This is a genomic window from Gordonia sp. C13 (genome assembly GCF_023218005.1).
Classification (GTDB): Bacteria; Actinomycetota; Actinomycetes; order Mycobacteriales; family Mycobacteriaceae; genus Gordonia; species Gordonia namibiensis.
On record NZ_JALPSY010000001.1, the window covers coordinates 173,014 to 230,684 of the forward strand.

Here is a 57,671-nt window from a genome sequence, read left to right on the forward strand (position 1 = left end):
GCGTTGGACCGTGCGACCCGCGAGTGCACCACGTCGCCGACGATCGCGATGCGACGCCCGTCCAGCGAACCGAGCCGCTGGCGCAGGGTGAGCGCGTCGAGCAGTGCCTGCGTCGGGTGCTCGTGTGTGCCGTCGCCGGCGTTGATGATCGCCGGGCCCTCACCGTCGGAATCGGTGGTCCAGTCGGCGATCTGGGCGGGTGCGCCCGATGCGGGGTGCCGGACGATCAGTGCGTCGGCACCTGCGGCGTGCAGGGTCTTGACCGTGTCGCGCAGCGATTCGCCTTTGCCCACAGAGGAACTCGAGGCGCTGACGTTGATGACGTCGGCGCTCATCCACTTTCCGGCGACCTCGAAGGAGACGCGGGTGCGGGTCGAGTTCTCGTAGAACACCGTCATGACGGTGCGGCCGCGCAGCGTCGGCAGCTTGCGGACCTCGCGACCGGTCAGCGCCTGCTCGAAACGCTCGGCGTCGTCGAGCAGCGCGGTGGCCTCCTCGCGGGTGAGATCCTGCGTGGAAAGCAAATGCCGCATCAGGAATCACCCTCGGCGGCAACGGTGTTCGCGGCCGAACTCAAGACGACCTGGTCGATCCCGTCGTGTTCGGTGAGGTGTACCGACACCTGCTCGTCGCGAGCGGTGGGAATGTTCTTGCCGACATAGTCTGCGCGCAACGGCAATTCGCGGTGACCGCGATCCACCAGCACCGCGAGCTGGACCGCGGCGGGGCGGCCGAGGTCACGCAGAGCGTCGAGTGCGGCGCGGACGGTGCGTCCGGAGTAGAGCACGTCGTCGACGAGGATCACGATCGCGCCGTCGACGCCTCCGGCCGGGACCATGGTCCGTTCGAGCGGGCGATGGGGCTTGCCGCGCAGATCGTCGCGGTAGAGAGTGATGTCGAGGTAGCCGACCGGCACCTCGACGTTGGCGAACTCGCCGATCTTGGAACCCAATCGGGTCGCGAGAGATGTTCCGCGAGTGGGGATTCCGATGAGAACGACGCGCGGGGCGTCAGGCGAGTCCAGAGCTGTCTTCTCGATCACCTGGTGTGCGACACGGGCAATCGTGCGCGACACGTCAGCGGCATCGAGCAGCACCCTGGGGGCGGGGCTGGCCAAAGCCGACCTCCTTCTCCGCCTCGCAGGACGGATCGTTAAAGGATGTCTGTCTTGCGACACTTTACACCGCGTCGCGAGACAGACGAATTCCAGCGACCTGCGCCACAGCAATCGGTCCCGGTCGCGAACACGACCGGGACCGATGGCATGAGATCTTCCGTACTACTCGGCGTCACCCGACGGCCGCGGCTCGGCGGACGCGGCGGCTCGGACCTGCGGCGCGAGCTCGGCGATCTTGGCGAGCACTCCGTTGACGAAGGCCGGCGAGTCGTCGGTGGACAGCTCCTTGGCGAGCTCCACCGCCTCGTCGACCACCACGATGGTGTCGACGTCGAGCGAGTTGAACAGCTCCCAGGTCGCCAGGCGCATGATGGCGCGGTCGACGGCGGGCAGACGCTCCAGCGTCCACTCCCGCAGATGGGAGGAGATGACCGCGTCGATCTGGTCCTGATCGTCGGCGAGACCGTTGATCACCGTGGCGGTGTAGTCGTGGATCGAGCCGACGCTCTCGTCACTGCGGACGTACTCACGGCGTTCGGCGACGAGCTGCGCGGGGCTGACCTTCTTGGCCTCGGCCTCGAAGAGAAGGTCGACCGCGCGCCGCCGCGCCTTGTGTCGGGTTCCGGGTTGTTTCACAGGTCAGGAGTTGACGCGGCCGAGGTAGCTGCCGTCACGCGAGTCGACCTTGAGCTTGTCACCGGTGTTGATGAACAGGGGCACCTGGATCTCGGCACCGGTCTCCAGCGTGGCGGGCTTGGTGCCGCCGGTGGAGCGGTCACCCTGCAGACCCGGGTCGGTCTGGGCGACGACGAGCTCGACGGTGACCGGGAGTTCGACGAACAGCGGGTTGCCCTCGTTGAGCGAGACCTGGACGGTCATGTTCTCGAGCAGGAAGCGTGCGCCGTCGCCGACGACGGCCGGCGGCAGCGAGAACTGCTCGTAGTCCTGTGCGTCCATGAAGACGTAGTCGGTGCCGTCGTTGTACAGGAAGGTCATGTCCCGACGGTCGACGGTGGCGGTCTCGACCTTGACGCCGGCGTTGAAGGTCTTGTCGACGGTCTTGCCGCTCAGCACGTTCTTGATCTTGGTGCGCACGAACGCGGGGCCCTTGCCCGGCTTGACGTGCTGGAACTCCTGGATCTGCCAGAGCTGGTCGTCCATGCGCAGCACGAGGCCGTTCTTGAAATCGGCGGTGGTCGCCATGTGGTGTTTCTTCCCTTGCAGTCAGATGACGGTGAATGTCTTGTCGGTGGTGGTCAACAGTTCCGGGTCGCCTTGTGTGACGACCAGGGTGTCCTCGATCCTGACCCCACCCCATCCGGGTAGGTACACACCGGGCTCCACGGTGACCGCAGCACCGCATGGCAGTGTACCCGCCGCGAGTTTGCCGATTCCCGGCGCTTCGTGGATCTCGAGGCCTACGCCGTGGCCGAGGCCGTGCACGTAGTGGTCGCCGTGCCCCGCCTCGTCGATGACGTCGCGCGCGGCGGCGTCCACCTGCCGTAGATCCGCACCCGGGCGCAGAGCCGCCCGTCCGGCGGCCTGCGCGGCGGCGACGAGGTCGTAGATGTCGCGTTGCCAGTCCGCAGCGCGACGCAACACGAAGGTGCGGGTCATGTCGGAGTGGTACCCGCCGACGACTGCACCGAAGTCGATCTTCACGAGATCGCCGTCGGCCAGTGCGGTGTGCGTGGGCCGGTGATGCGGGATCGCCGAGTGCGCACCGGCGGCCACGATGGTCTCGAAGGCGATGCCATCGGCGCCGAGGCGGTACATCTCGAACTCCAGCGCACGGGCGGCCTGGCGTTCGGTGGTGCCGGCACGCAGGACGCCGTCGGCGATGATCTGGGCGAGTGCGGCGTCTCCGATCGCGCAGGCGGCACGCAGCAGCGCGATCTCCCCCGCGTCCTTGACCGAACGCAGCGCCTGCACGACGCCGGTGAGGCCGACCAGTTCGACACCGGAGTCCTCGATCGATGCGGTCAGGGCACGGTGGCCTGCGACGGTCTCGGCGTCGGCCTCGAAGCCGATCCGCGACGCACCCGCGGTTCGCGCGTGGACGACCAGCGCCGGGACGCAGGCCCGTTCGATGACGGACTCGACGTCCGGCACCTGGGCGGCGACCTGGGTGAGGTAGCGGCCATCGGTGGCGATCCGGTCCCCCGCGGGATCGGACACGTCGATGAGAACCGCCGCGTTGGACCCCGTGAAGCCGGTCAGATAGCGGACGTTGACGAGGTCGGAGACCACGAACGCCGACACCTGCTCGGCGTCGGGACGCTCACGTAACTGGCTCCGCAGCCGGTCTCGCCGGGCTGCTGTGTCGTGGATGATCGGCACCCGGGCAACGCTACGGCGGGACGACGCACAGTGCGAACCCGGCACGCTGGACCGGCCGGATCGACCGGGTGTGTCGGCGATCACGGCACAGATGCGTAGTATGACGCGCATGTCTTCGTGGTTGGTACGCGGTCTGACGATGACCGCCGTTCACGTCCTCGCCCGAATCCTGCTCGGTGTCGCGGTGGTCGAGGCCCCGCTGAACTCCACCGTGTGGCGCACCGTCACCATCGCGGCGGTCGTCCTCATCGCCTTGGTCTGGGGCGGTTTCGACGGCATCCGCGATGCCCGCGCCAACCCTGATCCGGACGACTACGAGGACCTCACCGTCCGCTGGCTGAAGGCGGGTGTCATGGCCGGTGTGATCGCGGGACTGATCTCCTGGATCCTCGGCAACACGGTCCTCGCCGGCATCGGCCAGGCCGGCCTGTTCGTCGAGTTGATCGCCGGCGCCTCGTTCACCGCGCTGCTGGTGTTCGTCCCGGCGTTCGTCGGCGCGGCCATCGGCCGCTGGCTGATCCGCCGCGACCAGAACAAGGGCGCCCCCGAGGACGACTGGTCGGTCCACGAGGACCGTCACGCCGACGCGACCGCCCAGTAGCCACTCCGACAAACAACGAACCCCACGGCCTCGAGGTCGTGGGGTTCGTTCGTTTCTGGGCGCGTGCGCCTAGAGCAGGACCGACGTGCTCTTGCCCGCCCCGCCCGCGACGGCCGAGTAGGCGGCGGCGAGGAGTCCCGGATCGGGTCCCTCGAGACGGCCCGGCTTGGCCAGCCCGTCGAGCACGACGAACCGCAGCACACCGGAGCGGTTCTTCTTGTCCCCCGCCATCCCCTCGAGCAGGTCGGGGAAGGCGTCGGGATCGTAGGTCGTCGGCAGGCCGACGAGCTCCAGCACCGACTTGTGGCGGTCGGCGGTCGCGTCGTCGAGACGTCCGGCCAGGCGGGCCAGCTCGGCGGCGAACACCAGGCCCACCGACACCGCGGCGCCGTGACGCCAGCGGTACCGCTCGCGGCGCTCGATCGCGTGGCCCAGGGTGTGGCCGTAGTTGAGGATCTCGCGCAGCGAGGACTCCTTGAGATCGGCCGAGACGACGTCGGCCTTCACCTGCACCGAGCGGCGGATCAGATCCGGGAGGACCGGGCTGGTGGGGTCGAGCGCGGCCTCCGGGTCGGCCTCGATGATGTCGAGGATCGTCGGATCGGCGATGAAACCGGTCTTGATGACCTCGGCGAGCCCGGCGACGATCTCGTTGCGGGGCACGGTCTCCAGGGTGCCGATGTCGATCAGGACCGCGTCGGGTTCGTGGAACGAGCCGACGAGGTTCTTGCCCGCCTCGGTGTTGATGCCGGTCTTGCCGCCGACCGCGGCGTCGACCATCGCGAGCAGCGTGGTCGGGACGTGGATGACGCCGATGCCGCGCATCCAGGTGGCGGCGACGAATCCGGAGACGTCGGTCGCGGCACCGCCGCCGAGGCTGATGACCTTGTCGTTGCGCTTGAGACCGATCCGGCCGAAGACCTCCCAGCAGAAGGCGGCGACCGAGAGGTCCTTACCCGCCTCGGCGTCCGGGATCTCGATGCGGTGGGCGTCGAAACCCTTGTCGGCCAAGAATTCCCGAATCTGCTCGGCGGTCTTGTTCAGCGGCGGCTGGTACAGGATCGCGATGCGGTCGGCGCCGGCGGCGGCCTCGGCGACCTCGCCGAGCAGCCCGCGGCCGATCGTCACGTCGTAGGGCGCACCCGCGTTGACGCGGATCGCAACGGGTTCGGTGTCGGTCATTCTGGTGTCCTCACGTCGAGTTCGCGGGCGAGTTCGGAGACGATGGCGTCGGCGACGGCGTCCGGGGCGGCGTCGGCGTCGACCTCGAAGGTGCACACCGACGAGTAGATGTCGGTTCGCTCGGCGAGCAGTTCCGCGTAGCGGGCGGCCGGGTCCTCGGTGGCGAGCAGCGGGCGGTCGGTGCCGGACACCCGCTCATAGCCGCGTTCGGGGCTGACGCGCAGGTAGACCACCCGCTGGTCGGCCAATGCGTCGCGGACACCCGCCGTGGTGACCGCGCCCCCGCCGAGCGAGACCACCCCGCCGTGATTGTCGAGGACGTCGCAGACGACGTTCTCCTCGATCGTGCGGAAGCCGTCGACCCCGTCGGATTCGAAGATCTCCGGGATGGAGCGCCCCGTACGCCGGACCAGTTCGATGTCGGTGTCGACGAAGTCGACCCCGAGCCGGTCGGCGAGCAGTCGCCCGACGGTCGACTTGCCGGCGCCCATGAAGCCGATCAGCACGGCGCTGGGTCGGCGCCCTGTGGTCGCCCGTGTGGGGGTCGGCACCTGGGTCATGGGCGCGGCGGGCGCGCGTGGACGGCAGTCAGGTAGGCGCCGAGGTTGCTGGCGGTCTCGGCGACCGAATCGCCGCCGAACTTGTCCAGTGCCGCCTGGGCGACGACGAGCGCCACCATGGCCTCGGCGACCACGCCGGCCGCGGGCACGGCGCACACGTCGGAGCGCTGGTGGATCGCGCTGGCGGTCTCCCCCGTCTCCATGTCGACCGTCGACAGGGCGCGCGGCACCGTCGAGATCGGCTTCATCGCGATGCGGACGCGCAGATCCTCGCCGTTGGTCATGCCGCCTTCGAGGCCGCCTGCACGGTTGGTGGAGCGCAGCACGCCGTCGGGTCCGGGGACCATCTCGTCGTGGGCCTCGCTGCCGCGGCGGCGGGCGGTGGTGAAGCCGTCGCCGACCTCGACGCCCTTGATTGCCTGGATGCCCATGAGTGCGGCAGCCAGACGTGCGTCGAGGCGGGTCTCACCGCTGACATGCGAGCCGAGGCCGACGGGCACACCGGTGGCGACGATCTCCACGACGCCGCCGAGGGTGTCGCCGTCCTTCTTGGCGGCTTCGATCTCGTCGATCATCGACTTCTCGGCGGCGGCGTCGAAAGCGCGGACCGGGCTGGCGTCGATGGCCTCGAGGTCGCTGTAGCGGGGCGGCGGGCCGACGTAGGGATCACTGGCGCCGATCGAGATGACGTGCGAGACGACCTCGATGCCGAAGACCTGACGCAGGAAGTTGCGGGCGACGGTGCCGGCGGCGACGCGTGCGGCGGTCTCGCGGGCGCTGGCGCGTTCGAGGACCGGACGGGCGTCGTCGAAGCCGTACTTGAGCATGCCCGAGTAGTCGGCGTGGCCGGGACGCGGACGGGTCAGCGGCGCGTTGCGGGCGCTGCCCTCGAGTTCGGCGGGATCGACCGGGTCGGCAGCCATGACGGTCTCCCATTTGGGCCATTCGGTGTTGCCGATCTCGATGGCGACCGGGCCGCCCATCGTGCGTCCGTGGCGCACGCCACCGATCACGGTGACCTTGTCGGCCTCGAACTTCATCCGCGCGCCGCGACCGTAGCCGAGGCGACGGCGGGCGAGCTGTTCGGCGATGTCCGACGAGGTGACCTCGACCCCGGCGACCATGCCCTCGACGAGGGCGACCAAGGCGGGTCCGTGGGATTCTCCGGCAGTTATCCAGCGCAGCACAGTGATCAATTGTTCCATGTGCCCCACAACTCCCCGACAGCGGTCGTGGGGCGGGCGTCGTCAGGCCAGATCGGACACGGCGATCAGCGCACCGACGAGCGCCGGGGCGTGCGCATGTCCCCGTCGCGGTGCCCGTCGCCCGACGTCCATCAGGGCGATCACCAGCGACACGAGCGACGCACACGCCACCATCGCCACCGCGGTGTCCCAGCGCAGCGCGAGACCGCCGCAGACGAAGGCGAGCTTCACGTCACCGCCGCCGCACCATCCGACCGTGAACGTCAGGAGGTACGGCGCCGCGGCCACCGCAGCAGCGAGCCCCACGGCGGGTTGGGCGATCGCGACGGCGGCCACCGCACCGAGTCCGGGCCACACCATCGCATTGGGGATGCGCCGGGTGCGTGCGTCGGTGACCGCGATCGCGAGCAACCAGAACAGGATCGCGGGTTCGACCATGTGCCGAGCCTCGCGCGTATCGCCGACAGCGTCGTCGACGGTCTCCACAGCCTCAGGCGTTGGGGATGAGCACCTTCGTCATCGCCTCGCGGGGTGCCGGCAGTCCGGTGAACAGCTCGACCTGACGGAAGGCCTGGTTCAGCAACATGACCAGTCCCCCGACGACCACGCCACCGGCCGCCTCGACGGTGGCGGCGAGCGGCGTCGGCCAGGGGTCGTAGATCACGTCGACGACCTTGCGTGCGTGGGCGATTGCGGGCGCAAGCGTCTCGGCCGCCGGTGCGGGCACCGTCGACACCACGACAGACGCTGCCCGGCAACGATTTTCGAGCGATGTCCCGGCGTCGAAGGGGACGACCTCACCGGCGATGCCGAGGCGCTCGCACAGCTCCAGGACCGACGCGGCCCGGCCGGCGTCGCGCGCGACAACCGAGATCGTCGAGACGCCCACCTCGGCGAGCGCCATGACGGTCGGCAGCGCCGTGCCGCCGGCACCGGCCACGACCGCGTCGGGCGCGGCCCCCGCGGCGAGGTCGGCGTCGACGCCCAGTTCGGCCAGCGCGCCGGTCATGCCGTCGATGTCGGTGCAGTCGGCCCGCCACCCGCCGTCGATGCGGACGAGGGTGTTCGCCGATCCGACCAGTTCCGCCCGTTCGGTCCGCTCGGTCGCGAAGTCCAGGGCGGCCAGCTTGTTCGGCATGGTCACCGAGAACCCGACGAACTCCGGTGCCGCGCCGGAGACGATCTCGGGCAACCGGTCGGCCGTGCACTCGATCCGGTCGTAGGTCCAGTCGTCGAGACCCAGCGCCCGGTAGGCGGCCAGGTGGACGGCGGGCGACTTGGAGTGTGCGATCGGCGAACCGAGCACCGCCGCCCGGCGACGGTCACCGTAGGGCGAACGGGTCACTGGCATCCCGTCGACACGAGCTTGTTCTTGCAGGCGACGTTGCGGTTGCGCTTGTGCTCCTCGAAGGTGTCGGCGAACAGCGTGGTACCCGCGGTGTCGACGGTGACGAAGTACAGCCACGAACCCGGTGCCGGGTCGAGCATCGCCTCGAGTGCGGGGACACCCACGGCCGCGATCGGGGTCGGCGGAAGACCCTTGTAGCGGTACGTGTTCCACTCGTTGTCGGCCTTGTAGGCCTCACCGTGCACGTCGATGTTGGTGACGGCGGCGGTGTAGTTCTGCGTCGAGTCCATCTCGAGCCGCTGATCCTCGTCGAGCCGGTTGCGGATGACGCGGGCGACCTTCGGGGCATCCTCGACGTGGCGCACCTCGCGTTCGACGATCGACGCGGCGATCAGCGTCTCGTAGGGCGAGAGGCCGGATTTGTTGTCGTCCACCAGACCCCACTGGTCGAACATCGCCGCGCTCTTGGTGATCATCTCGTTGAGAATCTGCACCGCACTGTGATCGGGTTCGACGCGTTCCCAGGTGGTGGGCGCGATCAGGCCCTCGATGCGGCGATGGTCGCCGGTCATCGACGCGACGTTCTCCTTCGCCCAATCCGGCACCCCGAGCGCCTCGGGGGTCGAGGTGGCGGCCGCCTCTTCGAGCTGCGCCACCGTGACACCCTCGGGCTGACCGTTGATCTCGGTCGTCGTGGCGTCCTCGATCAACTGGAAGATGCCCGGCGTGACCTTGTCGTCGATACCGGTCTTGGAATCGAGTTGCAGACCCGGCGGGATCACCACGCGTCCGACGCGGTGCTGGGCACTGTCGTCGGTGAGCATCTCCACGGCGGTCGACGCCGGGATCTGGGTCCGCATCTTGTAGAGGCCGCCGGACATGGGCTGGCCGTCCGCGGCGTCGAGGAAAGCACGCATGCTGCCGACGACATCGGCGTCGAGAAGGATCTGGCCGAAGTCGGACAGGGTCGAGTTCTCCGGGATGTCGACGATCACGTCGCTGGCGCCTGCGGTGTTGGTGTAGTCCTTGCGCGACTCCAGGACTCCCATGGAGCGCAGACCGTAGTAGCCGACGCCGCCGACGAGCGCGAGCATGAACACGATCGCCAGCGCCAGCACCGCGCGGCGCTTCTTCTGGTTCTCCCGGCTGCGCCGGCGCGGACGTCGCGGAGCCGCCGTCGGTTCGGCCTCGTCGGCGCCCGGCCACCAGTCGTCCTCGTCGCGACCACGCACGCCGCGCGGCGTCGTCGTCACGGGCTCGGTGTGTGCGGGCTCGGCATATGCAGCCTCGTCGAAGGCCGGTTCGTCGTAGGTCTGTTCGTCGTAGACGGGTTGGGCGTCGACGTCGGTGAACTCCGCGTCCTCATACCGGTCGGCGGCTTCCTGAGGCGGGGCCGCCGGCGGTGGCGGCGGCGCGGGGCGACGCGGGGCGGCCGGCGGCGGAGGCGCCTGCTGGACGCGCGGCGGTTGCGGGGGCTGACCGCCTGGCGGGATACGGACGGGCTGCGCACGACCCGGAATCCCACCCGGCCGACCACCCTGGGCCGGGGGTGTGGGCTCTCCGGGTGGCGCGGGCTGGGCCGCACGCCGACGACGGTGCCGGGTGTGCGGCGCTCCCTCGCCGGGTTGCGTGAAGTACCGCAGACGCTCCGGATCCATGCCCTCGGCACCGCTCTGGTGCGCGTCGGCACGGCGTCCCTGGCTGTCCCGGTGTCGCGTGCGACGCCGTTCTTCGGTCACCGCCGGCTCCCCTCCCGACTCTGTCGAGGGACCATCGGACTCACCGTCGCGCATCCAGCCATCCCTGAAGGATAGCTACCGCGGCCGCTTGGTCGATGACTCCTCGAGATGACTTCACCGTCCGGCCGCTCGCGTGCAGGGCTTGCTGCGCGGTCACGGTGGTGAATCGTTCGTCCTGCCAATGCACCTCGGCCGGCGCGATGCGCTCGGCGAGTCGATCACCGAAGGCACGCGCGGTCTCCGCCGCGACCCCGGTGGTGTTCTTCAGCGTCTTCGGTAGCCCGATGACGACCCCGATCGCCTCGTATTCGGCGACGAGTTCCACGATCCGATCGAGATCGGTTGTGGCGGAAGGTGTTCGACGTACGGTCTCCACCGGGGTGGCGAGTATCCCGTCGGGGTCGCAGACCGCGACGCCGATCCGGACGCTCCCGACGTCGATGCCGAGGCGGCGGCCTCGTTGCAGCGGCATCAGCCGACGAACTCGCGGATACGCGACAGGGCGGCGTCGATCCCGCCGGGTTCGGTTCCCGATCCCTGGGCGAGATCGGGCTTGCCACCACCGCGTCCGCCGACGAGCGGTGCCACCTCCTTGACGAGGTCACCGGCCTTGATGCCGGCGTCGCGGGCGGCGGGGGTCGTGGCGATCACGAAGGGCACCTTGGCATCCGGTCCGTCGCCGCTCGGCGAGAACAGAGCGATCACGGCCTGGCGATCGGCCACCCGGCCGCGCAGATCGGTGACGACCGAACGCAATCCGTTGGCGTCGAGTCCGGGGACACGCCCCTCGACCACGAGCGTGGAACCCACGGTGGTCGCGGTGTCGAGGAGACCGGACACGGCCGCCTGCGCCTGCTCGGCGCGCACCCGCGCGAGTTCCTTCTCGGCATCGCGCAGCTTGGTGACGAGTTGCTCGACGCGTCCGGGCACCTCCTCCGAGGGCACCTTCAGCGAGGACGCCAGACCGGCGAGCAGCGCACGCTCCTTGGACAGGAAGCGGAACGAGTCCATGCCGACGTAGGCCTCGACGCGGCGCACACCGGAACCGACGGAGGACTCGCCGATCAGGGTGATCGGGCCGATCTGCGACGACGACACGACATGCGTGCCGCCGCACAGCTCCATCGAGAACGGGCCGCCGATCTCGACGACGCGCACGACGTCGCCGTAGTTCTCGCCGAAGAGCGCCATCGCGCCCATCGCCTTCGCCTCGTTCAGTCCGGTCTCGAAGGTGTTGACCTGGTAGTTGGCCTCGACCGCGGCGTTGGCGATCTCCTCGATCTCCCGACGCTGCGACTCCGTGACCGGGCCGCTGGCGTTGAAGTCGAAACGCAGGTAGCCGGGACGGTTGAGCGAACCCGCCTGTGTCGCACCGGGTCCGAGCACCTCGCGCAGGGCGGCGTGCACCATGTGGGTGCCCGAGTGACCCTGGGTCGCGCCGTGACGCCATGCGGTGTCGACGGCGGCGAGAACCTCGTCGCCCTCCTCGATCTCGCCCTCGTCCACGCGGACCTTGTGCAGCCACACCGACTTCCCGAGTTTCTGTACGTCGGTGACGGACAGGCGCACACCGGAACCGGTGGTGATGGTGCCGACGTCGGCCATCTGCCCGCCCGACTCGGCGTAGAGCGGGGTCCGGTTGAGCACCACGGTGAGTTCCTGCCCGGCCGTCGCCACGGGTACCCGGGCGCCGTCGGCGACGAGTCCGAGAACGCGTGCCTCGGAGACGAGTTCGTCGAAGCCGGTGAACTCGGTGGGTCCGCGGTCGAGGAAGTCGCGGTACACGCTCAGGTCGGCGTGCCCGGTCTTGCGGGCGGTCGCGTCGGCCTTGGCGCGTTGCTTCTGCTCGGCCATCAGGGCGGTGAAGCCCTCCTGGTCGACCTCCAGCCCGGCCTCGGCCGCCATCTCGAGCGTGAGGTCGATCGGGAAGCCGTAGGTGTCGTGCAGGGTGAACGCGTCGGCACCGGTGATGGTGGTGCTCGCCGACTTCCTGGTGGCGGTCGCCGCGTCGGCGAACAGCTTGGAGCCGGCGGCGAGGGTCTTGGCGAAGGAGGTCTCCTCGCCCACCGCGACCTTCACGATGTCGGCGCGCTTGGTCTCGAGCTCGGGGTACGACGGGGCCATCAGGTCGATGACCTTGCCGATGATCGTGCCCATGGTGGCCTGGTTGTCGCCGGCGCCCAGCAAGCGCATCGAGCGGACGACGCGGCGCAGGAGGCGACGCAGCACGTAGCCGCGCCCGTCGTTGCCGGGCAGCACGCCGTCGCCGATCAGCATCGCCGAGGTGCGGGCGTGGTCGGCGATCACACGGAAGCGCACGTCGTCGGCATGCGAGCCGGCGCCGTAGGAGCTGCCGGTGAGTTCGGCGGCCAGGTCGATGATCGGCTTGAGCAGGTCGGTCTCGTAGACGTTGTCGACCCCCTGCAGGATGCAGGCGACGCGCTCGACACCCATGCCGGTGTCGATGTTCTTCTTCGGCAGGGGCCCGAGGATCTCGTAGTTGTCCTTGCCGCCGCCCGGGCCGCGGACGTTCTGCATGAACACGAGATTCCAGATCTCGATGTAGCGGTCCTCGTCGGCCTCCGGGCCGCCCTCGATGCCGTACTCGGGGCCCCGGTCGTAGAAGATCTCCGAACACGGACCACAGGGGCCGGGGACGCCCATGGACCAGTAGTTGTCCTTCAGGCCGCGACGCTGGATGCGCTCGGCGGGCACGCCGATCTCGTCCCGCCAGATGGCCTCGGCCTCGTCGTCGTCGAGATAGACGGTGGGCCACAGCTTCTGCGGGTCGATGCCGTAGCCGCCGTCTTCGACGCTGTTGGTCAGCAGGGTCCAGGCGAAGTTGATGGCCTCGCGCTTGAAGTAGTCGCCGAAGGAGAAGTTGCCCGCCATCTGGAAGAAGGTGTTGTGGCGGGTCGTGATGCCGACCTCGTCGATGTCGAGGGTGCGCACACACTTCTGGACGCTCGTCGCGCGTGCGTACGGCGGGGTCTGCTCGCCCAGGAAGTAGGGCTTGAACGGGACCATCCCGGCGTTGACGAACAGCAGGTTGGGGTCGTCGAGCAGCAGCGAGGCGCTGGGCACCTCGGTGTGGCCGGCCTTGATGAAGTGGTCCAGAAAACGCTTCCGGATGTCATGCGTCTGCACTGTTGGTTTCGTCCTCGCCGTTGGTTGTCGCGACATCCCAGAGTACCGTCGGCGCGTCGCGGAACCGGTCCCGGGCGTCATCCCCGGCACATCCGGCGTGATCAGCGGGATCGGCGGCGGGTGACGGCACCCCGGACGATGGATCTCAGGCGTGCCACGCGCGGCCCGATCTCGCGTTCGAGCCCGTGATCGGTGGGCTCGTAGTAGTCGACGCCGACGAGCTCGTCGGGCGGGTACTGCTGCGGCACCACGCCGTCGGGATGGTCGTGCGGGTAGCGGTAGGCGACGCCGTTCCCGAGCTTCTTGGCGCCCGCGTAGTGGCTGTCGCGCAGGTGGGCGGGCACCGCCCGGGCCTTGCCCGCCTCGACGTCGGCGAGCGCCGCGCCGATCGCCGACACCACACCGGCCGACTTCGGTGCGGTCGCCAGGTGGATCGTCGCCTGCGTCAGGGCCAGCTTGGCCTCCGGCATGCCCACGAGATTGACCACCTGTGCGGCGGCCACCGCGGTCTGCAGCGCGGTGGGATCGGCCATCCCGATGTCCTCGCTGGCATGGATCATCAGGCGCCGGGCGATGAAGCGCGGGTCCTCCCCCGCCGCGATCATCCGCGCCAGGTAGTGCACCGCGGCGTCGACGTCGGAGCCGCGGATCGACTTGATGAACGCGCTGGTCACGTCGTAGTGCTGGTCGCCGTCGCGGTCGTAGCGCACCGCCGCCCGGTCGATCGCCGTCTCGACGTCGGCGAGGTCGACGTGGGTGGTCGAGTCGGCGCTGGCCTCGAGTGCGGTCAGCGCGCGCCGGGCGTCGCCGCCGGCGACCGCCACCAGGTGGTCATAGGCGGCCTCGGTCACCTCGACCTGCCCGTCGAGGCCCCGCGGGTCGGCGACGGCCCGGGTCAGGACCTCACGGATGTCGTCGTCGGTGAGGGAACGCAACTGCAGCACGAGAGACCGCGACAGCAGTGGCGCCACGACGGAGAACGACGGGTTCTCGGTGGTCGCCGCCACCAGCAGCACGATCCGGTTCTCGACCGCGTCGAGCAGCGCATCCTGCTGGGTCTTGGAGAAGCGGTGGACCTCGTCGATGAACAGGACGGTCTGCTGACCGTCGATGAGTCGGCGACGGGCGATGTCGATGACGGCGCGTACCTCTTTGACGCCCGCCGACAGCGCGGACAGCGCCTCGAACCGGCCCCCGGTCGCACGCGCGATCAGCGACGCCATCGTCGTCTTGCCGGTGCCGGGCGGGCCGTAGAGCAGCACCGAGGCCGCACCCACACCGCTGATCAGGCGGCGCAGCGGCGAGCCGTCGCCGAGCAGGTGCTGCTGGCCGACGATCTCGTCGAGGGTCTGAGGGCGCATCCGGACCGCCAGCGGTGCCGTCGGTTTCGGTGCCGCGGCCAGGCCGTCGGCGCCGGGCGTCAACCCACCGGCTCCGGCCCCGGGATCCACGGGCGGGTCGAACAATCCGTCCACGAGCCGATCAGGCCATCCAGATGCGCTGCAACGCCAGACCCGTTGCAGTCGCGAAGTCGGCGATCTCGTCCTCGCCGGCCCGACCGGCGGCGGCCGCGAGGTCGGTCCAGCGGGACACGAGCACACGCGGGTCGTTGGTGTGCAGTGCCCAGTCGTGGGTGAAGCCGCCGGTGCTCTCGGTCGGGGTGCCCGCGGCGGAGTTCTGCAGGTCGGGATCGAACGGGGTGATCTCCAGGCTCGCCTCGGCGTCGGTGCCGGCATTCTCCGGGTCGACGAGGTCGGGATCGGCGGGCAGCATCCACGCGGTGGACAGCCACACCCACAACAACCGCGCGACGAGCACCTTGCGCTGCATCTCGCGCTCGTGCGCGAGGGTCGGCCAGATCGGGTTCACCTCCGACCGCCAGGCGTCGACCATCGACACCTCGAGGTCGGTGGCGCGGGCCGCCGCGCGCGCCGGCAGCTGCGCGGTCATGGTGACCACGGCGTAGGCGATGTCGAGGGTGGCGTCGCGGAAACCGCCCCACTCGTAATCCATGAACTGCACGCCGTCGTCGTTGAGCATGATGTTCTCGGGGCCGACGTCCGACGGGCTGAACGCCCGGTGCTCACCGTCGTCGAACAGGGCGGCGGCGGTCTCGAGGGCCTCGATCACGCGGGCCGGCACCTGCACGCCGAGCGCGGCGGCGTGTCCGCTGAGCGCCTCGACTGAGCGTCGGGCCTCGTCCCGGAGGATGTCGCGTCCCTCGGTGCCCGACGGGCCGCGACGGACCAGGGCGTGGAAGTCGATCTCGCCGCCGACGGTCGCCGCGTGCATGCGGCCCAGGGCCTGACCCCAGGCGCTCACCGCGCGGGAGGTCTCCACCGGGTCGACACCGTCGAGGAACTCCAGCATCGACCGGCCGTGGCCGAGGTCGGAGAGCACCATGAGGCGCTGGTCCGGGTCGGAGGCGATGAGCTGCGGGCCCGGCCGCGACTCGTTCGGGAGCGCGGTGGCGTACTTGTACGAGGCGATCTCGCGGTGGAACGCCTGTGGGTCCTCGTGCTCGGGCAACGCCTTGATCACCAGCGACCGGTCCAGGCTGAGTGGATTCTGCGCCACCCTCACCCGGACCACCGTCGTACGGCCGCTACCCCCGAGGTCCTCCGGGTCGTCGAGGACAACGGAGGAACCGGCGCGGTGTGACAGCAGCGCCTCTGCCGCCCGCACCACGCTGGTGATGCGGCTTTCAGTAATGACCGTCATGTCGTGTCCCAAGGTACCCGTTGCAACTCCGTCGCAACACCGTTGTTCATCCTTCTGTACGACCTCGTGACCGGTGAATCACGATTCAGTCACACCGATTCCGCTGCCTCCCAGGCGTTTAGCGGACCGGCTCACAAATCGTGCCGGGTTGCGCCCTCGGTGGACGCAACCGCGGGCGTCGTACCGGCCTCCGCCGGTTCGTCCTCGACCGGACTGACGTCGACCGAGACGTCGATGTGGCTCTTGGTGGAGTCGGTGTAGATGACCCCGCGCAGCGGCGGGACGTCGTCGTAATCACGGCCCCAGGCCAGGGTCACGTGGCGCTCGTCAACCAGTTTGTCGTTGGTCGGGTCGAACGGCAGCCAGCGGTCGTCGGGCATCCACACCGCCGCCCACGCGTGGCTGGCGTCGGCGCCGAAGATCTTCTCCTTGCCCGGCGGCGGGTCGGTCGCCAGGTAGCCCGACTCGTAGCGGGCGGCGAGCCCGACCGAGCGCAGGCACGCGATCGCGACCCGGGCGAAGTCCTGACAGACGCCCTCGCGCCGCTGCATCACCGTGTCGACCTTCGTCGAGATCGCCGTCGACCCGGAGCGGTAGGTGAAGTCGTCGAAGATCCTCGTGGTGAGGTCGGTGACGGCCTCGATCAGCGGTCGCCCGGGGGTGAACACCTGAGCGGCGTAGTCGTGCACCGAGGCGGTGATCTCCGGCGGCTCGAGGTCGAGGACGAATTCGGCGGCGAGCGCGGCCTCGCGGCTCCCGACGACCGCCGGACGCGCGGACTCCCACGGTGCCCGCGCCGCCGGCCCGATGAGCATGCCCTGGTCGACGCCGTCCACCTCGACCACGGAGCGCGCGGTGACGGTGAGCTCGCGATGGGCGGTGCGTACATGGAAGTAGGTGTCGTTGTTGCCGTAGACATCGATGCCCGTCGACCGGTCGTCGGGCTCGGGTTCGATGTCGACGGTGGCCGAGAGCACCCGCTGCCCCGGAAGGTCGCGCGGGGTCAGGTAGCAGCGGCCGTACGACGAGGACACGTCGTCGTTGTAGGTGTACCGGGTGCGATGCATGACCCGGTAGACGCGAGTGGTCACATCTCACCCCCGCCCCAGATCGGTTGCGCCTGGCGCGGCACGGCGAAGCGGGTCCGGCTGAGCAGGTCGGACAGGTCGCGGGAACCGGTGCGCAGCGTGCTCATCAGCTCCGCGAGGTCGGTCCGGCTGCCCTGCGAGTCGACGCCGGCGAGGTCGGCGGGTCCGCTCCGGCGCAGCTCGGCGATCATGTCCTGCACTCCTCGTTCGGCCCCGGCCGAACGGAGCGGTTCGGGGACCGAGGTCAGATCGTGGTTCATCTTCTCGAGCTGGAAGATCATCGAGCGCGGGTTGGTCGGGTCGAACAGCAGCAGCTCGGCGACATTCGCGAACCGGTACAGACCGCGGTTGCGACGCCGGTAGATCACCGACGACTCGTTGGCGGCCAGGTACGACTCCAGCAACGCCTGTTCGACGTCGGTGTCGTGGCCCTCCGTGAACATCGCCCGGGTGAGGTCGGCGAGAGTGATCGCGCGCTCGATGCGTCGACCCAGGTCCATGAACATCCAACCCGGATCGTGGACCATCGACTCCTCCTGGAGTCCGGTCAGCGCGAGCACGCCGTGCAGGATCTCCTCGTGCGCCCGTCCGAGGTCGGGACCGAGGTCGAGGGCGGCGTCGCCCAGACCCTCGGTGCCCGCGTCGGAGGCATCGGCCCGCGATCGGGCGACCAGGCGTGCGGTGCTCGCGACGATGCGTTCGACGGGCGCCAGGACCATCCATGTGCTGGTCGACATCTGATCGCGGACCGCGCGGGCGGAGGCGACGAGGCGCTCGACCGAGTACGCGACCGAGCCCGGGATCGAGCGGGCGACGGTGAGGTCGGCGATCTTCTCGATGGCCTCGTTGACCTGATCCGGCGAGGGCTGGCGGTCGGTGTCCGACAGCAACAGATCCGCGGTGTCGAGGTAGCCGTCGGTGCCGGTGATCGTCGCGACCGCATGCAGCAACAGCGGCACCGCCGGGGTCCCCGACATCCACGGCCGGTACTGGAAGTCCTGGTAGCGCTGGCGGGAGACCTTCGCGAGGCGGGTGACCTGCTCGGTGCGTTCGGCGTAGCGACCGAGCCAGAACAGGTCGGCGAGCACACGCGGACTCGCGGCGGCCGCGACCTCGGAGTACTCGAGCGACACGGGACGCCCCGCCTCCGGGATGACCTCACCGGCGGGTTCGACGCGGGTCTCCGAGCGGCGCGACACGTGGCCGCCGACCTCGGTGCTGGTGACCCAGACGTCCTTGGCCGCCACGATGTGGTGGGCGGCCCCTTCGACACCGTCGGCCAGGACGGCGCCGAGACCGCCGGGCATCACGGCATAGGTGGGCCCCTGCGCGACGCTGAACGCGCGTATGGACACGGGCGCGGCGCGAAGTGCGGTGGTGTGGCGTCCGGGCCGGGAGCCCGCGGTGATGGTCGGCGCCACGGAGTAGGCGTCGAGTTCGCGTCCGACCCATTGCCAGGTCTGCGCGTCGATCCGCGCGGCGACCTCGGCGCGGGTCCGCGCGTCGAGCAGCGGGCCGATGAATTCCTCGTCGGTGCGGGTGTTGGTGAGCACCAGCGACCCGATCCGGCTCTGGATCTTGCTGCGCTGCAGGTCATCTCCGGCCCAGTACGTGGTGACCGAGCCGAGCGCGAGCTCCTCGTCGAGGAGGACGGGTGCGAGACGTTCGAGGACCGTGTGCAGGGCGGGGTTCTCGAGGACACCGGAACCGAGTGTGTTCAGCACGGTGACGTTACCGCGTGAGATCGCCTCGACGAGACCGGCGACGCCCAGCCGGGAGTCGGTCCGAAGATCGAGTGGATCGGCGTAGGCGGCGTCGACGCGTCGCAGGAGGACGTCGACGCGCTTGTACCGCCCGAGGGAACGCATGTAGACCGCGCCGTCGCGCACGGTGAGGTCCGCACCCTCCACCAGCGGATAGCCGAGAGCCGACGCAAGATAGGCCTGGTCGAACGCGGTCTCGGACATGCTGCCCGGGCTCAGCACGGCGACCGTCGGGTCGTCGACGCCGGGTGGGGCGTACTCGGCGAGCGCGAGGCGCATCGTCCCGGCGAAACCGGTCACCGGACGCGGCGCGCAGGCCTGGAAGAGCTGCGGGAGGGTCTTGGTCAGCAGGCGCCGGCCGACGATCGAGAACCCGATGCCCGACGGGGCCTGAGTGCGGTCGCGGTAGACCACGAACCGGCCGTCGGCCGCACGCGAGACGTCGACCGCGTGCTGGAACAGGGCGTGGGGTCCGGCGACCTCGAGGCGTGCCGCCTTGCGGATGTAACCGGGGTAACCGAAGACCATCTCGGGCGCCACGAGACCGGAGGTGATGGTCTTCTGGTCGCGGTAGAGATCGCGCAGCAGCAGATCGAGCAGCATCGAGCGCTGGGTGATCGCCTTCTCCAGCTCGGCCCACTCGACGCCGTCGACGATGAGCGGCACCGCGTCGATGTCCCAGTCGCGGGTGTGGGTGGTCTGGCCGTCGAACTCGTTGTAGACCACACCGTCGTCGCGGACGGCCGCGGCGACCCGGTCCGCGGAGTCGCGTAGGCGGCTGTCACCGCGCCGCTGATACAGCTGCACGAGTTCTTCCCAGGCGGGACGGACCATGCCGGCGGAGTCGAGGAGCTCGTCGTAATGGGCCCCGGAGACGAGGTCGGGAGCACCGGGCCCGGCGAGGTCGAACAGGGTGTAACCCTCGTCACGGTAACGGTCGAAAACCGGCGATGCATCGAACACCGCAGAAGCGTTGCCCGGTGTGGAGGTCACCGAAGAACTGTACGTGCCCGCCGAAAATCGAGGATCCCGGGGACCCGAAGTCGATGGCCTGCCGGGCCTGTCGTTCCCGGAGCAATCCGCCGTCGAACCCACCGAGACGACAGCGGTGGCCGAACTCACGCTCGGCCACCGCTTTTCGTTGCTCCGGGGTCTACTTGTCGGCTGCTGCCCTCTCGGCCGCACCCTCGGCCTGCTCGGCTCCGCCGCGCGGTGCCGGCTTGGCGTCGATACCCGACTCCTTGCGCTGCTGCGGGGTGATCGCCGCGGGTGCATCGGTCAGCGGGTCGACGCCGCCGCCGGACTTCGGGAAGGCGATGACCTCGCGGATGGAGGACTCACCGGCGAGCAGCGCGGTGATGCGGTCCCAGCCGAAGGCGATGCCGCCGTGCGGCGGGGCGCCGTAGGCGAAGGCGTCGAGGAGGAAGCCGAACTTCTCCTGCGCCTCGTCGTGGCCGATGCCCATGATCTCGAAGACGCGTTCCTGGACGTCGCGCTGGTGGATACGGATCGAGCCGCCGCCGATCTCGTTCCCGTTGCAGACGATGTCGTAGGCGTAGGCCAGTGCCTCGCCCGGATCGGTGTCGAGCTTCTCGATCGACTCCGGCTTGGGCGAGGTGAACGCGTGGTGCACCGCGGTCCAGGCCGAGTGGCCGAGGGCGACGTCACCGGAGGCGGTGGCGTCGGCGGTCGGCTCGAACATCGGGGCGTCGACGACCCAGGTGAATGCCCAGTCGCCTTCGGAGATCAGGCCGAGCTTCGAGGCGATCTCGCCGCGGGCCGCACCGAGCAGCGCGCGGGTCGGCTTGACCTCGCCGGCACCGAAGAAGACGCAGTCGCCGGGCTTCGCGCCGACATGGGCAGCGAGACCCGCGCGCTCCTCCTCGGACAGGTTCTTGGCGACCGGGCCAGAAAGCGTGCCGTCCTCGGCGATGAGCACGTAGGCGAGGCCGCGGGCGCCGCGCTGCTTGGCCCACTCCTGCCAGGCGTCGAGCTGACGACGCGGCTGCGAGGCACCGCCCGGCATGACGACGGCGCCGACGTACGGGGCCTGGAAGACGCGGAACGGGGTGTCCTTGAAGTACTCGGCGCACTCGACGAGTTCGATGCCGAACCGCAGATCCGGCTTGTCCGAGCCGTAGCGACGCATCGCGTCGGCGTAGGTCATGCGCGGGATCGGGGTCGAGATGTCGACGCCGATCAGCTTCCACAGCGCCACCAGGATCTCCTCGGCGACCGCGATGACGTCGTCCTGGTCGACGAAGCTCATCTCGATGTCGAGCTGGGTGAACTCGGGCTGCCGGTCGGCGCGGAAATCCTCGTCGCGGTAGCAGCGCGCGATCTGGTAGTAGCGCTCCATGCCCGCCACCATCAGCAGCTGCTTGAACAGCTGCGGGCTCTGCGGCAGGGCGTAGAAGGTGCCGGGCTGCAGACGCGCGGGCACCAGGAAGTCGCGGGCACCCTCGGGCGTCGAGCGGGTCAGCGTCGGGGTCTCGACCTCCACGAAGTCGTGGGCGGCGAGGACACCGCGGGCGGCGGCGTTGGCCTTCGAGCGCAGACGCAGCGCGGCGCTCGGGCCCTCGCGACGGAGGTCGAGGTAGCGGTGACGCAGACGCGCCTCCTCACCCGGCGACTCGTCGAGCTGGAACGGCAGCGGTGCCGACTCGTTGAGCACCTCGAGTTCGACCGCGTTGATCTCGATCTCGCCGGAACTCAGGTTCGGGTTCTCGCTGCCCTCGGGACGGACCTCGACCACGCCGGTGACGGCGACGCAGTACTCGGCGCGCAGGCGGTGGGCGGCCGCGGCGACCGACTCCTCGCGGAACACCACCTGCACCAGGCCGGTGGAGTCGCGCAGGTCGATGAACACCACACCGCCGTGGTCGCGTCGGCGCGCGACCCAACCGGCGACGGTGACGGTCTGCGACGCGTCGGCCCGGCGCAGCGAACCTGCGGAATGCGTGCGGAGCACTGAGAGTCCTTCCCAACGTCATGCGGCCGGCCCGGTCTCCCGGGCGGCGTCGGAGGCGTTGTTTGTGTCGGCTTGTTCGTGACCCGGCGGAAACGCAGGCCAGGTACCCATCGTGCCGCATCGGCGTCGGTGTCCTGAACCCGGCCACCCAGAGATGTCCGGTTCGCGCACCGCATCGTGCCAGAATGACCGCGTGACATTCCAAGGCAGCGGATCGATCGGCACCGGCAACGTCTCCGGCGGTGGCGGCGGAGGTGGCGGTGTCGGGCGGATCGCGCTCGGCGGTGGTGCGGGTCTGATCATCACGATCGTGGCCCTGCTGTTCGGCGTGAACCCCGGCGAACTCCTCGGCAGCCAGGCTCCGCAGCAGGGCACCTCGTCGGATGCGGCCGAGATCCAGCAGCAACTCGACTCCTGCACCTGGGAGATGGCCAACGAGAACACCATCTGCCGGATCAAGGCGACCACCGTCAGCCTCGACGAGGTGTGGTCGGAGCTCATGCCGGGTTATCAGCCGCCGAAGACGGTCATCTTCGCCGACTCGGTGAACACCGGGTGTGGCGCGGCGAGTGCCGCGACCGGCCCGTTCTACTGCCCCGCCGACCGGACCGCCTACTTCGATCCGTCGTTCTTCACGCAGTTGCGCCGCATGGGCGGCAGCGACGGCCCCCTCGCCCAGGAGTACGTGGTGGCCCACGAGTACGGCCACCACGTGCAGAACCTGACCGGCGCCCTGGCCAAGGGCCAGCGGATGGGCTCGCAGGGACCGCGATCGGGTTCGGTGCGCGTGGAGCTGCAGGCCGACTGCCTCGCCGGCGTCTGGGCCCAGCACGCCGACAACGGTCCCGACGCGCTGCTCGCCCCCATCTCCGAGCAGCAGATCGCGACCGTCATCCAGACCGCGAAGGCCATCGGCGACGACATCATCCAGGGTCCCGGCTCCAACCCCGAGGGCTGGACGCACGGCTCGGCCACGCAGCGCGCGAAGTGGTTCGGGATCGGCTACCAGTCCGGCGACCCCAACCGGTGCGACACCTTCGCGACCAACGATCTCTGACGCGACCGGCAGATGACCCCCACCGCCGCGACCCCCACGAGCCCCCGCGAACGCACCGAGGTCGATGCGATCGCCGAGGCGCACCTCGACCGGTTGTGTGAACTCGATCCCCTGCTCGGCACCGAGATCGGCCACGGCGAGCACGACGACGCCCTGACCGACTTCTCCGCGCAGGCCTGTGCCGAACGCGCCGCGGTCGCCGCCGACACCCTGGCGAGGCTCGGCAGGGCACCCGTCGTCGACGCGATCGACCGGGTGACGGTCGCGACGATGTCCGCGTCGCTGCGACGCGAACTCGCCCTCGCCGACGCCGGCGAGCACATCGGCGAGTGCAACGTCATCGCCTCACCGCTCCAGGCGCTGCGCGACATCTTCGACCTGATGCCCACCGACACCCGCGCCGACCGAGAGGTGTTCCTCGCCCGGCTCACCGCGATCCCGGGTGCGCTGAACCGCGCCGTCGACGGCCTGGCGCACCGCCTCCGGCACGGTCCCCCGATCGCGCGCCGACAGGTCGCGGCCGTGGTGCGACAGGCCGATTCGGCCACCGACGCCATCACCGACAACACCGCGTCGATCGCTGCCGACCCGGCGCTCGCCGGCACGCTCGGCACCGCCCTCGACGCGGCCCGCACCGCGTTCGGCACGTTCGCCAACTATCTCGAGACCGAGGTCCTACCGGCCTCCGTCGACGACGACGCGGTGGGCCGGGATCGTTATCTGCTGCACCTGCCGTCGTATCTCGGCGCCGACGCCGGTCCCGAGGACGCCTACGCCTGGGCGCTGACCCGCCTCGAGCAGATCGTCGCCGAACAGCACGAGATCGCCGAGTCTCTCCTGCCCGGACGCGGCGTCGCCGAGGCACTCGCCTGGCTGGATCGCCAGCCGCAGTACCAGATCCACGACCGTCACGAGTTCGTCGACTGGATGCAGGAGACCTCCGACGCCGCCGTCACCGGACTCGCCGGGCGGCACTTCGACATCCCCGCCCGCCTGTCCCGGCTCGAATGCCGACTCGCGCCGTCGTCGACGGGGATCATCTACTACACCCAGCCGACCGCCGATCTGTCGCGCCCGGGCCGTATGTGGTGGGCGGTTCCCGACGACCAGACCGTCTTCCACACGTGGCAGGAGAAGACGACCGTCTACCACGAGGGCGTCCCCGGCCATCACCTCCAACTCGGTTCGGCCATCGTCGATCCCGACCTGAACGCCTGGCGCAAACTGGCGTCGTTCACCTCGGGTCACGGTGAGGGCTGGGCCCTCTACGCCGAGAGGCTGATGGACGAACTCCGCTGGCTCGAGGACCCGGGCGACCGCATGGGCATGCTCGACTCGCAGCGACTGCGCGCGGCGCGGGTGGTCGTCGACATCGGTGTGCACTGCCGCCTGCCCGCGCCGGAGTCCCTGGGCGGCGGGATCTGGGACGCCGACAAGGCATGGGAATTCCTCACCGCCTCGGTGGCCATGGACCATTCCGTGCTGCGCTTCGAACTCGACCGTTACCTCGGCTGGCCGGGACAAGCACCGTCGTATGCTCTGGGACAACGGGTCTGGGAGCAGACGCGGCACGCCGCCCTCAGCGCACACCCGGAGTGGACGCTCAAGGACTTCCATTCGCGCGCACTGGCATTGGGCGGGGTGTCGCTGGATGTGCTGGCAGACGAGATGACCCGCGACGGCGACGAAATCCGCCCCTAGAAAGCGCCCTCCAGAGGACCGGCGCCGACGATATGTCGGCAGCCGACCTGTGGAGGACGGATCTCAGGGGCGCTTTTCAGCCCAGGAGGCGGGTGACCTCGGTGACGAGATCGTCGAGCGAGATCCGGTGCTGCCCACCGTTGCTCAGGTCCTTGACCTCGATACGACGCTCCGCGAGTTCGTTCTCGCCGAGGACCAGGGCCAGACGGGCGCCGGAACGGTCGGCGGCCTTCATCGCACCCTTGAGTCCGCGGTCACCGTAGGCGAGGTCGACGCTGATGCCCGCGGCCCGCAAAGCGCCTGCGACGCCGACCAGTTCGGCCTTGGCGTCCGCGCCGAGCGGGACACCGAAGACCTGGCAGCGCGCCGCCTGCGTGCCGGCGACACCCTCGGCCTCGAGGGCCAGCATCGTGCGGTCGACTCCGATGCCGAAGCCGATGCCCGAGAGGTCCTGCTTCGCTCCGAGCTGACGCATGAGGCCGTCGTAGCGACCACCGCCGCCGATCCCCGACTGCGCACCGAGGCCGTCGTGGACGAACTCGAAGGTGGTCTTGGTGTAGTAGTCGAGACCGCGTACGAGCCGCGGGTTGATCTCGTAGGCGACGCCGAGCCGGTCGAGGTTGGCGAGCACGAGATCGAAGTGAGCCTTCGCCTCGTCGGACAGATAGTCGATCAGCAGCGGCGCGTTCGCGGTCGCCTCTTTGATCTCCGGGCGCTTGTCGTCGAGTACGCGCAGCGGGTTGATCTCGGCGCGCTTGCGGGTCGCCTCGTCGAGGTCGAGTTTGAACAGGAACTCCTGCAACGCCTCCCGGTAGCGGGGACGGCTCGCATCGTCGCCGAGTGAGGTGATCTCGAGGCGGTAGCCGGAGAGTCCGAGACGCTTGTAGCCCTCGTCGGCGACGGCCACGACCTCGGCGTCGAGTGCCGGGTCGTCGACGCCGATGGCCTCGACGCCGACCTGCTGCAGCTGGCGGTAGCGACCGGTCTGCGGCTTCTCGTAGCGGAAGAACGGTCCCGCGTAGCAGACCTTGACCGGCAGCTGACCGCGGTCGAGTCCGTGCTGGATGACCGCGCGCACCACACCCGCAGTGCCCTCGGGGCGCAGCGTCACCGACCGGTCACCGCGGTCGTTGAACGTGTACATCTCCTTGCTGACGACATCGGTCGACTCGCCGACGCCGCGGGCGAACAGCGCGGTGTCCTCGAAGATCGGCAGCTCGATATGCCCGTATCCCGCACGACGCGCCGCGTCGGTGAGCGTGTCCCGCACCTTCCGGAAATCCGCCGAGTTCGGCGGGAAGTAATCCGGGATGCCCCGGGGTGCCTGAAATGCTCCGCTCACAGTCCGTGTCGTCCCTTCGGTCGATCAGTCGCGATGGTGGTGTCGGTTCCCGGAGCCCGCAGGTCGACCAGGAAGGGGTTGGTGGCGCGTTCTTGCGCGATGGTGGTCTGCGGCCCGTGGCCGGGCAGCACCAGGGTGTCGTCGGGCATCGGCAGCAGCTTCGCGGCGATGGAGTCGAGCAGCTGCTGGTGGCTGCCGCCGGGCAGGTCGGTGCGTCCGATGGAGCCGGCGAACAGCACGTCGCCGGAGAAGCAGACCGGCACGGTCGTCGGGGCGCCGGACTCCGACTCCCCCGGTACGTCCACGTCGACGGTCAGCAGGACCGAACCCTGGGTGTGGCCGGGTGCGAGGTCCACTGCGAAATGAATGCCGGCGAGCTCGACCGGTTCACCGTCGTCGAACTCGATGACCTTCTCCGGTTCGGAGAACTTCTCGTCGCCGATCATCGCGCCGAGTGCCCGCCCGATGCCCAGGCCGGGGTCGGTCAGCATCGGCCGGTCGGCGGCATGGATGTAGGCGGGGATGGAGTACTCGTCGCAGAGCTGGGTGGCGTTCCAGGTGTGGTCCAGGTGCCCGTGGGTCAGCAGGACGGCGACCGGGGTGAGGTCGTGCTCGGCGAGCAGCTCGCGCACGCGGGGTGCGGCGTCCTGACCCGGGTCGATGATCACCGCATCCGATCCGGCTTCGGCCGCGACGAGGTAGCAGTTCGTCTGAAACATGCCGGCGGGGAATCCGGTGATCAGCATGGCACTCCTCGAGGGTGTCGGCGGGTTCGCGGGTCCCTCCTATTGTGTCCTAGCTGCCCACGGCGACCGACAGCCGGTTCTCCACGCGTCGTTTCACCGACCGCGACACCCCACTCCAACACCCGCTGAGCGACGTTCTCAGGTACAACTGGCACACTTGCCTCTCGAGTAAGTGACATCCGCGCAGATTGTCGGCACGACGATGCTGTACAGCTGAGACGGCACCAGGTGCCGGGATTCAGGAGGATCCACCCGCGTGACCACCAATGAGGAGCGCCGCGAGGCAGCGAAGCGGAAACTCGAGGAACGCCTCGAAACCGAGCGCCTCGCCCGGCGCAAGCGGAAGATCGTCATCGCCTCGGTCTCGACTGCCGTCGTGGTCGCCGTCGTCGCCGGCGTGACCGCCGTCGTGGTGAAGAAGATCATGGACGACCGCGAGGCCGCCCGCTGGACGAGCTGCGCCTTCGAGGACGCACCGAGCCGCTTCGACCAGCTCCCCGACCAGGTTCCCGACAACGTGCCGGCCGACCAGCGTCCGCAGTACCAGGCCGAACTCGACGAGCTGAAGGCTGCCGCGAAGAACGAGCGCAAGTCCCCCAGGCCCGACGACAAGGTCCTGAAGTCCGGCACCGAGCAGGCCACCTTCACGACCACCCAGGGCGTCCTGCCGATCACGCTGGAGCGTGACGGCGCCCCCTGCAACGTCGCCGCGGTCACCTCGCTGATCGAGAACAAGTTCTACGACGACACCACCTGCCATCGCATGACCACCAGCGACAAGCTGAAGATCCTGCAGTGCGGCGACCCCACCGGCACCGGCATGAGCGGTCCCGGCTGGACCAGCCCCGACGAGCCGCCGACGGACCTGAAGAAGGTCGGGCAGCCCGATCCGATGAGCGGATCGCAGCCGGTCGTGTACCCGCGCGGCACCGTGGCCATCGCCAACAGCAGCCAGGGCGGCCAGAACCCGAACACCGGGTCGAGCCAGCTGTTCATCGTCATCAACGACAGTGAGCTGGGTCCCGACTACTCCATCGTGGGAAAGGTCGACGAACCCGGACTCGCCGTGCTGGACAAGATCTACGAGGGCGGGATCACCCCCGGCCCGGCCGGCAGCCAGCCCGGTGACGGCAAGCCGAAGACCCCGGTGACCGTCGAGACCGCGGTCATCGACTAGCGAAAAGCGCTGCAAGAACGAAGATCCCGTTGCGTTTTGTCCCGGTCTCCGGGACGAAACGCAACGGGATCTCTAGTTTCGATACGGCTCGTCGCAAGCTCCTCGCCTACTCAACCAACGTGGTGGATCACGCAGCCGAGGTGACGCGGTAGACGTCGTAGACGCCCTCCACGTTGCGGACCACGTTCAGCACGTGGCCGAGGTGCTTGGGGTCGCCCATCTCGAAGGTGAACTTGGAGATTGCAACTCGGTCGCGGCTGGTGGTGACCGACGCCGACAGGATGTTCACGCGTTCGTCGGCGAGAACCTTGGTGACGTCGGACAGCAGGCGGTGACGATCGAGCGCCTCGACCTGGATCGCCACCAGGAACACCGATTCCGGCGACGGCGCCCACGACACGTCGAGGATGCGTTCGGACTGCTGCTGCAGCGAGGTCGCGTTGGTGCAGTCGGTGCGGTGCACACTGATGCCGCCACCGCGCGTGACGAAGCCCATGATGTCGTCGCCCGGTACGGGCGTACAGCATTTGGCGAGTTTGATCATTACGTTGTCGACGCCGTCGACGACCACGCCGGCGTCGCCGCCCTGACGCGAACGGGTCGGCATCGTCGACGGGGTGGACCGTTCGGCGAGCGCCTCCTCCGCGTCCTCGATACCACCGAGGGATGCGACGAGGCGGTTGACGACATGCCGTGCGGAGACGTGGTTCTCGCCCACCGCAGTGTACAGCGCGGTGACGTCGTTGTATCGCAACTCCTTGGCGACCGCCGCCATCGACTCCGCGGACAGCAAGCGCTGCAACGGGAGTCCGCCGCGACGGACCTCCTTGGCGATCGCGTGCTTACCGGCCTCGAGGGCCTCCTCGCGGCGCTCCTTGGCGAACCATTGACGGATCTTGGCCTTCGCCCGCGGTGACACCACGAACGTCTGCCAGTCCTTCGACGGTCCGGCGGTCGGCGCCTTGGAGGTGAACACCTCCACCACCTCACCGTTCTCGAGCTTGCGCTCGAGCGCGACCAGTCGGCCGTTGACGCGGGCACCGATGCAACGGTGACCGACCTCGGTGTGGACGGCGTAGGCGAAGTCGACCGGCGTCGATCCGGCGGGCAGCGTGACCACGTCGCCCTTCGGAGTGAAGACGAAGATCTCGCGGACGGCGAGGTCGTAGCGCAGCGACTCCAGGAACTCGCCGGGGTCGGCGGCCTCACGCTGCCAGTCGAGCAGCTGCCGCATCCACGCCATGTCGTCGATCTCGGCGGTGTCGGACTTCTTGCCCGACTTGCGGTAGCCACTCTCCTTGTATCGCCAGTGCGCGGCGATGCCGAACTCGGCGGTGCGGTGCATCTCGTGCGTGCGGATCTGGACCTCGAGCGGCTTGCCCTCGGGCCCGATCACGGTGGTGTGCAACGACTGGTAGACACCGAACCGCGGCTGCGCGATGTAGTCCTTGAAGCGTCCGGCCATCGGCTGCCACAGCGAGTGGACGACGCCGACGGCCGCGTAGCAGTCGCGGTCCTCCTCGCAGAGGATGCGCATGCCGACGAGGTCGTGGATGTCGTCGAAGTCGCGTCCCTTGACGATCATCTTCTGATAGATCGACCAGTAGTGCTTGGGCCGCCCCTCGACGGTTGCCGAGATCCGCGCCGCGGACAGCGCGTTGTTGATGTCGGCTCGGACCCGCGCCAGGTAGGTGTCGCGCGACGGGGCGCGGTCGGCGACCAGGCGCACGATCTCCTCGTACCGCTTGGGGTGCAGGATCGCGAAGGAGAGGTCCTCGAGTTCCCACTTGACCGTCGCCATACCGAGTCGATGAGCAAGCGGCGCAATGACTTCCAGCGTCTCGCGGGCCTTGCGCGCCTGCTTCTCCGGCGGGAGGAAACGCATCGTCCGCATGTTGTGCAGCCGGTCGGCGACCTTGATCACGAGCACGCGCGGGTCGCGGGCCATCGCGATGATCATCTTGCGGATCGTCTCGGCCTCGGCGGCGCTGCCCAGCGCGACCTTGTCGAGTTTGGTGACGCCGTCGACCAGATGCGCCACCTCCTGACCGAAGTCGCGTTCAAGCGCCTGCAGTGAGTAGCCGGTGTCCTCGACCGTGTCGTGCAGCAGCGCGGCGATCAGGGTCGTGGTGTCCATGCCGAGGTCGGCGAGGATCGTCGCGACCGCCAGCGGATGGGTGATGTAGGGGTCACCGGACTTGCGCTTCTGCCCGCTGTGACGCTCCTCGGCGACGTCGTAGGCCCGCTGCAGGAGCGCGACGTCGGCCTTCGGGTAGATCTCGCGGTGCAGGGTGACCAGCGGCTCGAGGACGGGGCGGACCTGGCTGCGCGTGGCGGTCATCCGCCGGGCGAGGCGGGCGCGCACGCGCCGTGAGGCGGACGGGGACGTCGACGTCGCGGCGGGTGCACCCTGGACGACGCCGTCGCCGGATGCATCGGCAGGGGTCACGGAGTGCTGAGCCGTGCCGGATTCATCGGGCATTGCCGGTCCTCCTCCGCGTGTCGTGGTCTTTTCGAGTCTAGATCCCCGACGGTCAGTCCAGCGCCACCGAGTGGACGGGTACGTCCGGACCGAGTCCACGGGCGATCGTGTCCCGGCCGCCGAGGCCGACGAGCTCCATGATGACCGCGACCCCGGCCACGCGCGCACCGGTCCGGTTGAGCAGATCCGCCGCGGCGACCGCGGTACCACCGGTGGCCAGGACGTCGTCGACGAGCAGCACACGCTGCCCGGTCAGGTCGAGGCCGTCGGCGGGGATCTCCAGCGTCGCCGAGCCGTACTCGAGGCTGTAGGTGACCGCGTGCACCGGCGGCGGCAACTTGCCGCCCTTGCGCACCGCGAGGACCCCGACCTCGAGCTCACGGGCGACCGCACCGCCGAGGAGAAAGCCGCGGGCGTCGATGCCGGCGACGAGGTCGATCTCGGTACAGCCGTGCGTCAGCGCGGTGACGATCGCCGACAACCCCTCGGCATCGGCGAGCACCGGGGTCAGGTCCTTGAAGGCGATCCCGGGGCTCGGGAAGTCGTCGACGAGTCGGGTGTGCCGGGCGATCGCCTTCTGGGCACGTGTTACCGCCTCCGCGGTCCGTTCCGGTACCACGCCGCCCATCAGAACTCCCCTGCCACTTGTCTGCACCGTCACTTGCTGATCGTCCATCGATCCATGTTCCATCCGGTGCCTGCGCGACTGAGTCCCGCGACGACACCACCCACCTGATCCTTCCACTGCCGGATGCGCGGCGAGGCGAACAGGGGTATCGACGGCATCGACGACCAGCTCGCGTTCTCGATCGACCGGGCCAGCCGCAGCCGGTCGGATTCGGACACGGTGACCGCGAACTGGTCGATGCCGCGACTCACCTGCGGGTCCCGCGTCCCGGAGAGGTTCAGCGGGTCGCCGCCGCGCAACGAGTAGGCGTCCCGGCTCGGGTCAGCGGCGCCGGCTGCGGCGAAGGAGTCGCCGCTGGCCATGATCACCGCGTCGACGTCCTTGCCCAGCGAGCCGGGCTGGACGTCGGGTGTGGCGACATCCTCGACGACGAAGCCGGCCTCCCGGCACGACGCCGCGATCGCCGCGACCATCTGCTGCCAGCGCAGGGTCGGCGCCACGTAACCGATGCGGACGCGCCGCGGCTGCAGACCCGCGGTGGTCGTGGTCCCGTCCCCTGCACCCTGACCGGTCGCGGCGCGCAGCAGGTTCCGCGCCCGCTCGAGGTCGGGAGTCTGGTAGGCACGGCCGAACTCGGGGTTCATCGGGCCGGCGAGGTTGTCGGCGGGTGCGAGGACGCGCAGATTCCAGACGGCGGCGCCACCGGAGAAGTCGCGGGCGAGGTCGGCGCGCGGCACGCACGAGGCGAACGCCTGGCGCATCCGAACGTCCCCGAAGACGCCCTTGCCGGCGAGCACGATCTGTTCCACACCGATCGCCCGGGCGGGTGACGGCGGCCCCTCGGGTCCGGACGTCCCGGCGAGGTCGCCCTCGACGATGCCCGCGGTGACGTCGACGATGTCGAACTTGCCGTCGGGCAGGCGGCGCGTCGAATCGGTTCCCCGACCCCAGATCACGATGCGTGAGGTCTCGGGCTTGTCCCCCCACCACGATTCGTTGGCGACCAGGACCAGTCCGCCCGACCGCGAATAACGGTCGATGCGGTACGGCCCGGACGCCGGGAACCGGGCGTGATCGACCGGTCCGAACGTCAGGTCGAAGCCGGTGTTCCAGGCCGTCGCGATACGGGCAAGCGCGCCGCGGTCCTTCGCACGGATCGGGTCGACGACGTTGGCGAGCCCGGCTTCGCGGGCCACGATGTGCGCCGGGAGCAGGGTGCCCGCGCCGAACAACGACAGCCAGTTGCGGTACTCACGTCCCGGCGCGAACGTGACCGTCGCCGACTTCTCGCCGGGCGCGCACTCCACCTTCTCGATGTCGCGGTACCCGGCGGTCGTCGCCGGCGTGAACCCCGGGAAACGTCCACTCATCGCCGCCCACGCCAGCATCAGGTCGTCGCAGTCGAGCGCGACCTCGTCGGTGAAGGCCGCCTCGGGCGTGAACTCGTACCGCAACGCCGGTGCGCGTCCCGGGATCCGGGTCACGGTCCCGACGTCGCGGTCCGGGATGACCTGCCCCTGAGGTCCGAGCAGGCTGAAACCCGGCAGCAGACGGCTGGTGGCCATGAGCACGCCGTCGGCGTTCCCGTCGACGGTGTTCGCGTTGTAGCTGGTCACGTGGGCGTCGACCACGTAGTCGATGGTCGGTGGCCCGTCGTCGCCGCAGGCCGTCAGGACGCCGGCGCCCGTGACGATCCCGACGAGCAGGCTCAGGACCCTGATGAACTCCCGGTGCCTGACGATCACGTGGGTGAGACTAACGGTTGCGACGGCGTTTGCCGGTCGGTACCCGTTCGGCGTCGTCCGTGTCGGCCGTGCCACGACGGCGGCGCACCGGCCGGGCGTCGGCGCTCGGCGCCACGCCCGACTCGATCCCGGCGCGACGGTTCAGCACCTTGGTGGTGTGCCGGGCGACGTCCTCGCGGCGTTCCTTCAGCGTCACCAGCAGCGGCGCGGCCAAGAAGATGGAGGAGTACGTGCCGACCACGACGCCGACGAGCTGGATCAGACCCAGGTCCTTCAGCGTGCCGACGCCGAGCAGCCAGACGGCCACGACCATCAGCGCGATGATCGGCAGGACCGAGATGATGGTCGTGTTGATCGACCGCATCAGCGTCTGGTTGACCGCGAGGTTGGCCTGCTCGCCATAGGTCCGGCGCGAGGTCTGCAGCACCGAGCGGGTGTTCTCCTGCACCTTGTCGAACACGACGACCGTGTCGTAGAGCGAGAAGCCGAGGATGGTCAGCAGACCGATGACGGTGGCCGGGGTGACCTCCCAGCCGACCAGCGAGTAGACGCCCGCGGTGGCGACGATGTCGAAGAACAGCGACGCCATGGCCGCGATCGACATCTCCCGGTCGAACCGGACCGCGATGTAGACGAACACGATGACGAGGAACACCGCGAGCGCGATGACCATCTTCTCGGTGATCTCGCGCCCCCAGGTGGAGCTCACGTCGGAGATGCTGACCTCGGAGGCCGTCAATTCCGGACCGAATTCCTCGGTGAGCGCACGGGTCACGGCCTCGGCCTGGGCCAGGTCGAGGGTCTCGGTGCGCACCTGCACGGTGGCGCTGTTGCCGGCGCCGGCGGTCTGGACCGATTCGGGCTCCTCGCCGAGCGCCTCGGTGACGACCTTCTCGACGGAGTCGGCGGTGATCTCCGATGAGGCGACCGGCACCGACATCTGGGTGCCGCCTTCGAAGTCGATGCCGAAGGTGAAGCCCCGGATCGCGATCGACGCCAGGCAGATCAGCATGATGGCGGCGGTGACGATGTACCAGGTCTTCCGCTTGCCGACGATCTCGAAGGCACCGGTACCGGTGTAGAGACGGGCGAAGAAGCCGCGTTTGGTGTCGGAGACGAAGTCTGCGTCGGTGCCGGTCGACGGTGACGGCGGCTCGATGACCGCGGTGTCGCCGGGCTCCCGCGAGTCCTTGTTCGGGTTGTCCGGACGGGTCATCGCACAGTCCCCTTCTCGCTGGTGGACGCGTCGGCACGGGCTGCTTCGGCGGCCTCGGCCTGGCGGCGGGCCGCGACCTTGCGCTCGCGGGCCACCTCGCTGACCGCACCGAGGCCGTTGACGCTCGGCTTGGACAGGAACGACGACCGGCTCGCGTAGACCACCAGCGGGTGGGTCACCAGGAACACGACCATGACGTCGAGGATGGTGGTGAGTCCGAGGGTGAACGCGAAGCCGCGCACCTCACCGATCGCCAGGATGTAGATGACCGCGGCGGCGATGAAGCTCACCGCGTTACCCGACCAGATGGTGCGACGGGCACTCGCCCAACCGCGTGGCACGGCCGAGCGGAAGCTCCGACCCTCACGCATCTCGTCCTTGATGCGTTCGAAGTAGACGACGAACGAGTCCGCGGTCATACCGATACCGATGATCAGACCGGCGATGCCCGCGAGGTCGAGGGTGAACCCGATCCAGCGGCCGAGCAGGACGATGATGCCGTAGACCATCGCGCCGGCGAGGACCAGCGACAGCGTCGTCAGGATGCCGAGCATCCGGTAGTAGGCCAGTGCGTAGATCAGCACCGCGACGAGGCCGATCGCACCGGCGAGGAGGCCTGCCTTGAGCGACGAGAGACCCAGTGTGGCCGAGACGGTTTCGGCGTCGGAGGCGTTGAACGACAGCGGCAGCGAGCCGTACTTCAGCACGTTGGCGAGCTCGTTGGACGACTTCTCGGTGAACGGGTCGGCGCTGCTGCCGCTGATGCGGGTCTGGCCGCCCGGGATCGGCTCGTTGATGGCCGGCGCGGAGACGACGGCCGAGTCGAGGGTGAACGCGGTCTGCGTGCGGTTGGGCGCTTCCTGGGCGGTGTACTTGGGCCAGAAGTCTGCGGCCTTGCCCTTGAACTCGAGGGTGACGACCCATTCGCCGGTCTGCGGATCGGTGCCGGCCGACGCGTCCTTGATGTCGCGGCCGTCGATGATCTGCGGACCGAGGAGGTAGACCTCCTTGCCGTCGGTGGAACACGCCACCAGGTACTGATCGGGCAGATCGTTGCCGCGCAGTGGGTCGTTGGCGGTCGGCGAGCAGTCCATCTTCGCCATCTGCTCCTGCAGCGGGACCAGTTGCTCCTGTTTGGCGTCGCCCGGAGCCTGACGGATCTTGCGCTGTTCGGCGATCGCCGCCGCGGCCACCTCGGTGGGCATCCCGTCGGCCTGGTCCTCGTCCTGGTCCTCCGGCTTCGGCGGCTGCGGGGTCGCCGCCGTGGCGCCGACGACCGGCCGCACGTACAGACGCGCGGTCTGGCTCAGCGACTTGGCCTGTGCGCCGTCCTCACCGGGCACCGTGATCACGAGGTTGTTGCCGGTGACGACGACCTCGGATCCGGAGACACCGAGACCGTTCACACGCTGCTCGATGATCTGCTTGGCCTGATCGAGCTGTTGGCGGGTCGGTTCCTTGCCGTCCTCGGTGCGCGCGGTCAGCGTCACCCGGGTTCCGCCCTGCAGGTCGATGCCCAGTTTGGGTTCGAGCGTCTTGGGACCAGTGAAGTAGATCAACCCGTACACGACGGCGAGCAGAGCGAGGAAGGCCACGAGCGGACGCCACGGCGGGATCTCTCGACTCGGTCGCGACCGCTTGCCGGCGGACTTGGCCGCCTTCGCGGTCGAACGAGGACTTGTCACAGCTGTTCAGGTCTCCTTTGGGAACGTCAACCGGCCGAGGGCGCTCGGACCGCATGACCCACCGACTCCGAAAGGTCTGCGCGCACACGCTGTTCAGCACAGCGGGGGCACGCAGACCTCGGCAAGACAGGATGCGCGGGAGGTGGGCAGGAGGCGCCACGCCGGTCGACGGCGCGGCGCTGCTCCGGGATTACTTGTCGGTGTCGCGCGCGTCGTCGGACGACGGCTTGTCGAGGCTGACCGAGTCCGAGTCGTCGGCGTAGTCGGTGTAGTCGGCCTCCGGCGCGGTGTGGCCCGGGTAGGTCGCGGCGGCCTCGTCGGTGGGGATGACGCGCATGATCGCGAGACGGTTCCAGCGAGTGACCACACCGGTGGCGATCTCCACGTCGACGTAGTCGGACGACGCCGCGTCGATAACGGTGCCGAACAGGCCCGAGGTCAGCTGGATGCGGGTACCCGTCGACACCGAGGCCTGCATGTCCTGCATCTCGGCCGCGCGCTTCTTCTGCTTCCGCATCGACAAGAACATGAAGCCGGCGAGGAGAGCCAGCAAGAGGGGGAAGAGCAGAGCGTCCATGGGTGAGAGTCAGTCCTTTTGTTTCGGGTTGTACCGCGTGCACCACCACCCCGCGCCGATCGGCGAGAGGCGTCATGTGGCCACGCTGTGCTCCACACAGTGTGCCACGTCCACCTGTGTAGGCATCCCCGCAGGTGGTGCGCCGCGTCACACGGGGGTTCGCGGCACGGATCGGGTCAGAGTTCGTCGAACAGGGACTCGCCCCCGATGTCGCGGGGGCGGGCGCCGAAGGACGCGTTCATCGCGCCGGCGGGCGGTGTCAGCCCGAGGTGATGCCACGCGGCCGCGGTGGCGACGCGTCCACGTGGGGTGCGGGCGATCATCCCGGCCCGGACCAGGAACGGCTCGCAGACCTCTTCGACGGTCGCGGGCTCCTCGCCCACCGCCACCGCGAGCGTCGACACCCCGACCGGTCCCCCGCCGAACGCGCGGATCAGGGCGTCGAGGACGGCGCGGTCGAGTCGGTCGAAGCCGAGTTCGTCCACGTCGTAGACCTTGAGGGCGGCACGAGCGACGTCGACGGTGATCGAGCCGTCACCGCGGACCTCGGCGTAATCGCGGACCCGGCGGAGCAGACGGTTGGCGATTCGGGGCGTCCCACGCGACCGCCGTGCGATCTCCTCGGAGGCGTCGAGCCGCAGCTCCATGCCGAGGATGCCCGCGGAACGGTTGAGCACCCGGACGAGTTCGGCCGGATCGTAGAACTCCATGTGCGCGGTGAACCCGAAGCGGTCGCGCAGCGGGCCGGTCAGCGATCCCGAACGGGTGGTGGCACCGACCAGGGTGAACGGGGCGACGTCGAGTGGGATGGACGTGGCGCCCGGGCCTTTGCCGACCACGACATCGACACGGAAGTCCTCCATCGCGAGGTACAGCATCTCCTCGGCGGGCCGGGCGATGCGGTGGATCTCGTCGATGAACAGGACGTCGCCCTCGACGAGATTCGACAGCATGGCGGCGAGGTCCCCGGCGCGTTCGAGTGCCGGACCCGATGTCACCCGGATCGCCGCGCCCATCTCCGAGGCGATGATCATGGCCAGCGAGGTCTTGCCGAGTCCCGGCGGGCCGGACAGCAGTATGTGATCAGGGGTCCCGCCGCGGCCCTTGGCCCCGTGGAGGACGAGTTCGAGCTGTTCGCAGACCCGCGGCTGGCCGATGAAGTCGGCCAGCGAGCGCGGGCGCAGGCCGGCGTCGAGATCGCCGTCGGACCGGACCGGCGTGGCGCTGACCTCGCGATCCTCGAGGTCGTCGGGATCGCCGGTCATCACGAGGCCTTGCCCAGCATCGCCAGTGACCGGCGGAGCACGGTCGAGGCGTCGGCGTCGGGGTTCTCGGCGAGGACCGCGGTGACCGCCTTCTCGGTGGGGGCGGCGGTGAAGCCGAGTCCGACGAGTGCCTCGGCGACCTGCTCGCGGATTCCGCCGGCGGGGACGCTGCCGGTGGCCGTGTCGGCGGTAGGGCGGTCCACCTTGTCGCGGAGTTCGACGCAGAGCCGTTCGGCGACCCGTTTGCCGATGCCGGGCACCGACGTCAGCGCCTTGGTGTCGGAGTCGGCCAGTGCACGACGCAGCGCGTCGGGTTCGAGGACCGCGAGGGTCGCCATCGCCAGCCGCGGGCCGACGCCGGTGACCGTCTGCAGCAGTGCGAACAGCGCGCGGGCGTCGGGTTCGGTGAACCCGTAGAGCGTCATCGAATCCTCGCGGACGATCATCGACGTCAACAGCGTCGCCTCGTCGCCGCGACGCAGCCGGGACAGCGTGACCGGGGTCGCCAGAACCCGGTAACCGACTCCCGCACAGTCGATCACGGCGTGATCGAGGGCGATCTCGAGAACCGGACCGCGGACTGACGCGATCATGCGCGACTCCCCTCTCGTGCCTGGGCCAGCCGCTTACGATGCTTCGCGGCGGCCGCGTCGGCCTGTTTCTGCGCGGCCGTCATGCGCTCCATCATGGGCCCGCGCCAGCAGTGACAGATGGCGATCGCCAGCGCGTCGGCGGCGTCGGCGGGCTTGGGCTTGGTCTGCATGCCGAGGATGCGGGTGACCATCGCGGTGACCTGTGCCTTGTCGGCCCGGCCGCTGCCGGTGACGGCGGCTTTGACCTCCGAGGGCGTGTGAAAACGCACCGGGACGTCGCGCTGGCTGGCGGCGAGCGCGATCACGCCACCGGCCTGCGCGGTGCCCATCGCGGTCGACACCTGATTCTGCGCGAAGACCCGCTCGATCGCGACCGCATCGGGCTGGTGGACGTCGAGCCAGTGACACGCCGAGGTGTAGACGGCCAGCAGACGCTCGGCCAGGTCCATGTCGCTCGGCGTGCGCACGACGTCCACGTCGAGTGCGGTCACCGACCTGCCGCGACCCGACTCCACCAGCGCGATGCCGCACCGGGTGAGACCCGGATCGACGCCCATGACGCGCACTCGTACCCTCCCAGGCATCCGAACAATGTTACGAACAGTTGTTCGAGATCCTATCCGGGTGGGCGGACAACTCCGATGATCAACACGCCCTCGCGAGGGCGATGACGATCAGTCGTTCTCGAGCTCGGCGAGGACCTCGTCGCTGATGTCGACGTTGCTGTAGACGTTCTGCACGTCGTCGGAGTCCTCGAGTGCGTCGATCAGCTTGAACACCTTGCGCGCACCCTCGGCGTCGACGGCGACCTCCACCGATGCGCGGAAGCTGGCCTCGGCGGAGTCGTAGTCGATACCGGCCTCCTGCAGGGCGGTGCGCACCGCGACCAGGTCCGTCGGCTCGCTGATGATCTCGAAGGTGTCGCCGAGGTCGGTGACCTCTTCGGCACCGGCGTCGAGCACGGCCATCAGGATGTCGTCCTCGGACTGGCCGTTCTTCTCGAGGGTGACGACGCCCTTGCGGGTGAACAGGTACGAGACCGAGCCCGGATCGGCCATGTTGCCGCCGTTGCGCGTCATCGCGGTGCGGACCTCGCCGGCCGCACGGTTGCGGTTGTCGGTGAGGCACTCGATCAGGATCGCCACGCCGTTGGGGCCGTAGCCCTCGTACATGATGGTCTGCCAGTCGGCGCCGCCCGCCTCTTCACCACCGCCGCGCTTGCGGGCGCGTTCGATGTTGTCGTTGGGCACCGACGACTTCTTCGCCTTCTGGATGGCGTCGAAGAGGGTTGGGTTTCCGGCCGGGTCACCACCGCCGGTTCGTGCGGCCACCTCGATGTTCTTGATCAGCTTGGCGAACATCTTGCCGCGCTTGGCGTCGATGACCGCCTTCTTGTGCTTGGTGGTGGCCCATTTGGAATGGCCGCTCATGTCGTCGCATCCTTTCCCGGTGCCGGTGCGCGGCGGGTGGATGCCCGCGGCACGCATGCCGGGCCCGTGGCCCCGCATCCGGCGATCCTCAAGCCTGCCGACTGCTGCCGCAGGCGCTTGCACTGTCGCTGGTTCGGCACGATCTTACCGACGCACCATCTCCACGAAGTATTCATGTACGCGTCGGTCGCCGGTGACCTCCGGATGGAACGACGTCGCGAGCACACTTCCCTGGCGGACCGCGACGATCCGCCCCTCGGCCGGCCCCTCCGGGACCCGGGCGAGAACCTCGACATCCGGTGAGATCGATTCCACCCAGGGTGCCCGGATGAAGACCGCCCGCATCGGCTGTGAACCGGCCCGATCGGTGATGCCGGCGAAGTCGAGATCGGTCTCGAAACTCTCCACCTGACGGCCGAAGGCGTTGCGCCGCACCGTGATGTCGAGTGCGTCGAGGTGGCGGGCGTCGGGGCGGGTGTCGAGGATCGTGGAGGCGAGCATGATCATGCCCGCGCAGGACCCGTAGGCGGGCAGCCCGTCGGAGAGCCGCTCGACGAGCGGGTCGAACAGGTCGAAGATGCCGAGCAGCTTGCTCATCGTCGTCGACTCCCCGCCGGGGATGACGATGCCGTCGATCTCGTCGAGCTCGGACTGCCTGCGGATGGGCAGCGCGTCGGCACCACTGGCCTCGAGGGCGTGGATGTGTTCGCGCACGTCACCCTGAAGTGCGAGAACCCCGATCCGCGGTCGCGATCCGGCGCTCACCGATCGGTCCGGGCGTGCTGGTCCTCGGGCATCTGGCGTCCGGTGCGGGCGAGTCCCTCCTGCGTGACCGCCGCGACCATGCGTCCCTGCCGGTCGAAGATGCGACCTTGGGTCAGGGCACGACCCCCGTCCGCGGACGGCGACGTCTGGTCGTAGAGCAGCCAGTCGTCGGCGCGGAACGGGCGCATGAACCACATCGCATGGTCGAGGGAGGCGACCTGGGGATTGGACTCGGGGTGCGGCACGCGCGACGACCCGAGCAGCGTCATGTCGCTCATGTAGGCGAGTGTCCCCACGTGGAACACCGTGTCGTCGGGCAACGGGTGTCGGTACCGGAACCAGACCCGTTGCTGCGCAGCGAGATACGGGGAGGTGACCATCTTCTCCGGCGGCACGATGCGGAGGTCGAAGTTACGCCATTCCTTGAACACCGCGCGCTCTTCCTCGCCGAGCTCATCGAGGCGGTCGGTGAGTTCCTCGGGTTCGGGCACCGGCGGCATGCGGTCCTGGTGCTCATAGCCCTGGTCGGTCCGGACGTGGAACGACGCCGACATCGTGAAGATCGCCTCGCCGTGCTGGATGCCGGTGACCCGCCGGGTGACGAACGACCGCCCGTCGCGGATCCGGTCGACGAGGAACACCGCCGGGATGTCGGGATCGCCGGGTCGCAGGAAGTATCCGTGCAGCGAGTGGACGTAATGGTCCGCGTCGACCGTCCGCGTCGCCGACATCAGCGCCTGGCCGGCGACCTGTCCCCCGAAGGTGCGCTGGAGGTGGCTGGGGAAAGCACCACCCCGGTAGATGTCGGTCTCGATCTGCTCGACCTGGAGTATGTCCTCGATGGCTGCCACGCGGTCCAGTATCCCGCACGTGGCAACCGTTCCGGACGTCAGCCTCTACAGCTCGTCGAGCGTCATGATCCCGTCCTGGATGGCGCGGGCCACCAGCGAGGCCTTGGTGGGAGCCGGGCGACCGATCTCGGCGTACTTGGCGCGGATGCGGGTCAGGTGCGTGTTGACCGTACCGAGGGAGATGTAGAGCTCCTGGGCGACGGCGGGCTTGGAGTCGACGAGCATCCAGGTACGCAGCACCTCGACCTCGCGGGAGGTGAGATTCGGCTTCGCGCGACCCGTGGACACCTCGGCGGTCACCGCGGTCTCGGGCGCCGGCATGGGCGAATTGGCGCGGTGCAGGTGCGGGTGCCCGGCGCGGTGGCCGAGGCCGGGCTGGTTCTGGCGGGAGACCTGTCCGGGGAGCGGCATCCGGCGGGCCGCGAGACGGGCCAGTGCCTCCTGGCGGCGGGCCTGCGCCTCGGCATCGCGTCGAGCGTTGATCTGGCGCAGGTGCTGGGGGGCCTGGTGGGCGATCGCAGTCATGTGTGCTTCCTCTTCACTCATCGAACCGGGTGGTCGGTGCCGGGTCTCTCCGGCGATGAGATGAAGATTATGGGCGTTCCCCGCCCCTGTCGATGGGGAGAACTCCCCACCGTATGGGGAGAACTACCCATGCCGTAACCGCAGGTCAGAGGATCGGTCAGCTCGCCGCGTTCCGCGCGGCCTCCGCGTCGATCAGCGGCAGGTCCTCGCGGGTCACGATGCGTGAGGACACCGCGTACTCGACGAGCTTGGTCCGGCGGTTGCTGGCGAGTTTGCCGCCACCGCCGCGCATCCCGCTGACGCCGAGCTGATCGAGCTTGTCGCAGACGTTGTCGAGCTTGCGATTGAACTTGGTCAGCGGCCAGCCGAGGCGTCGAGCGGCCTGGGCCGACGACGGGATCGACGAGGCGCCGGTCCCCTCACGGCGCAGGATCTCCTCCGCCAGTACGACGATCAGCAGCTTCTGACTCTCGGTCAGGGTCGGCACGCCCTGGGTCGTGTGGCCGCCGCTGAACTCGGGGCGGGTCACCGACTTCACCTGCGGCGCACGGGCGAACACACTGAGCTCGTAGGTGGTGGGACCGGCGGTGAACACGATGGTGGTCTCACCGAACACCAGCGGCATGCGTGCGCCCGGGCCGAGGGTGGCCGAGAAGCCGACGTCGCCGGCCGACACGCTCGCGGACAGGTGGGTGCCGAGGTTGGTCAGCCACCACAGGCCGTTCTCGTTGTGCACCACCAGGAATCGGCGGTGGAGATAAGGGTTGTCGTCGATCGACAGATCGGCCTCGCGACCGATGAAGAAGCGCCGGCCGGCGTCGAGAGCGGTGCGTTCGCCGCAGTATTCGACATACGTTGCTGCGTCGTCGAGTCCGGTGTCGGCGGCGCCGGCGGGGTCGTGGACCGAGGGATCGTGACCTGTGTTCATCAGATCACCTCGATCAGTTGGGGTCGGAGACCGTCGCCTCGTCGGTGGACTCCCCCTCGGCGGCGCCGTCGAGAGCAGGCATCGTCAGGGTCGGAACCGACTCGTGCACGGTCACCACGATGACGGTGACGTTGTCGTGGGCGCCGAGTGCGAGCGCCGCGTCGACGAGACGTTCGGCCGCCTCTTCGGAGCTCGACGCGTTGGCGAGGATGTCGCCGATCTCCTCGTCGGGCAGCTCACCGGTGAGCCCGTCGGTACAGAGGAGCAGGACATCGCCCGGGAAGGCCGGGGTGTTGAAGAAGTCCGGGACGGGATCGACCATGCCGGCACCGAGGGCACGGGTGATGACGTTGCGCCGTGGGTCGGTTCGCGCCTGTTCGGGCGTCAGGAAGCCCGCGTCGATGAACTCCTGGACCTGCGAGTGATCGGTGGTCAGCTGCTGCAGCGAACCGTTCTGGTATCGGTAGGTGCGCGAGTCGCCGATGTTGAGGACCAGCCAGTGCGGGCTCTGCTCGTGGGTGACCAGCACGGCGCCGGTGGCGGTGGTTCCCGCCCGACGGTCGGTCTCGGTATCGATCTGGCCGATGCGGCGCTGCGCCGCGACCAGCAGGTCGTCGAGCTGCACCTTGGTGGCGTTCAGTTCGCCGGCGCTCGTCGCCTCGGAGAGGGTGAGCAGTGCGGCCTCGCTGGCGAGTTCGCCGCTGTCGTGCCCGCCCATGCCGTCGGCGATGAGGTACATGCCGGGCAGTGCAAGTGCGGCATCCTCGTTGGTCTCGCGGACCCGGCCGACGTTGCACGCCGCCGACCACTCGAGCCGCAATTCACCCACGATGTGTGTGCCCGAGACCGAGGCATCCCGAACGATGGTCGCCGCATCCATGATCAGCAGATCCTACCGCCGGAACACCCCCGGCTCGCTACGCATGTCGACTGTTCGGTCTCGGCGTGTTGAACGGAGGGCGTTCCGGCGGTCGGGGTCACCAGCCGCGCTCGGCCAGGCGGTGCGGCTGCGGGATGTCGTCGACGTTGATGCCGACCATCGCCTCGCCCAGTCCGCGCGAGACCTTGGCCAGCACGTCGGGGTCGTCGTGGAAGGTGGTGGCCTGCACGATGGCGGCCGCACGCTGAGCCGGGTTGCCGGACTTGAAGATCCCCGAACCCACGAACACACCCTCGGCGCCGAGCTGCATCATCATCGCGGCGTCGGCCGGGGTGGCGATGCCGCCGGCGGTGAACAGGGTCACCGGCAGCTTGCCGGCCTCGGCGACCTCGACCACCAGATCGTAGGGAGCCTGCAGTTCCTTTGCCGCCACGTACAACTCGTCCTTGGGCAGCGAGGTGAGGCGACGGATCTCATCGCGGATCTTGCGCATGTGGGTGGTGGCGTTGGACACGTCACCGGTGCCGGCCTCGCCCTTGGAGCGGATCATCGCCGCACCCTCGGTGATCCGGCGCAGCGCCTCACCCAGGTTGGTCGCACCGCACACGAACGGCACGGTGAACGCCCACTTGTCGATGTGGTTGGCGTAGTCGGCCGGGGTCAGCACCTCGGACTCGTCGACGTAGTCCACGCCCAGGCTCTGCAGGATCTGCGCCTCGACGAAGTGACCGATACGTGCCTTGGCCATGACCGGGATCGAGACGGCGGAGATGATGCCGTCGATCATGTCCGGATCGCTCATCCGCGAGACGCCGCCCTGGGCGCGGATGTCGGCGGGCACGCGCTCGAGAGCCATCACGGCCACCGCGCCGGCGTCCTCGGCGATCTTCGCCTGCTCGGGGGTGACCACATCCATGATCACGCCGCCCTTGAGCATTTCGGCCATTCCCCGCTTGACCCGGGCAGTGCCCTGTCCGACCTCGGGAACGGTCGCGCCGTTGTGACTCACTGATTTCTCCTCATGTCGCTGTCTCGGCGTGCCGCAGCCGATCCCCCTTCGGCGGACCCCGCGGCAGCGTGGGACCAGTCTAGGTCAGCCCGTGAAACGCCCTGGTACCAGGATCACTCGCCCTGGCCCGGCGTGACACGCTCGATGATCTCGAAGTACGTCGGCGGCGACGCGTGGCCGCCCAGTCGCAACCACCGGACCAGTCGCCGCTCGGCGAGGGCGCGGGTATCGCGCACCGCGTCGTTGTAGAAGCGTCGGGCCATCATCACCCGCGTCTCGGCGTCGGCGAGCTCGATGACCAGCGCCGGAGACCGGCCGGAGGCGTCGGTGCGGGCCAATGCCGACGACAGTGCGTTCTCGGCGTCCTCGCGTGCCTCGGGCGCTGCTCGTTCGGCGCGGTCGGCCAGTGCGGTCAGCTCAGAACCCGGCAGTTCCGCGGCGATCGCCCGCACGACGACGGCGCGCCGGTCGAGACCTGCGTAGAGGGACTGCCGGGCGAGGTCGACGCGCACGTTGAGGCGGTCGAGGCGATTGGCGGTGTGGTAGGCCCAGCCGACGGCCAGCAGGACCGCGACGATCCCGAGGACGATCCAGGTCGCCATCAGTCCGACACCACCACCGGGCCGGCACCGACGGTCACGGTGTCGTAGACGCGGAGGATCTGATCGGCCACGCGGGACCAGTCGTACTTGTCGGCGCGCACACGTCCCCGGGCGACGAGCTGCTCGCGCGCCGCGTCGTCGGAGAGCAGCGAGATGATGCCCGACGCGAGCTGATCCGGCGAACCGGTGTCGACGAGCTTGCCCGCCCGGCCGTCGTCGAGGACGCGCCGGAAGGCGTTCAGCGAGCTGGCGATCACCGCGGCCCCGGCGGCCATCGCCTCGACGAGGACGATGCCGAAGCTCTCGCCGCCGAGGTTGGGGGCGCAGTAGACGTCGGCGGAGGCCAGTGCGCGCGCCTTGGTGGCGTCGTCGACCTGCCCCAGGAAGACGAGGTGATCGGCGAGGGTTCCCGCGCGCCGGCGCAGGGCGGCCTGGTTGCCGCCGCCGACGACGAGGACGCGCACATCCGGGAACTTCTCCACCACGGACGGCAGCGCGCGCATCAGGATGTCGATGCCCTTGCGGGGTTCGTCGAAGCGGCCGAGGAACAGGATCGTGCCGCCAGGGTGCGGGTAGCCGTCGAGCGGCTTGGCGTTGGCGAAGCCGGCGACGTTGATGCCGTTGGGGATCTCCACGGCATCGGAGCCCAGCGACTCCATCTGCCAGCGCCGCGCGAGCTCGGAAACGGCGATCTTGCCGGCGATCCGTTCGTGGTACGGGCGCAGGATGCCTTGAAAAGCACTGAGCCACAGCGACTTCGACGTCGCGGTGTGGAAGGTCGTGACGATCGGGCCGGAGGCCACCATCAGCGAGAGCATCGAGATCGACGGCGAGTTGGGTTCGTGGACGTGCAGCACGTCGAAACCGTTCTCGGCGATCCAACGACGCAGTCGCAGATAGCCTTTCGGGCTGAAGTTCACCCGCGACACCGAACCGTTGTACGGGATGGCCAGCGAGGGCCCGGCACGCACGACGTACTCGGGCAGTTCGGTGCGGCGCGACGCCGGGGCGAGGACGCTGACCTCGTGGCCGCGGTCGATGAAGACGTGCGCGAGTTCGGTGACGTGCGCCTGCACACCGCCGGGGACGTCGAACGAATAAGGGCAGATCATCCCGATTCTCATGCAGCTCCCCCGGTCCCGTTCATCCGTGCCTTCTGCCGATCGGTCCAGTCGGCTTCCCAGAGTGGTTGCAGCATGTGCCAGTCGGCGGGATGTGCGGCGATGTTCGCGGCGAACGCGTCGGCGAGCGCCTGGGTGGCCGCCTCCACACCGCCGGACACATCGATCTCCTCGCCGACGCTCATCGACGAGTACGGCGCCTCCTCGAACCAGTGGTGGGCCGGGAACAGGGCTGCCCCGGTCTCGATCGCCAGCCGCGCCGATCCGGCCGGCATCCGGGTCCGTTCACCGAAGAAGGTGACCGGGACGCCATGGCGGGCGAGATCGCGCTCCCCCAGCAGGCAGACGATGCCGCCGGCCCGCAGACGATCGGCGAGCACTCCGAACGGCGGCTGTTCACCACCGCTGAGCGGGAAGATCTCGAAACCCAGCGACTCGCGGTACTCGACGAACCGGTTGAACAGCGACTCCGGCTTGAGCCGTTCGGCGACCGTCGCGAACTTCCCGTAGTGCTGGACCAGCCAAACGCCGGCCATGTCCCAGTTACCGGTGTGCGGCAGGGCCAGCACCACACCCTTGCCGCGCGACACCGCGGCGTCGAGTCGGGCGTGGTCGGCCTCGGGCAGGTTCCCGGTCGACGCCACCGTCGCACGGTCCTGGGCGGGCAGCCGGAAGGCCTCGCACCAGTACCGCGCATAGGAACGCACCGCATCCGCGACCAGTTCGTCGGGCACGTCGGCGGGGTCGGCGACCCCGATCACGCGGGCCAGGTTGCGGCGCAACTGTTCCGGACCGCCGTTGCGGCGTCCGGCGAGCCCCGCGGCGCGGTCGAACACGGTGCGGGCGGCACGCTCGGGCGCGTACCGCACCGCCGCCCAGCCGGCCCGGTACCCCAGGTCGGCGGCGAGTGCGGCGATGTCGGTCATCGCGACTCGGCGGGCGGTGTCGGGCCGTCGGGGTCGGCAGGGTCGGAGTCGGTGGACTCGGGTTCTGCCTTCAGCGGGATCAGGTCGCGCGCACCCGGCGAGTTCGAGATCGACCACATGCGCTGGCCGACGGTGATCACGCTGCCGACGGCGAGCAGCCACATGGCCACGTGGACCGCCCACGGCAGGCCGAGACCGGTCAGACCGGTACCGACGAGCACGATGATGAGCCGGTCGGGGCGTTCGATGAGTCCGCCGTCGCCGTAGAGGCCGCTGGCCTCGGCGCGGGCCTTCGCGTACGAGATCACCTGCGAGGTGACCAGGCAGATCAGGGTCGCGATCAGGAGCAGGCGGTGGGGTTCGGTGACGGTGCACCACCACACGAGGCCGGCGAAGATCGCGCCGTCGGCGATGCGGTCACAGGTGGCGTCGAGCACCGCACCGAAGCGGGTCCCGCCGCCCCGGGCGCGGGCCATCGCACCGTCGAGCATGTCGAACATGACGAACAGCCAGATGACCAGGGTGCCCGCGAACAGGTAGCCTATCGGGAACAAGGTGAGCGCGGCCGCCACGCTCGCCACGGTCCCGATCACGGTCATGCTGTCCGGCGTGAGGCCGGTGCGCAGCAGCGCCCGCCCCATCGGCAACGTCACCTTGGAGACCGACGCCCGACCCAGAATGCTCAGCATCCGCGAGCTCCCCCCTCAGTCATCGAGACGCTGCCACGCTTCGGCGAGCAGTCCCCGGGTGTCGCGCAGCAACTGCGGCATCACCTTGGTCTCGCCGACGATCGTGATGAAGTTCGCGTCGCCCATCCAGCGGGGCACGATGTGCTGGTGCAGGTGCTCGGACAGCGAGCCACCCGCGGCATAACCCAGGTTGAGTCCCACGTTGAAGGCGTTCGGGTTGGAGACCGCCTTGATCGTGCGGATCATCCGCTGCGTGAACGCCATCAGCTCGGACGACTCGGCAGGCGTCAGATCCTCGAGGTCGGCGACCTGGCGATACGGGACCACCATCGTGTGCCCGGGGTTGTACGGGTACAGGTTGAGCACCGCGTACACCGACTCCCCGCGCGCGACGATCAGTCCGTCCTCGTCCGACATCGTCGGGATGTCGAGGAAGGGGTGACCGGTCTTGGCCGCCGGTTGCGGGTCGGCGATGTAGGTCATCCGGTGCGGACTCCACAGCCGCTCCAGACGGTCACCGACCCCGACGCCCTCGTCGCGGATCTCGCCGTGTGTCTCAGCCATCGACGGCCCCCACGGTGCCGAGCTTCGCCTCCAGGAGTTCCTTGGTCGGCGACTCGTTGCGCCGGGCGCCCACCCAGTCGGTGATCGCCGCGATCGCGGCACCCACCGGGACACCGTTGATCTGCGACCCGTCGCGGAACCGGAAGCTCACTGCGTGCGCCTCGACGTCGCGTTCGCCGGCGAGCAGCATGAACGGCACCTTGCCGGTGGTGTGGTTGCGGATCTTCTTCTGCATGCGGTCGTCGGAATGGTCGACCTCGGCGCGGACACCGGCGGCACGCAGCGCGTCGACGACACCCTGCAGGTGATCGGCGAATGCGTCGGCGACCGGGATGCCCATCACCTGGACCGGCGACAGCCAGGCCGGGAAGGCGCCCGCATAGTGCTCGGTGAGCACGCCGAAGAACCGCTCGATGGACCCGAACAGGGCGCGGTGGATCATCACCGGACGCTGCTTGGTGCCGTCGGGGCCGGTGTACTCGAGCTCGAAGCGCTCCGGCAGGTTGAAGTCGAGCTGGATCGTCGACATCTGCCAGGTGCGGCCGAGCGCGTCCCTGGCCTGCACCGAGATCTTCGGGCCGTAGAACGCGGCGCCGCCCGGATCGGGCACGAGGTCGAGGCCCGAGGCCTCGGCGACCTCGGCGAGCGTGTTGGTCGCCTCTTCCCACACCTCGTCGGAGCCGACGAACTTCTTCGGGTCTTTGGTCGACAGTTCGAGGTAGAAGTCGTCGAGGCCGTAGTCCTTGAGCAGGCCGAGGACGAAGTTGAGGATCGACGTCAGCTCGTCGCGCATCTGCTCGCGGGTGCAGTAGATGTGCGCGTCGTCCTGTGTCATGCCGCGCACCCGGGTGAGGCCGTGGATCACGCCGGACTTCTCGTACCGGTAGACGGATCCGAACTCGAACATCCGCAGCGGCAGTTCACGATACGAACGCCCGCGGCCACGGAAGATCAGGTTGTGCATCGGGCAGTTCATCGGCTTCAGGTAGTAATCCTGGCCGGGCTTGCGCACCTCGCCGTTCTCGTCGATGTCGGCGTCGACGTGCATGGGCGGGAACATCCCGTCGCGGTACCAGTCGAGGTGACCGGAGACCTCGTAGAGGTGCCCCTTGGTGATGTGCGGCGTGTTGACGAACTCATACCCCGCGGCGACGTGGCGTGCCCGTGAGTAGTCCTCCATCTCCTTGCGGATGATGCCGCCCTTGGGATGGAAGACCGGCAGGCCCGAGCCGAGCTCGTCGGGGAAGCTGAACAGGTCGAGTTCGGCGCCGAGCTTGCGGTGGTCGCGCTTCTCCGCCTCGGCGAGCAGCTCGAGATGGGTGTCGAGCGCTTCGGCGGACTCCCACGCGGTGCCGTACACACGCTGGAGGTCGGCGTTGTCCTGGTCGCCGCGCCAGTAGGCGGCCGAAGAGCGGGTCAGCTTGAACGCGGCGATGTACTTGGTGGTCGGCACGTGCGGACCGCGGCACAGATCGCACCAGATGCGTTCGCCGGTACGCGGGTTGAGATTGTCGTAGACGGACAGCTCGCCGCCGCCGACCTCCATGACCTCGGCGTCGTCGGCGGCACCCTTGTCGTCGATCAGCTCGAGCTTGAACGGCTCGTTCGCCAGCTCGGCGCGCGCCTCGTCCTTCGACTCATAGACGCGGCGAGAAAAGCGCTGACCGGACTTGATGATCTGCTTCATCTTCTTCTCGAGGGCCTTGAGGTCCTCGGGCGTGAAGGGTTCGGCGACATCGAAGTCGTAGTAGAAGCCGTCCTTGATGGGCGGGCCGATGCCCAGCTTGGCGTCGGGGAACAGGTCCTGGACCGCCTGCGCGAGCACATGCGCGCACGAGTGCCGGATGACGCTGCGTCCGGCCTCGGTGTTGGCCGCCACGGGTTCGACCTCGGCGTCCTCGGCGGGCGCCCAGGAGAGGTCGCGCAGGTCGCCGGCGGCGTCGCGGACCACGACGATCGCCTCGGGACCCTTATTGGGCAGGTCGTGGTCACGGAGTGCGGTGCCCGCGGTAGTTCCAGCCGGCACACGGATCGTGGCTGGGCTGGTCACCTGGACGTCGTCGGGCACGGGACGCTCCTCGAATAGTTTCGGACACGCGAAGTACGCGTCCGGGCGGACGTTTGCGACTCCGATGGTATCCGCGTGTCATCCCGACCGGCCGTACCCCTCCTCTCCCGGCGCGCGGCGCGGCCCGGGAAAGACGATCAAGAGAAGATGGGGCTGGCGAGCCACTGATAGTCGAGGTTCACCCAGCCGGCCGCCGTGTGCAGTGCCCCGAGTAGCCACAGGGTTCCCACGACGATGACGAAGGTGCCGATCCAGAACACCGATTGCACCGACCAGTGCTGCCGGCCGATCCACTCCATCCAGGCGTCGTACTTCGCGCGCGCGAACTTCAGCAGTCGGTGCGCCCACTCGAATTCCGACGCCAGAATTCCCAGTCCGAGAAAGACGATGAGCCAGCCGGGGCCCGGGTACGGGATCGCGACGACGCCGCAGAGCAGCACAATCGTGCCGACGACGGCGACCCCGATGCGATAGATGCGGCGCCACCGCGGGTTGGAACGCACCACGTACCGGCGATGACGCGCTCGGATCCGCAGGCGCTTCCACCACGACTCCGCCATGTTCCCCCTACATCGGACCCGTCAATGTCAAAAGTCGGGTCCAGGCTACCGAAGTCAGGCGTGTACACCCGGGCACGCGTTCCTAGGGGCGGTACCGCAGTCCGTCGAGCAGCAGCGCGACCAGCCGGGTCGCGGTGTCGTTGTCGCTGCCGGGAAACGGGACGCAGAGGTTCGCGATCGCCCCGAGCAGGTCCAGCGGGGCGACAGCGACGTCGGCACGGATCTCACCGCTGTTCGCGGCTTTCCCCAGCAGCGCACCGAGCGCGGGCGCCGCGTGGGAATGGAAGTACTCCGGGAGGGACGAGTACGCGGGATCGCCCGAGTGCAGCGCGCTCGCGAGACCGCGTTTGGTCTGCAGGAACTCGCGGTACCTCTGCACCCACCTCTCGAGGGCCTCCCCCGGCGCGTACTGCTCCGCGAGCGGACCCGCGGCGGCCACACACTCATCCAGTTCGTGACGGAAGACAGCGGCGACGAGGTCGGAGCGCAGCGGGAAGTGCCGGTACAGCGTCGCGGTTCCGACGCCGGCGCGTGCGGCGATCGACCGCACGCTGACATCCACTCCGTGAGCGGCGAACTCCTCTTTCGCCGCAGCCAGCAGGGCATCGACGTTGCGCTGGGCATCAGCACGGGGCATGGGCCTGTTTCCTCGCTGTCAGATCTCCGGGTTGATAAGTGGGACACTGTCCCATATCGTTAATCGGGACGACGTTCCACTTCTATCGTCGCACAGCATCCCACCGGGTGCGGACAAGGAGAGCGACATGCAGCACCGCACGTTGGGTCGAACCGGAATCCAGGTCAGCCCGTATGCATTGGGCGCGATGATGTTCGGCCAGGCCGGCAACCCCGACCACGACGACTCGATCCGCATCATCCACAAGGCGCTCGACGCCGGGATCAACGTCATCGACACGGCCGACATGTATTCCGGTGGCGAGTCGGAGGAAATCGTCGGCAAGGCCATCAAGGGACGCCGCGACGACCTGGTCATCGCCACCAAGTTCGGTCTGCCGATGGGCGACGACCCGAACCGGCGAGGCGGTTCCCGTCGATGGATCACGACCGCCGTCGAGGACTCCCTACGACGCCTGGGCACCGACCACATCGACCTCTATCAGATGCACCGCCCCGATCCGTCGACCGAGATCGGTGAGACCCTCTCCGTCCTGACCGATCTCGTCCGGGCCGGCAAGATCCGGGCTTTCGGCACCTCCGCCTTCCCCGCCTCCGACATGGTCGAAGCACAGTGGCAGTCGCGCGAACGCGGCCTGGAGTCGCCTAGCACCGAGCAGCCGAACTACTCGATCCTCGACCGCGGGATCGAACGCGAGATCCTCCCCGTTGCACAACGACACGGCATGGGTGTGCTGGTGTGGAGTCCCCTCGCACAGGGATTGCTCACCGGACGCGTCCGCAAGGGGCGGCCCATCGACCTGCGACGGGCAGAGCGGTTCACCCATCTCAGCGACGAACGCCGCATCGATGTCGTCGAACCGGGCACCGATGTGGGACGACTCGACATGGCCTACGACCCGCCGGCACTCCACGATCCGGGCACTTCGCCGACGCGCCGGCGGCAATCGCGCCGCGTCCCCCGCGACGCGGCCTGACGGACCGCCGGCCTCTCAGGCGACCGCGACGACGTCCTCCGGGCCGAGCGACTCGTCAACGGGAGGTCGGCGATCCCGTGTCCGATGCCCCGCCAAGAGGGTCACCACGACGGTCACGGCGAGCAACAACGGGTAGCAGCCGGCGTAGAGAAGGACCAGTGCGTGGTCGACAGGGCCCGGGTCGACCGCTCTCGGCATCATGAACAGCCCCAGCGAGATCGCATGATCCGAGGTCAGATATGGCCCGCTGTCCCACCAGTGCCGCCACCAGGTGAAGGTCAGCGCGACGACGCCGGCAGGCGCGAGCCAGTACCACCAGGACCGCCGCGAGCCGCCATGACGCAGGGCGAGATCGAAGGTCACCAGCAGCAACGGCACACACCACACCCAGTGGTGCCCCCACGCGAACGGCGACACCGCGCACATCGTCAATCCCACGATCGTCGCGGCCAGGAGCGGTTGCGACATCCGCCGGGCGACGACCGCGGCCCACAGTCCGAGTACTGCGACCACCAGCGCCGCGGGGACCCACAGCCACGACGGCGCCTCGAAGACCGGTCCGTCCGGGCCGGGATGGGTGAACCGCCGGACATCGAGGTGCGCCAGGATTTGCGAACCGAAGCCGCGGACCGACTGGTTGGCGGGCGAATCGGCACGGCCGATGCGGTCGGAATCGAACAGGTGACCAGCCCAGTACGCCCGGGCATCCGAACCGATGACGAGAAACCCGATTGCAACCGTGCCACCGAAGGTGGCGATCGCGGTGGCCGCCGCGCGCCACTGCCGGGTGACGAGCAGGTAGATGACGGCGAACAGCGGCATCAGCTTGAGTCCGGCGGCGATCCCGATTGCGATCCCTCGCCACCGCGAGTCGGCGCGCAGGAACACCAGGTCGGTCAGGATCAGCGCCATGATCACGAGATTGACCTGACCGAGCCAGATGGTGGTCCGCACGGGCTCGAGTGCGGTCACCCCGACAGAGAAGAGGACGGCGAAGCCGACGAGGCGAGCATCTAGTCGGTAACCCAGACTGCGGGTCCCCAACGTCGCCACGGCGACGAGTGCCGCGAAACAGACTGCCCACCAGACGATATGGGCGACACCGGCACTCAGGACGGCAAGCGGGACGAAAGCGATCGCCGCGAACGGCGGGTACGTGAAATGCAGGCGCCACAACACCGGCGCCTCGTAGAGGGGACGTGAGTCGAGCACGGCATCGGCGCCCGCACGGTAGACACGGACGTCGGTCGCGTTCTCGAACAGCCCGTAGAACGGATTGGTGTACGGAAAGGCGGTGATGTGCCAGACGATCACGCCGAGCGCCGCGATCCCGGCCAGCACGATCACCCACGTCGGGATGGGACGCGAGTGGACAGTCGGTGCCGGCACGCGGGCGAGATTACGCCCGAGCTGTGATCCAGGTCACGAGAAACGCCGACAGGTCCACGAGTCGTTGCCGATTCGCGTCGAACAACCCTAGATATGCGAAAAGCCCCGCCGAAGTTCTCGGCGGGGCTCTCCTCGGTGGTCCCGGCTGGGATCGAACCAGCGACCTTCCCGGTGTGAACGGGACGCTCTTCCACTGAGCCACGGGACCGTGTCGGGCGCCTGAAGTCTGTGACAGGGGCGCCTGCGCACGAGCCAGAAGATTACACGGCTTGCGCAGAGTTCCCAAATCGCCGACGTGCCCCACGTCACAGACGTTCGATTCGGCGGCCTCCGGTAATCACACGCTGGGAATTCGTCATTCCACATGCCCCTGACCTGCCGATTTGTAAAGTTCGGAACCGATCGCGTAAGTTTCTCTTCGCACCGCGAGCAGCAAGATCCACAAGATCGCTCGTGGGCATGCGGATGTAGCGCAGCTGGTAGCGCATCACCTTGCCAAGGTGAGGGTCGCGGGTTCGAATCCCGTCATCCGCTCGGCGCGAGTCGACCTCGCATCTGGTGGTGTGGCCGAGTGGTGAGGCAACGGCCTGCAAAGCCGTGTACACGGGTTCGATTCCCGTCGCCACCTCCACGCATCACAACTCAACACAGTCCCGCGCGATTAGCTCAGTGGGAGAGCGCTTCCCTGACACGGAAGAGGTCACAAGTTCAATCCTTGTATCGCGCACCACGAGAGAAGTCAGCCCCGGTCCCCGACCGGGGCTTTCTCTTGGCCACGCGGGCAGAATCATCGCTCGCGGACATGCGGATGTAGCGCAGCTGGTAGCGCATCACCTTGCCAAGGTGAGGGTCGCGGGTTCGAATCCCGTCATCCGCTCGCAGAACGGAAAGCCCCGGTCCCCCAGACCGGGGCTTTTCTGTGCCTTCCCCGAGCCTGCCGACGGCAAATCCGTGCCATGTGACCCAGATCTCGAATTCGGACATTTGACCCGCCCCTAGCGTCCGGATCCGGGTCGGGCTGGAAGGAACAGGTGAGGTAATGATCAAACGGGCAATGGTGACCGGGCTGGCGTCAGTCGCCGCCGCGGGACTCGCATTGTCCATCGCACCCGGTGTCGCGCAGGCTGCCGACAACGGTCAGCGAACGGGTCCCGTCCAGTTCTGGGCGGAGAACCTCGGCAACTGCAAGGTGAAGTCACCCTGACGAACGAAACCAGCATCACGTCCTACACGCTCGACTGGCGCATCGACGACGAGCCGCTGCGCGACGTCGACTACGCCGACTTCCAGGTCGGCCGGACCGGCGGGATGCACACGACCGTCGAGGACTACCCGAGGTGGCCGGATGACGAAGGCTTCATGGGCGCGAACGCCCCGGGCAACATCTGGATGGTGAAAGACCGTCCCGTGTCGACCGTCAGTTACATCAAAGATCTGAAGAACCTCAACGACTCCCCCTACAACCCACCGCTGCCGAATCCGGAAGCCGCGACGCACGACGTCGCCTACCGAATGGTCCTCGGCCCGCCCGGAAATCTCGGTGACGGCGGCCCCGAGTGGCTCGGAGACCGCAACTGGCATCACGTGACCGTGACCGGTTGCGCAGGCGGTGGAGGCGGCGGCTCGCTCGACGGCCTGTTCGGTTCCAGCTGAGTCCATCGCAAGGTTCGCGGGGCCGAAATCAGGTGACTTTCGGCCCCGCGATCGGGGCTCCCGACGGTTCTAGTCTGGGAACGTGCCCGCGATCGAGATCCGTGAGCTGGTCAAGTCGTTCGGCCATGTCAGGGCCCTCGACGGGTTCGACCTGACCGTCGCCGAGGGCGAGGTCCACGGCTTCCTGGGACCCAACGGCGCGGGCAAGACAACCACCATCCGGGTTCTGCTCGGGTTGCTGCGAGGGGACTCCGGCGTCGTCCGAGTTCTGGGTCGAGATCCCTGGCGCGACAACGTGAATCTGCACGGGCGGATCGCGTATGTGCCCGGCGAGGTGAATCTCTGGCCGGGTGTCACCGGCGGCGAGGTCATCGATCTCCTGTGCAACCTCCGCGGAGACCGCGACCGACGTCGTCGTGACGAGTTGATCGATCGTTTCGAACTCGACCCACGCAAGAAGTCGCGCACGTACTCCAAGGGCAATCGGCAGAAGGTCGCGCTGATCGCGGCCCTGGCCTCCGATGCCGAACTCCTTCTTCTCGACGAGCCGACCTCCGGCCTCGATCCGCTGAAAGAGGCCGAGTTCCAGCGGTGCATCGAGGAGGAACGCCGCAGCGGGCGCACCGTTCTCCTGTCGAGTCACATCCTGGCCCAGGTCGAGGCGCTCTGCGACCGGGTGACCCTGATCCGGGCCGGCCGGACGGTGGACAGCGGGTCACTGTCCGAGCTGCGTCACCTCGGTCGTCTCGAGATCAGTGCCGAGACCGCCGACGATCCCGCCGCCCTCGACGGCGTCCCGGGCGTGCACGACCTGACCCGCGACGGACACCGCATCCGCTGCACCGTCGACGCCGCCGCTCTCGACACGGTGGTCTGTGAGCTCGCCACCCTCGGCGTCCGCGATCTGGCCAGCGCCCCACCGACTCTGGAGGACATCTTCCTCCGGCACTACGGCGACTGAGGTCTGCGGAGAGTTCCGATGGCGGACATCGAGACGGTGCAGATCGCGGAGCCGACCTCGGCGAGAAGTGCCGGCCGGAGTGCCGACGCCACGGGTCTGCGCACACTCCTGAGGTTCTACCTCCGGCGCGAACGGGTCGCCCTCATCGCGTGGATCGGCGGAACCGCCGCTCTGGTGGGATTCCAGGCCGTCGCCAGCCAGAACCTCTACGACACCCCGGCGAAACTCGCGGCGCTGCGCGAGACCATCGGCGGGAGTCCGGCGGTCATCGCACTCAGCGGACCCGAAGAACTGCTCGCCACCATCGGCGGCGAAGCGGTGTTCGAGATATTCGGCTATGCCGCAATCGTTCTCGGGCTCATGTCGATGTTCCTCGTGGGTCGTCACACCCGCACCGACGAGGAGAACGGACGCGCCGAGCTACTCCGGTCGACGCGTGTCGGCCGCGATGCCCCGGTCGCCACAGCCCTCGCCCTCGCGGCCGTCGCGAACCTCGCTGCCGGCGTCGCCGTCGCGGTCACCGCCACCGCCACCGGTCTGCCGCTCGGCGGCTCGATCCTCTTCGGTGCGGCGCTGGCCGGGGTGGGTCTCACGTTCGCGACGCTCACCGCGCTCGCCGCCCAGATTTTCGAGAACCCGCGCAGCGTCTACGGATCCATCACCGCCATGCTCGGGTTGGCGTACGTCCTCCGCGCGGTGGGCGATGTGGGCAACGGGTTCGCGTCGTGGCTCTCCCCCATCGGCTGGGGCCAGCGCACATTCCCTTACGTCGATGACACCTGGTGGCCGCTTCTGATACCGCTCGTGGCGTCTCTGCTCACCGTCGCAGTGGCGGTGGCCGTCTCCGAACACCGCGACTTCGGGGCCGGGATCTTCGGAAACCGCGCCGGGCGCGCGGAGGCGTCATGGCTCCTGACCTCGACGACGGGACTCGCCTGGCGGCTGCACCGCGGGTCGACAGCCGCCTGGGCCACCGGGGTCTTCGTGCTGTCGGCGGCATACGGATCGTTCGGCGACGCGATCACCGACTTCATCGAAGACAATCCGCAGATCGCAGAGTTCCTGCCTGGCGGCGCCGAAGACGCCGTGGACGCGTACCTCGCGCTGACCCTCACGATCGCCGCTCTTCTGTCAGCCGGGT

General features: G+C 68.9%; 54 protein-coding genes and 5 tRNA genes (2 of these 59 only partly in view). 13 read left to right on the forward strand and 46 right to left on the reverse strand.

Annotated features, from left to right (window positions below):
* The 5 genes from M1L58_RS00785 to M1L58_RS00805 all read right to left on the reverse strand — a co-directional run.
* On the reverse strand, positions 1-533 hold the 5' portion of the coding sequence (locus M1L58_RS00785) for an aspartate carbamoyltransferase catalytic subunit (RefSeq protein WP_154882410.1). 418 nt of this gene lie to the left of the window's left edge; the window shows 533 of its 951 coding nt (coding positions 1-533); it begins with the start codon at positions 531-533; its stop codon lies beyond the left edge, outside the window.
* Entirely contained in the window at positions 533-1,117 is a 585-nt protein-coding gene (gene pyrR, locus M1L58_RS00790; protein WP_005197120.1) for a bifunctional pyr operon transcriptional regulator/uracil phosphoribosyltransferase PyrR, read from the reverse strand. The genes M1L58_RS00785 and pyrR overlap by 1 nt, the downstream gene beginning before the upstream one ends.
* A 162-nt stretch (positions 1,118-1,279) precedes the next feature.
* A complete protein-coding gene (gene nusB / locus M1L58_RS00795; protein WP_006357195.1) occupies positions 1,280-1,753 on the reverse strand; it encodes a transcription antitermination factor NusB in 474 nt (157 codons plus the stop codon).
* A 3-nt stretch (positions 1,754-1,756) separates the two neighbouring features.
* Positions 1,757-2,320, reverse strand: coding sequence for an elongation factor P (efp, locus tag M1L58_RS00800; RefSeq protein WP_006357194.1), 564 nt, complete (start codon positions 2,318-2,320; stop codon positions 1,757-1,759).
* A gap of 21 nt (positions 2,321-2,341) precedes the next feature.
* Positions 2,342-3,457 carry a M24 family metallopeptidase gene (locus tag M1L58_RS00805; protein WP_248657493.1) on the reverse strand — a complete coding sequence of 372 codons (1,116 nt, stop codon included), beginning with the start codon at positions 3,455-3,457 and terminating at the stop codon, positions 2,342-2,344.
* A gap of 109 nt (positions 3,458-3,566) precedes the next feature.
* Between M1L58_RS00805 and M1L58_RS00810 the strand changes: the two genes are divergently transcribed.
* On the forward strand, positions 3,567-4,058 hold the full coding sequence (locus M1L58_RS00810) for a B-4DMT family transporter (RefSeq protein WP_006866341.1): 492 nt from the start codon (positions 3,567-3,569) through the stop codon (positions 4,056-4,058).
* Positions 4,059-4,127: 69 nt separating this feature from the next.
* On the opposite strand, the gene aroB is transcribed toward M1L58_RS00810, so the two are convergent.
* From aroB to aspS, 13 genes are all read right to left on the reverse strand, one after another.
* Positions 4,128-5,240 (reverse strand): 3-dehydroquinate synthase, encoded by a 1,113-nt coding sequence (gene aroB / locus M1L58_RS00815; protein WP_006866342.1) that lies wholly within the window; start codon positions 5,238-5,240, stop codon positions 4,128-4,130.
* Complete coding sequence (locus M1L58_RS00820) at positions 5,237-5,800, reverse strand: shikimate kinase (RefSeq protein ID WP_006866343.1); 564 nt, start codon at positions 5,798-5,800, stop codon at positions 5,237-5,239. Before M1L58_RS00820 ends, aroB begins: the two co-directional genes overlap by 4 nt.
* Entirely contained in the window at positions 5,797-7,005 is a 1,209-nt protein-coding gene (gene aroC, locus M1L58_RS00825) for a chorismate synthase (protein WP_248657494.1), read from the reverse strand. The genes M1L58_RS00820 and aroC overlap by 4 nt, the downstream gene beginning before the upstream one ends.
* A 42-nt stretch (positions 7,006-7,047) precedes the next feature.
* The gene (locus M1L58_RS00830; RefSeq protein ID WP_248657495.1) at positions 7,048-7,443 is read right to left on the reverse strand and encodes an A24 family peptidase; all 396 of its coding nucleotides are present in this window, start codon (positions 7,441-7,443) and stop codon (positions 7,048-7,050) included.
* Positions 7,444-7,495: 52 nt separating this feature from the next.
* A complete protein-coding gene (locus tag M1L58_RS00835) occupies positions 7,496-8,350 on the reverse strand; it encodes a shikimate dehydrogenase (protein WP_248657496.1) in 855 nt (284 codons plus the stop codon).
* On the reverse strand, positions 8,347-10,146 hold the full coding sequence (gene mltG, locus M1L58_RS00840) for an endolytic transglycosylase MltG (RefSeq protein WP_248657497.1): 1,800 nt from the start codon (positions 10,144-10,146) through the stop codon (positions 8,347-8,349). Before mltG ends, M1L58_RS00835 begins: the two co-directional genes overlap by 4 nt.
* Complete coding sequence (gene ruvX / locus M1L58_RS00845; RefSeq protein WP_119032412.1) at positions 10,133-10,564, reverse strand: Holliday junction resolvase RuvX; 432 nt, start codon at positions 10,562-10,564, stop codon at positions 10,133-10,135. Before ruvX ends, mltG begins: the two co-directional genes overlap by 14 nt.
* Positions 10,564-13,239, reverse strand: coding sequence for an alanine--tRNA ligase (gene alaS, locus M1L58_RS00850; protein WP_248657498.1), 2,676 nt, complete (start codon positions 13,237-13,239; stop codon positions 10,564-10,566). The genes ruvX and alaS overlap by 1 nt, the downstream gene beginning before the upstream one ends.
* 101 nt (positions 13,240-13,340) lie before the next feature.
* Positions 13,341-14,714, reverse strand: a complete 1,374-nt coding sequence (locus M1L58_RS00855) for a replication-associated recombination protein A (RefSeq protein ID WP_248657499.1) — start codon at positions 14,712-14,714, stop codon at positions 13,341-13,343.
* A 7-nt stretch (positions 14,715-14,721) separates the two neighbouring features.
* Positions 14,722-15,960 carry a hypothetical protein gene (locus M1L58_RS00860; RefSeq protein WP_248657500.1) on the reverse strand — a complete coding sequence of 413 codons (1,239 nt, stop codon included), beginning with the start codon at positions 15,958-15,960 and terminating at the stop codon, positions 14,722-14,724.
* 131 nt (positions 15,961-16,091) lie between these two features.
* On the reverse strand, positions 16,092-17,051 hold the full coding sequence (locus M1L58_RS00865) for a transglutaminase family protein (RefSeq protein ID WP_154882400.1): 960 nt from the start codon (positions 17,049-17,051) through the stop codon (positions 16,092-16,094).
* A complete protein-coding gene (locus M1L58_RS00870; protein WP_248657501.1) occupies positions 17,048-19,804 on the reverse strand; it encodes a circularly permuted type 2 ATP-grasp protein in 2,757 nt (918 codons plus the stop codon). Before M1L58_RS00870 ends, M1L58_RS00865 begins: the two co-directional genes overlap by 4 nt.
* Before the next feature lie 160 nt (positions 19,805-19,964).
* Positions 19,965-21,782, reverse strand: a complete 1,818-nt coding sequence (gene aspS, locus M1L58_RS00875; protein ID WP_248657502.1) for an aspartate--tRNA ligase — start codon at positions 21,780-21,782, stop codon at positions 19,965-19,967.
* 193 nt (positions 21,783-21,975) lie between these two features.
* Between aspS and ypfJ the strand changes: the two genes are divergently transcribed.
* Positions 21,976-22,839: a KPN_02809 family neutral zinc metallopeptidase gene (gene ypfJ, locus M1L58_RS00880; RefSeq protein ID WP_248657503.1), complete on the forward strand. Its 864-nt coding sequence runs from the start codon at positions 21,976-21,978 to the stop codon at positions 22,837-22,839.
* Between the two features lie 12 nt (positions 22,840-22,851).
* On the forward strand, positions 22,852-24,540 hold the full coding sequence (locus tag M1L58_RS00885; protein ID WP_248657504.1) for a DUF885 domain-containing protein: 1,689 nt from the start codon (positions 22,852-22,854) through the stop codon (positions 24,538-24,540).
* Positions 24,541-24,616: 76 nt separating this feature from the next.
* Here the strand turns inward: M1L58_RS00885 and hisS are convergent, their stop codons facing one another.
* Both hisS and M1L58_RS00895 read right to left on the reverse strand, forming a co-directional pair.
* On the reverse strand, positions 24,617-25,882 hold the full coding sequence (gene hisS, locus M1L58_RS00890; RefSeq protein WP_248657505.1) for a histidine--tRNA ligase: 1,266 nt from the start codon (positions 25,880-25,882) through the stop codon (positions 24,617-24,619).
* Entirely contained in the window at positions 25,879-26,628 is a 750-nt protein-coding gene (locus tag M1L58_RS00895; protein ID WP_248657506.1) for an MBL fold metallo-hydrolase, read from the reverse strand. Before M1L58_RS00895 ends, hisS begins: the two co-directional genes overlap by 4 nt.
* Positions 26,629-26,884: 256 nt before the next feature.
* Here M1L58_RS00895 and M1L58_RS00900 point away from each other — a divergent pair, with 256 nt between their 5' ends.
* Entirely contained in the window at positions 26,885-27,805 is a 921-nt protein-coding gene (locus M1L58_RS00900) for a peptidylprolyl isomerase (RefSeq protein ID WP_006866360.1), read from the forward strand.
* 127 nt (positions 27,806-27,932) lie between these two features.
* Here the strand turns inward: M1L58_RS00900 and M1L58_RS00905 are convergent, their stop codons facing one another.
* The 24 genes from M1L58_RS00905 to M1L58_RS01020 form a co-directional block, all read right to left on the reverse strand.
* Positions 27,933-30,287 (reverse strand): RelA/SpoT family protein, encoded by a 2,355-nt coding sequence (locus M1L58_RS00905; RefSeq protein ID WP_248657507.1) that lies wholly within the window; start codon positions 30,285-30,287, stop codon positions 27,933-27,935.
* A gap of 52 nt (positions 30,288-30,339) precedes the next feature.
* Positions 30,340-30,915 carry an adenine phosphoribosyltransferase gene (locus M1L58_RS00910; protein WP_248657698.1) on the reverse strand — a complete coding sequence of 192 codons (576 nt, stop codon included), beginning with the start codon at positions 30,913-30,915 and terminating at the stop codon, positions 30,340-30,342.
* Between the two features lie 29 nt (positions 30,916-30,944).
* Positions 30,945-32,660: an ABC transporter substrate-binding protein gene (locus M1L58_RS00915; RefSeq protein WP_248657508.1), complete on the reverse strand. Its 1,716-nt coding sequence runs from the start codon at positions 32,658-32,660 to the stop codon at positions 30,945-30,947.
* 10 nt (positions 32,661-32,670) lie between these two features.
* Positions 32,671-33,876, reverse strand: coding sequence for a protein translocase subunit SecF (gene secF / locus M1L58_RS00920; RefSeq protein ID WP_248657509.1), 1,206 nt, complete (start codon positions 33,874-33,876; stop codon positions 32,671-32,673).
* The gene (gene secD, locus M1L58_RS00925; protein ID WP_006866365.1) at positions 33,873-35,561 is read right to left on the reverse strand and encodes a protein translocase subunit SecD; all 1,689 of its coding nucleotides are present in this window, start codon (positions 35,559-35,561) and stop codon (positions 33,873-33,875) included. Before secD ends, secF begins: the two co-directional genes overlap by 4 nt.
* Positions 35,562-35,751: 190 nt before the next feature.
* A complete protein-coding gene (gene yajC, locus M1L58_RS00930) occupies positions 35,752-36,138 on the reverse strand; it encodes a preprotein translocase subunit YajC (RefSeq protein ID WP_006866366.1) in 387 nt (128 codons plus the stop codon).
* Positions 36,139-36,314: 176 nt separating this feature from the next.
* The gene (ruvB, locus tag M1L58_RS00935) at positions 36,315-37,403 is read right to left on the reverse strand and encodes a Holliday junction branch migration DNA helicase RuvB (protein WP_006866367.1); all 1,089 of its coding nucleotides are present in this window, start codon (positions 37,401-37,403) and stop codon (positions 36,315-36,317) included.
* Positions 37,403-37,996 carry a Holliday junction branch migration protein RuvA gene (ruvA, locus tag M1L58_RS00940; RefSeq protein ID WP_248657510.1) on the reverse strand — a complete coding sequence of 198 codons (594 nt, stop codon included), beginning with the start codon at positions 37,994-37,996 and terminating at the stop codon, positions 37,403-37,405. The genes ruvB and ruvA overlap by 1 nt, the downstream gene beginning before the upstream one ends.
* Positions 37,993-38,562 carry a crossover junction endodeoxyribonuclease RuvC gene (gene ruvC, locus M1L58_RS00945; protein ID WP_248657699.1) on the reverse strand — a complete coding sequence of 190 codons (570 nt, stop codon included), beginning with the start codon at positions 38,560-38,562 and terminating at the stop codon, positions 37,993-37,995. The genes ruvA and ruvC overlap by 4 nt, the downstream gene beginning before the upstream one ends.
* A 108-nt stretch (positions 38,563-38,670) precedes the next feature.
* Positions 38,671-39,426 (reverse strand): YebC/PmpR family DNA-binding transcriptional regulator, encoded by a 756-nt coding sequence (locus tag M1L58_RS00950; protein ID WP_040535889.1) that lies wholly within the window; start codon positions 39,424-39,426, stop codon positions 38,671-38,673.
* 144 nt (positions 39,427-39,570) lie between these two features.
* Positions 39,571-40,191, reverse strand: coding sequence for a pyridoxal 5'-phosphate synthase glutaminase subunit PdxT (pdxT, locus tag M1L58_RS00955; RefSeq protein ID WP_248657511.1), 621 nt, complete (start codon positions 40,189-40,191; stop codon positions 39,571-39,573).
* Positions 40,188-41,042, reverse strand: a complete 855-nt coding sequence (locus M1L58_RS00960) for an acyl-CoA thioesterase (protein WP_006866372.1) — start codon at positions 41,040-41,042, stop codon at positions 40,188-40,190. The genes pdxT and M1L58_RS00960 overlap by 4 nt, the downstream gene beginning before the upstream one ends.
* Positions 41,043-41,087: 45 nt before the next feature.
* The gene (locus M1L58_RS00965; protein ID WP_204718184.1) at positions 41,088-41,567 is read right to left on the reverse strand and encodes a helix-turn-helix transcriptional regulator; all 480 of its coding nucleotides are present in this window, start codon (positions 41,565-41,567) and stop codon (positions 41,088-41,090) included.
* A gap of 157 nt (positions 41,568-41,724) precedes the next feature.
* Positions 41,725-42,495 carry a hypothetical protein gene (locus M1L58_RS00970; protein ID WP_204718183.1) on the reverse strand — a complete coding sequence of 257 codons (771 nt, stop codon included), beginning with the start codon at positions 42,493-42,495 and terminating at the stop codon, positions 41,725-41,727.
* 13 nt (positions 42,496-42,508) lie between these two features.
* The gene (locus M1L58_RS00975) at positions 42,509-43,375 is read right to left on the reverse strand and encodes a PP2C family protein-serine/threonine phosphatase (RefSeq protein ID WP_006866375.1); all 867 of its coding nucleotides are present in this window, start codon (positions 43,373-43,375) and stop codon (positions 42,509-42,511) included.
* Positions 43,376-43,472: 97 nt separating this feature from the next.
* Positions 43,473-44,384, reverse strand: coding sequence for a pyridoxal 5'-phosphate synthase lyase subunit PdxS (gene pdxS, locus M1L58_RS00980; protein ID WP_308221777.1), 912 nt, complete (start codon positions 44,382-44,384; stop codon positions 43,473-43,475).
* Positions 44,385-44,497: 113 nt separating this feature from the next.
* Positions 44,498-44,986, reverse strand: coding sequence for a hypothetical protein (locus M1L58_RS00985; RefSeq protein WP_006866376.1), 489 nt, complete (start codon positions 44,984-44,986; stop codon positions 44,498-44,500).
* Positions 44,986-46,110, reverse strand: coding sequence for a glycosyltransferase family 4 protein (locus tag M1L58_RS00990; RefSeq protein ID WP_248657512.1), 1,125 nt, complete (start codon positions 46,108-46,110; stop codon positions 44,986-44,988). Before M1L58_RS00990 ends, M1L58_RS00985 begins: the two co-directional genes overlap by 1 nt.
* Positions 46,107-47,033, reverse strand: a complete 927-nt coding sequence (locus M1L58_RS00995; protein ID WP_248657513.1) for a phosphatidylinositol mannoside acyltransferase — start codon at positions 47,031-47,033, stop codon at positions 46,107-46,109. Before M1L58_RS00995 ends, M1L58_RS00990 begins: the two co-directional genes overlap by 4 nt.
* Entirely contained in the window at positions 47,030-47,722 is a 693-nt protein-coding gene (gene pgsA, locus M1L58_RS01000; RefSeq protein ID WP_248657514.1) for a phosphatidylinositol phosphate synthase, read from the reverse strand. The genes M1L58_RS00995 and pgsA overlap by 4 nt, the downstream gene beginning before the upstream one ends.
* Positions 47,723-47,737: 15 nt before the next feature.
* On the reverse strand, positions 47,738-48,286 hold the full coding sequence (locus M1L58_RS01005; RefSeq protein WP_006866380.1) for an HIT family protein: 549 nt from the start codon (positions 48,284-48,286) through the stop codon (positions 47,738-47,740).
* Positions 48,279-50,354: a threonine--tRNA ligase gene (gene thrS, locus M1L58_RS01010; protein ID WP_248657515.1), complete on the reverse strand. Its 2,076-nt coding sequence runs from the start codon at positions 50,352-50,354 to the stop codon at positions 48,279-48,281. Before thrS ends, M1L58_RS01005 begins: the two co-directional genes overlap by 8 nt.
* Positions 50,355-50,491: 137 nt before the next feature.
* Positions 50,492-50,914, reverse strand: a complete 423-nt coding sequence (locus tag M1L58_RS01015) for a TIGR02611 family protein (protein ID WP_006866382.1) — start codon at positions 50,912-50,914, stop codon at positions 50,492-50,494.
* Positions 50,915-50,996: 82 nt separating this feature from the next.
* Positions 50,997-51,551, reverse strand: a complete 555-nt coding sequence (locus M1L58_RS01020; protein WP_248657516.1) for a TetR/AcrR family transcriptional regulator — start codon at positions 51,549-51,551, stop codon at positions 50,997-50,999.
* Between the two features lie 127 nt (positions 51,552-51,678).
* Here M1L58_RS01020 and M1L58_RS01025 point away from each other — a divergent pair, with 127 nt between their 5' ends.
* Entirely contained in the window at positions 51,679-52,527 is an 849-nt protein-coding gene (locus tag M1L58_RS01025) for an aldo/keto reductase (protein ID WP_248657517.1), read from the forward strand.
* 15 nt (positions 52,528-52,542) lie between these two features.
* Here the strand turns inward: M1L58_RS01025 and M1L58_RS01030 are convergent, their stop codons facing one another.
* Positions 52,543-53,916 carry a glycosyltransferase 87 family protein gene (locus M1L58_RS01030; RefSeq protein ID WP_248657518.1) on the reverse strand — a complete coding sequence of 458 codons (1,374 nt, stop codon included), beginning with the start codon at positions 53,914-53,916 and terminating at the stop codon, positions 52,543-52,545.
* 136 nt (positions 53,917-54,052) lie between these two features.
* Positions 54,053-54,124, reverse strand: a tRNA-Val gene (locus tag M1L58_RS01035).
* Between the two features lie 253 nt (positions 54,125-54,377).
* Here M1L58_RS01035 and M1L58_RS01040 point away from each other — a divergent pair.
* The 8 genes from M1L58_RS01040 to M1L58_RS01075 all read left to right on the forward strand — a co-directional run.
* A tRNA-Gly gene (locus M1L58_RS01040) sits at positions 54,378-54,450 on the forward strand.
* Positions 54,451-54,473: 23 nt separating this feature from the next.
* Positions 54,474-54,547 (forward strand) — tRNA-Cys (locus tag M1L58_RS01045).
* A gap of 24 nt (positions 54,548-54,571) precedes the next feature.
* A tRNA-Val gene (locus M1L58_RS01050) sits at positions 54,572-54,646 on the forward strand.
* A 74-nt stretch (positions 54,647-54,720) separates the two neighbouring features.
* A tRNA-Gly gene (locus M1L58_RS01055) sits at positions 54,721-54,793 on the forward strand.
* Between the two features lie 162 nt (positions 54,794-54,955).
* On the forward strand, positions 54,956-55,120 hold the full coding sequence (locus M1L58_RS01060) for a hypothetical protein (protein ID WP_248657519.1): 165 nt from the start codon (positions 54,956-54,958) through the stop codon (positions 55,118-55,120).
* Positions 55,121-55,224: 104 nt separating this feature from the next.
* A complete protein-coding gene (locus M1L58_RS01065; protein ID WP_248657520.1) occupies positions 55,225-55,569 on the forward strand; it encodes a hypothetical protein in 345 nt (114 codons plus the stop codon).
* An 82-nt stretch (positions 55,570-55,651) separates the two neighbouring features.
* Entirely contained in the window at positions 55,652-56,530 is an 879-nt protein-coding gene (locus M1L58_RS01070) for an ABC transporter ATP-binding protein (RefSeq protein WP_248657521.1), read from the forward strand.
* An 18-nt stretch (positions 56,531-56,548) separates the two neighbouring features.
* Positions 56,549-57,671 carry the 5' portion of an ABC transporter permease gene (locus M1L58_RS01075; RefSeq protein WP_248657522.1) on the forward strand. 521 nt of this gene lie beyond the right edge of the window, so the window shows 1,123 of its 1,644 coding nt (coding positions 1-1,123); its start codon is at positions 56,549-56,551; its stop codon lies off the right edge, out of view.

Coding starts and splice junctions, on each gene's coding strand:
- efp (WP_006357194.1), bottom strand. CDS start 2,320: ATGGCGACCACCGCCGATTTCAAGAACGGCCTCGTGCTGCGCATGGAC.
- M1L58_RS00810 (WP_006866341.1), top strand. CDS start 3,567: ATGTCTTCGTGGTTGGTACGCGGTCTGACGATGACCGCCGTTCACGTC.
- aroB (WP_006866342.1), bottom strand. CDS start 5,240: ATGACCGACACCGAACCCGTTGCGATCCGCGTCAACGCGGGTGCGCCC.
- M1L58_RS00820 (WP_006866343.1), bottom strand. CDS start 5,800: ATGACCCAGGTGCCGACCCCCACACGGGCGACCACAGGGCGCCGACCC.
- aroC (WP_248657494.1), bottom strand. CDS start 7,005: ATGGAACAATTGATCACTGTGCTGCGCTGGATAACTGCCGGAGAATCC.
- M1L58_RS00830 (WP_248657495.1), bottom strand. CDS start 7,443: ATGGTCGAACCCGCGATCCTGTTCTGGTTGCTCGCGATCGCGGTCACC.
- mltG (WP_248657497.1), bottom strand. CDS start 10,146: ATGCGCGACGGTGAGTCCGATGGTCCCTCGACAGAGTCGGGAGGGGAG.
- ruvX (WP_119032412.1), bottom strand. CDS start 10,564: ATGCCGCTGCAACGAGGCCGCCGCCTCGGCATCGACGTCGGGAGCGTC.
- M1L58_RS00860 (WP_248657500.1), bottom strand. CDS start 15,960: ATGACGGTCATTACTGAAAGCCGCATCACCAGCGTGGTGCGGGCGGCA.
- M1L58_RS00885 (WP_248657504.1), top strand. CDS start 22,852: ATGACCCCCACCGCCGCGACCCCCACGAGCCCCCGCGAACGCACCGAG.
- M1L58_RS00895 (WP_248657506.1), bottom strand. CDS start 26,628: ATGCTGATCACCGGATTCCCCGCCGGCATGTTTCAGACGAACTGCTAC.
- M1L58_RS00905 (WP_248657507.1), bottom strand. CDS start 30,287: ATGCCCGATGAATCCGGCACGGCTCAGCACTCCGTGACCCCTGCCGAT.
- M1L58_RS00910 (WP_248657698.1), bottom strand. CDS start 30,915: ATGGGCGGCGTGGTACCGGAACGGACCGCGGAGGCGGTAACACGTGCC.
- secF (WP_248657509.1), bottom strand. CDS start 33,876: ATGACCCGTCCGGACAACCCGAACAAGGACTCGCGGGAGCCCGGCGAC.
- yajC (WP_006866366.1), bottom strand. CDS start 36,138: ATGGACGCTCTGCTCTTCCCCCTCTTGCTGGCTCTCCTCGCCGGCTTC.
- ruvB (WP_006866367.1), bottom strand. CDS start 37,403: ATGACCGGCGATCCCGACGACCTCGAGGATCGCGAGGTCAGCGCCACG.
- ruvA (WP_248657510.1), bottom strand. CDS start 37,996: ATGATCGCGTCAGTCCGCGGTCCGGTTCTCGAGATCGCCCTCGATCAC.
- M1L58_RS00950 (WP_040535889.1), bottom strand. CDS start 39,426: ATGAGCGGCCATTCCAAATGGGCCACCACCAAGCACAAGAAGGCGGTC.
- M1L58_RS00965 (WP_204718184.1), bottom strand. CDS start 41,567: ATGACTGCGATCGCCCACCAGGCCCCCCAGCACCTGCGCCAGATCAAC.
- M1L58_RS00970 (WP_204718183.1), bottom strand. CDS start 42,495: ATGAACACAGGTCACGATCCCTCGGTCCACGACCCCGCCGGCGCCGCC.
- M1L58_RS00975 (WP_006866375.1), bottom strand. CDS start 43,375: ATGGATGCGGCGACCATCGTTCGGGATGCCTCGGTCTCGGGCACACAC.
- M1L58_RS00985 (WP_006866376.1), bottom strand. CDS start 44,986: ATGGCGACCTGGATCGTCCTCGGGATCGTCGCGGTCCTGCTGGCCGTC.
- M1L58_RS00990 (WP_248657512.1), bottom strand. CDS start 46,110: ATGAGAATCGGGATGATCTGCCCTTATTCGTTCGACGTCCCCGGCGGT.
- M1L58_RS00995 (WP_248657513.1), bottom strand. CDS start 47,033: ATGACCGACATCGCCGCACTCGCCGCCGACCTGGGGTACCGGGCCGGC.
- pgsA (WP_248657514.1), bottom strand. CDS start 47,722: ATGCTGAGCATTCTGGGTCGGGCGTCGGTCTCCAAGGTGACGTTGCCG.
- M1L58_RS01005 (WP_006866380.1), bottom strand. CDS start 48,286: ATGGCTGAGACACACGGCGAGATCCGCGACGAGGGCGTCGGGGTCGGT.
- M1L58_RS01015 (WP_006866382.1), bottom strand. CDS start 50,914: ATGGCGGAGTCGTGGTGGAAGCGCCTGCGGATCCGAGCGCGTCATCGC.
- M1L58_RS01020 (WP_248657516.1), bottom strand. CDS start 51,551: ATGCCCCGTGCTGATGCCCAGCGCAACGTCGATGCCCTGCTGGCTGCG.
- M1L58_RS01025 (WP_248657517.1), top strand. CDS start 51,679: ATGCAGCACCGCACGTTGGGTCGAACCGGAATCCAGGTCAGCCCGTAT.
- M1L58_RS01060 (WP_248657519.1), top strand. CDS start 54,956: ATGATCAAACGGGCAATGGTGACCGGGCTGGCGTCAGTCGCCGCCGCG.
- M1L58_RS01065 (WP_248657520.1), top strand. CDS start 55,225: ATGCACACGACCGTCGAGGACTACCCGAGGTGGCCGGATGACGAAGGC.